Source organism: Psychrobacter sp. AOP7-C1-14 (assembly GCF_052376135.1).
Classification (GTDB): Bacteria; Pseudomonadota; Gammaproteobacteria; order Pseudomonadales; family Moraxellaceae; genus Psychrobacter.
Genome location: NZ_JBQSVH010000002.1, coordinates 115,344 through 173,014, shown reverse-complemented (window position 1 = coordinate 173,014; position 57,671 = coordinate 115,344). Strand labels below are relative to the sequence as shown.

Annotated in this window: 53 protein-coding genes and 2 tRNA genes (2 of these 55 cut by a window edge); 26 read left to right on the top strand and 29 right to left on the bottom strand. The window is 42.0% G+C overall.

Annotated elements, in window-relative coordinates; translation table 11 throughout:
- Positions 1 to 725: the 3' portion of a molecular chaperone DnaJ gene (gene dnaJ, locus ACT3QN_RS03495; RefSeq protein WP_444520025.1), read on the top strand. It extends 412 nt beyond the left edge of the window; 725 of the gene's 1,137 nt are visible here — the last part of the coding sequence; the start codon falls outside the window, past its left edge; its stop codon occupies positions 723 to 725.
- Positions 726 to 897: 172 nt separating this feature from the next.
- Positions 898 to 1,728 carry a 4-hydroxy-tetrahydrodipicolinate reductase gene (gene dapB, locus ACT3QN_RS03490; RefSeq protein WP_444528908.1) on the top strand — a complete coding sequence of 277 codons (831 nt, stop codon included), beginning with the start codon at positions 898 to 900 and terminating at the stop codon, positions 1,726 to 1,728.
- 209 nt (positions 1,729 to 1,937) lie between these two features.
- Here the strand turns inward: dapB and ACT3QN_RS03485 are convergent, their stop codons facing one another.
- The 8 genes from ACT3QN_RS03485 to erpA form a co-directional block, all read right to left on the bottom strand.
- Positions 1,938 to 3,113: a type III PLP-dependent enzyme gene (locus ACT3QN_RS03485; RefSeq protein WP_444523754.1), complete on the bottom strand. Its 1,176-nt coding sequence runs from the start codon at positions 3,111 to 3,113 to the stop codon at positions 1,938 to 1,940.
- A gap of 148 nt (positions 3,114 to 3,261) precedes the next feature.
- Positions 3,262 to 3,816 carry a peptide deformylase gene (gene def, locus ACT3QN_RS03480; RefSeq protein WP_444528907.1) on the bottom strand — a complete coding sequence of 185 codons (555 nt, stop codon included), beginning with the start codon at positions 3,814 to 3,816 and terminating at the stop codon, positions 3,262 to 3,264.
- A 199-nt stretch (positions 3,817 to 4,015) separates the two neighbouring features.
- Positions 4,016 to 4,270, bottom strand: a complete 255-nt coding sequence (locus ACT3QN_RS03475; protein ID WP_057757652.1) for a GlsB/YeaQ/YmgE family stress response membrane protein — start codon at positions 4,268 to 4,270, stop codon at positions 4,016 to 4,018.
- A 328-nt stretch (positions 4,271 to 4,598) separates the two neighbouring features.
- Positions 4,599 to 6,080, bottom strand: a complete 1,482-nt coding sequence (gene mpl / locus ACT3QN_RS03470) for a UDP-N-acetylmuramate:L-alanyl-gamma-D-glutamyl-meso-diaminopimelate ligase (protein ID WP_444528906.1) — start codon at positions 6,078 to 6,080, stop codon at positions 4,599 to 4,601.
- 292 nt (positions 6,081 to 6,372) lie between these two features.
- A complete protein-coding gene (locus ACT3QN_RS03465; RefSeq protein WP_444528905.1) occupies positions 6,373 to 7,002 on the bottom strand; it encodes a copper resistance protein NlpE N-terminal domain-containing protein in 630 nt (209 codons plus the stop codon).
- A gap of 441 nt (positions 7,003 to 7,443) precedes the next feature.
- Entirely contained in the window at positions 7,444 to 7,956 is a 513-nt protein-coding gene (locus ACT3QN_RS03460) for a disulfide bond formation protein B (protein ID WP_444528904.1), read from the bottom strand.
- Between the two features lie 139 nt (positions 7,957 to 8,095).
- Positions 8,096 to 9,670: a glutamate--cysteine ligase gene (gene gshA / locus ACT3QN_RS03455; RefSeq protein ID WP_444526693.1), complete on the bottom strand. Its 1,575-nt coding sequence runs from the start codon at positions 9,668 to 9,670 to the stop codon at positions 8,096 to 8,098.
- A 354-nt stretch (positions 9,671 to 10,024) separates the two neighbouring features.
- Positions 10,025 to 10,405 (bottom strand): iron-sulfur cluster insertion protein ErpA, encoded by a 381-nt coding sequence (gene erpA / locus ACT3QN_RS03450; RefSeq protein WP_444520017.1) that lies wholly within the window; start codon positions 10,403 to 10,405, stop codon positions 10,025 to 10,027.
- Between the two features lie 660 nt (positions 10,406 to 11,065).
- Here erpA and ACT3QN_RS03445 point away from each other — a divergent pair.
- Positions 11,066 to 13,087, top strand: a complete 2,022-nt coding sequence (locus ACT3QN_RS03445; RefSeq protein WP_444528903.1) for an ATP-binding cassette domain-containing protein — start codon at positions 11,066 to 11,068, stop codon at positions 13,085 to 13,087.
- 72 nt (positions 13,088 to 13,159) lie between these two features.
- Here the strand turns inward: ACT3QN_RS03445 and ACT3QN_RS03440 are convergent, their stop codons facing one another.
- A complete protein-coding gene (locus ACT3QN_RS03440) occupies positions 13,160 to 13,522 on the bottom strand; it encodes a septal ring lytic transglycosylase RlpA family protein (protein WP_444520015.1) in 363 nt (120 codons plus the stop codon).
- A gap of 682 nt (positions 13,523 to 14,204) precedes the next feature.
- On the opposite strand from ACT3QN_RS03440, the gene ACT3QN_RS03435 reads away from it, so the two are divergent.
- Entirely contained in the window at positions 14,205 to 15,230 is a 1,026-nt protein-coding gene (locus ACT3QN_RS03435; RefSeq protein ID WP_444528902.1) for a DnaJ C-terminal domain-containing protein, read from the top strand.
- A 100-nt stretch (positions 15,231 to 15,330) separates the two neighbouring features.
- Complete coding sequence (locus tag ACT3QN_RS03430; protein WP_444523740.1) at positions 15,331 to 15,654, top strand: chaperone modulator CbpM; 324 nt, start codon at positions 15,331 to 15,333, stop codon at positions 15,652 to 15,654.
- Between the two features lie 72 nt (positions 15,655 to 15,726).
- Here ACT3QN_RS03430 and sstT read toward each other — a convergent pair whose 3' ends face one another.
- The 4 genes from sstT to ACT3QN_RS03410 all read right to left on the bottom strand — a co-directional run bounded on the left by sstT (position 15,727) and on the right by ACT3QN_RS03410 (position 20,188).
- Entirely contained in the window at positions 15,727 to 16,929 is a 1,203-nt protein-coding gene (sstT, locus tag ACT3QN_RS03425; RefSeq protein ID WP_444528901.1) for a serine/threonine transporter SstT, read from the bottom strand.
- A gap of 293 nt (positions 16,930 to 17,222) precedes the next feature.
- Positions 17,223 to 17,708, bottom strand: coding sequence for a DNA polymerase III subunit chi (locus ACT3QN_RS03420; RefSeq protein ID WP_444528900.1), 486 nt, complete (start codon positions 17,706 to 17,708; stop codon positions 17,223 to 17,225).
- Positions 17,709 to 17,715: 7 nt separating this feature from the next.
- On the bottom strand, positions 17,716 to 19,371 hold the full coding sequence (locus ACT3QN_RS03415) for a leucyl aminopeptidase (RefSeq protein ID WP_444528899.1): 1,656 nt from the start codon (positions 19,369 to 19,371) through the stop codon (positions 17,716 to 17,718).
- Positions 19,372 to 19,570: 199 nt separating this feature from the next.
- Positions 19,571 to 20,188 (bottom strand): cysteine hydrolase family protein, encoded by a 618-nt coding sequence (locus tag ACT3QN_RS03410; RefSeq protein WP_444528898.1) that lies wholly within the window; start codon positions 20,186 to 20,188, stop codon positions 19,571 to 19,573.
- Between the two features lie 484 nt (positions 20,189 to 20,672).
- On the opposite strand from ACT3QN_RS03410, the gene ACT3QN_RS03405 reads away from it, so the two are divergent.
- Positions 20,673 to 21,983, top strand: a complete 1,311-nt coding sequence (locus ACT3QN_RS03405; protein WP_444528897.1) for an LPS export ABC transporter permease LptF — start codon at positions 20,673 to 20,675, stop codon at positions 21,981 to 21,983.
- The gene (gene lptG / locus ACT3QN_RS03400) at positions 21,983 to 23,191 is read left to right on the top strand and encodes an LPS export ABC transporter permease LptG (protein ID WP_444528896.1); all 1,209 of its coding nucleotides are present in this window, start codon (positions 21,983 to 21,985) and stop codon (positions 23,189 to 23,191) included. Before ACT3QN_RS03405 ends, lptG begins: the two co-directional genes overlap by 1 nt.
- Before the next feature lie 113 nt (positions 23,192 to 23,304).
- On the opposite strand, the gene ACT3QN_RS03395 is transcribed toward lptG, so the two are convergent.
- The 8 genes from ACT3QN_RS03395 to recN all read right to left on the bottom strand — a co-directional run bounded on the left by ACT3QN_RS03395 (position 23,305) and on the right by recN (position 29,539).
- Positions 23,305 to 23,913, bottom strand: coding sequence for a class I SAM-dependent methyltransferase (locus ACT3QN_RS03395; protein WP_444528895.1), 609 nt, complete (start codon positions 23,911 to 23,913; stop codon positions 23,305 to 23,307).
- Positions 23,914 to 24,107: 194 nt separating this feature from the next.
- Positions 24,108 to 24,437, bottom strand: a complete 330-nt coding sequence (locus ACT3QN_RS03390; RefSeq protein ID WP_444526704.1) for a DUF3817 domain-containing protein — start codon at positions 24,435 to 24,437, stop codon at positions 24,108 to 24,110.
- A gap of 92 nt (positions 24,438 to 24,529) precedes the next feature.
- Positions 24,530 to 25,468 (bottom strand): site-specific tyrosine recombinase XerD, encoded by a 939-nt coding sequence (gene xerD / locus ACT3QN_RS03385; protein WP_444528894.1) that lies wholly within the window; start codon positions 25,466 to 25,468, stop codon positions 24,530 to 24,532.
- A gap of 66 nt (positions 25,469 to 25,534) precedes the next feature.
- Entirely contained in the window at positions 25,535 to 25,861 is a 327-nt protein-coding gene (gene tusA, locus ACT3QN_RS03380) for a sulfurtransferase TusA (RefSeq protein ID WP_444528893.1), read from the bottom strand.
- Between the two features lie 74 nt (positions 25,862 to 25,935).
- A complete protein-coding gene (locus ACT3QN_RS03375) occupies positions 25,936 to 26,421 on the bottom strand; it encodes a hypothetical protein (protein WP_444528892.1) in 486 nt (161 codons plus the stop codon).
- Between the two features lie 86 nt (positions 26,422 to 26,507).
- Positions 26,508 to 27,077 (bottom strand): Holliday junction resolvase RuvX, encoded by a 570-nt coding sequence (ruvX, locus tag ACT3QN_RS03370; protein WP_444523751.1) that lies wholly within the window; start codon positions 27,075 to 27,077, stop codon positions 26,508 to 26,510.
- Between the two features lie 50 nt (positions 27,078 to 27,127).
- Positions 27,128 to 27,691, bottom strand: coding sequence for a YqgE/AlgH family protein (locus tag ACT3QN_RS03365; protein ID WP_444528891.1), 564 nt, complete (start codon positions 27,689 to 27,691; stop codon positions 27,128 to 27,130).
- A gap of 168 nt (positions 27,692 to 27,859) precedes the next feature.
- On the bottom strand, positions 27,860 to 29,539 hold the full coding sequence (gene recN, locus ACT3QN_RS03360) for a DNA repair protein RecN (RefSeq protein WP_444528890.1): 1,680 nt from the start codon (positions 29,537 to 29,539) through the stop codon (positions 27,860 to 27,862).
- A 762-nt stretch (positions 29,540 to 30,301) separates the two neighbouring features.
- Here recN and ppnP point away from each other — a divergent pair.
- Both ppnP and rlmB read left to right on the top strand, forming a co-directional pair.
- Positions 30,302 to 30,637 (top strand): pyrimidine/purine nucleoside phosphorylase, encoded by a 336-nt coding sequence (gene ppnP, locus ACT3QN_RS03355; RefSeq protein WP_057757729.1) that lies wholly within the window; start codon positions 30,302 to 30,304, stop codon positions 30,635 to 30,637.
- Between the two features lie 224 nt (positions 30,638 to 30,861).
- Positions 30,862 to 31,632, top strand: coding sequence for a 23S rRNA (guanosine(2251)-2'-O)-methyltransferase RlmB (gene rlmB / locus ACT3QN_RS03350; RefSeq protein ID WP_444528889.1), 771 nt, complete (start codon positions 30,862 to 30,864; stop codon positions 31,630 to 31,632).
- Here rlmB and coaE read toward each other — a convergent pair.
- The 4 genes from coaE to pilB form a co-directional block, all read right to left on the bottom strand.
- Entirely contained in the window at positions 31,595 to 32,281 is a 687-nt protein-coding gene (gene coaE, locus ACT3QN_RS03345; RefSeq protein ID WP_444528888.1) for a dephospho-CoA kinase, read from the bottom strand. The genes rlmB and coaE overlap by 38 nt on opposite strands.
- Before the next feature lie 125 nt (positions 32,282 to 32,406).
- Positions 32,407 to 33,306: a prepilin peptidase gene (locus tag ACT3QN_RS03340; RefSeq protein WP_444528950.1), complete on the bottom strand. Its 900-nt coding sequence runs from the start codon at positions 33,304 to 33,306 to the stop codon at positions 32,407 to 32,409.
- Positions 33,307 to 33,313: 7 nt separating this feature from the next.
- On the bottom strand, positions 33,314 to 34,537 hold the full coding sequence (locus ACT3QN_RS03335; RefSeq protein WP_444528887.1) for a type II secretion system F family protein: 1,224 nt from the start codon (positions 34,535 to 34,537) through the stop codon (positions 33,314 to 33,316).
- A gap of 210 nt (positions 34,538 to 34,747) precedes the next feature.
- Complete coding sequence (gene pilB / locus ACT3QN_RS03330; RefSeq protein WP_444528886.1) at positions 34,748 to 36,463, bottom strand: type IV-A pilus assembly ATPase PilB; 1,716 nt, start codon at positions 36,461 to 36,463, stop codon at positions 34,748 to 34,750.
- Between the two features lie 379 nt (positions 36,464 to 36,842).
- Here pilB and tpiA point away from each other — a divergent pair, with 379 nt between their 5' ends.
- The 14 genes from tpiA to pnp all read left to right on the top strand — a co-directional run bounded on the left by tpiA (position 36,843) and on the right by pnp (position 50,604).
- A complete protein-coding gene (tpiA, locus tag ACT3QN_RS03325; RefSeq protein WP_444528885.1) occupies positions 36,843 to 37,655 on the top strand; it encodes a triose-phosphate isomerase in 813 nt (270 codons plus the stop codon).
- 214 nt (positions 37,656 to 37,869) lie between these two features.
- Positions 37,870 to 38,178 (top strand): preprotein translocase subunit SecG, encoded by a 309-nt coding sequence (gene secG, locus ACT3QN_RS03320; RefSeq protein ID WP_191114493.1) that lies wholly within the window; start codon positions 37,870 to 37,872, stop codon positions 38,176 to 38,178.
- Positions 38,179 to 38,319: 141 nt separating this feature from the next.
- A tRNA-Leu gene (locus ACT3QN_RS03315) sits at positions 38,320 to 38,403 on the top strand.
- A gap of 123 nt (positions 38,404 to 38,526) precedes the next feature.
- Positions 38,527 to 38,603: transfer RNA gene (locus ACT3QN_RS03310), tRNA-Met, on the top strand.
- 452 nt (positions 38,604 to 39,055) lie between these two features.
- Positions 39,056 to 39,556 (top strand): ribosome maturation factor RimP, encoded by a 501-nt coding sequence (gene rimP / locus ACT3QN_RS03305; RefSeq protein ID WP_444528884.1) that lies wholly within the window; start codon positions 39,056 to 39,058, stop codon positions 39,554 to 39,556.
- 131 nt (positions 39,557 to 39,687) lie between these two features.
- Positions 39,688 to 41,172, top strand: a complete 1,485-nt coding sequence (nusA, locus tag ACT3QN_RS03300; protein ID WP_444519995.1) for a transcription termination factor NusA — start codon at positions 39,688 to 39,690, stop codon at positions 41,170 to 41,172.
- A gap of 151 nt (positions 41,173 to 41,323) precedes the next feature.
- Positions 41,324 to 44,050, top strand: a complete 2,727-nt coding sequence (gene infB / locus ACT3QN_RS03295; RefSeq protein WP_444528883.1) for a translation initiation factor IF-2 — start codon at positions 41,324 to 41,326, stop codon at positions 44,048 to 44,050.
- A gap of 201 nt (positions 44,051 to 44,251) precedes the next feature.
- Complete coding sequence (locus tag ACT3QN_RS03290; RefSeq protein WP_444528882.1) at positions 44,252 to 44,641, top strand: ribosome-binding factor A; 390 nt, start codon at positions 44,252 to 44,254, stop codon at positions 44,639 to 44,641.
- Between the two features lie 9 nt (positions 44,642 to 44,650).
- A complete protein-coding gene (truB, locus tag ACT3QN_RS03285; protein WP_444528881.1) occupies positions 44,651 to 45,748 on the top strand; it encodes a tRNA pseudouridine(55) synthase TruB in 1,098 nt (365 codons plus the stop codon).
- Positions 45,749 to 46,131: 383 nt separating this feature from the next.
- On the top strand, positions 46,132 to 46,656 hold the full coding sequence (locus tag ACT3QN_RS03280) for a type 1 glutamine amidotransferase domain-containing protein (protein ID WP_444528880.1): 525 nt from the start codon (positions 46,132 to 46,134) through the stop codon (positions 46,654 to 46,656).
- A 48-nt stretch (positions 46,657 to 46,704) separates the two neighbouring features.
- The gene (locus ACT3QN_RS03275; RefSeq protein ID WP_444528879.1) at positions 46,705 to 46,866 is read left to right on the top strand and encodes a hypothetical protein; all 162 of its coding nucleotides are present in this window, start codon (positions 46,705 to 46,707) and stop codon (positions 46,864 to 46,866) included.
- A 118-nt stretch (positions 46,867 to 46,984) separates the two neighbouring features.
- Positions 46,985 to 47,161, top strand: a complete 177-nt coding sequence (locus ACT3QN_RS03270) for a hypothetical protein (RefSeq protein WP_444528878.1) — start codon at positions 46,985 to 46,987, stop codon at positions 47,159 to 47,161.
- A gap of 382 nt (positions 47,162 to 47,543) precedes the next feature.
- Positions 47,544 to 47,810 carry a 30S ribosomal protein S15 gene (rpsO, locus tag ACT3QN_RS03265; RefSeq protein ID WP_045443035.1) on the top strand — a complete coding sequence of 89 codons (267 nt, stop codon included), beginning with the start codon at positions 47,544 to 47,546 and terminating at the stop codon, positions 47,808 to 47,810.
- Positions 47,811 to 48,501: 691 nt separating this feature from the next.
- Positions 48,502 to 50,604, top strand: a complete 2,103-nt coding sequence (gene pnp, locus ACT3QN_RS03260; protein ID WP_444519988.1) for a polyribonucleotide nucleotidyltransferase — start codon at positions 48,502 to 48,504, stop codon at positions 50,602 to 50,604.
- A gap of 119 nt (positions 50,605 to 50,723) precedes the next feature.
- Here the strand turns inward: pnp and ACT3QN_RS03255 are convergent, their stop codons facing one another.
- The 4 genes from ACT3QN_RS03255 to ACT3QN_RS03240 all read right to left on the bottom strand — a co-directional run bounded on the left by ACT3QN_RS03255 (position 50,724) and on the right by ACT3QN_RS03240 (position 54,437).
- Positions 50,724 to 51,287, bottom strand: coding sequence for a hypothetical protein (locus ACT3QN_RS03255; RefSeq protein WP_444523581.1), 564 nt, complete (start codon positions 51,285 to 51,287; stop codon positions 50,724 to 50,726).
- A 29-nt stretch (positions 51,288 to 51,316) separates the two neighbouring features.
- Positions 51,317 to 51,865 carry a hypothetical protein gene (locus ACT3QN_RS03250; RefSeq protein WP_444519986.1) on the bottom strand — a complete coding sequence of 183 codons (549 nt, stop codon included), beginning with the start codon at positions 51,863 to 51,865 and terminating at the stop codon, positions 51,317 to 51,319.
- Between the two features lie 127 nt (positions 51,866 to 51,992).
- A complete protein-coding gene (locus ACT3QN_RS03245; RefSeq protein WP_444519985.1) occupies positions 51,993 to 52,250 on the bottom strand; it encodes a YheV family putative metal-binding protein in 258 nt (85 codons plus the stop codon).
- Complete coding sequence (locus ACT3QN_RS03240; protein ID WP_444528877.1) at positions 52,251 to 54,437, bottom strand: M3 family metallopeptidase; 2,187 nt, start codon at positions 54,435 to 54,437, stop codon at positions 52,251 to 52,253.
- A gap of 508 nt (positions 54,438 to 54,945) precedes the next feature.
- Here ACT3QN_RS03240 and ACT3QN_RS03235 point away from each other — a divergent pair.
- The 3 genes from ACT3QN_RS03235 to ACT3QN_RS03225 all read left to right on the top strand — a co-directional run.
- Positions 54,946 to 56,058: an AOC03_06830 family ribosome hibernation factor gene (locus ACT3QN_RS03235; RefSeq protein WP_444528876.1), complete on the top strand. Its 1,113-nt coding sequence runs from the start codon at positions 54,946 to 54,948 to the stop codon at positions 56,056 to 56,058.
- Positions 56,059 to 56,266: 208 nt separating this feature from the next.
- Positions 56,267 to 57,022 carry an endonuclease/exonuclease/phosphatase family protein gene (locus ACT3QN_RS03230; RefSeq protein WP_444523578.1) on the top strand — a complete coding sequence of 252 codons (756 nt, stop codon included), beginning with the start codon at positions 56,267 to 56,269 and terminating at the stop codon, positions 57,020 to 57,022.
- Between the two features lie 122 nt (positions 57,023 to 57,144).
- Positions 57,145 to 57,671 carry the 5' portion of an NADP-dependent oxidoreductase gene (locus ACT3QN_RS03225; protein WP_444528875.1) on the top strand. Its footprint extends 499 nt past the window's final position, so 527 of the gene's 1,026 nt are visible here — the first part of the coding sequence; it begins with the start codon at positions 57,145 to 57,147; its stop codon lies beyond the right edge, outside the window.

Below are 57,671 nucleotides of genomic sequence, written 5' to 3'. Positions count from 1 at the left end.
GCAAAAAAGAAATCAGCTTCACGGCTCCTGCGCCTTGTGATACCTGTGATGGTAAAGGGGCAAAAAATGCCTCTGATGTTGTCACCTGTCAGACTTGTCATGGCCAAGGTCAAGTACGTATGCAGCAAGGATTCTTTGCGGTACAGCAAGCTTGCCCTCATTGCGGCGGTACTGGTAAACAGATCAAAAACCCTTGCCCAGACTGTCATGGTAATGGCGTAAAAGATAAATCACGCACACTAGAAGTCTCTATCCCTGCAGGTGTTGACGATGGTGATCGCGTCCGTCTAGCAGGCGAAGGTGAAGCGGGTGGCGCTGGCGTACAAAACGGCGATCTATATGTCGAAGTACGTGTCAAACAGCACAATGTCTTTACCCGTCAAGGCGCTGACCTGTATATGGATGTGCCAGTAAGCATCACTGATGCGGCATTGGGTAAAGAAGTCGAAATCCCAACCTTAGATGGTAAAGTAAAAATCAAGGTCGCAGAAGGTACGCAAAGTGGTAAGTTACTACGTGTACGCGGCAAAGGTGTAACACCAGTGCGTACTACTATGAAAGGTGATTTGATTTGCCGCGTGGTTATCGAAACACCTGTTAACCTGACTCGTGAGCAAAAAGACTTGTTACGTCAATTCCAAGATACTTTGGATGACGATAGTAAGCACCAACAATCACCACACAAAAAATCATTCTTCAAAAAAATCGGCGATTTATTCGATTAAGAATGAGCCAAACTAAGTAGTAAATATTAAATTAAGCCCAAAGGTTTCATGTGAAACCCTTGGGCTTTTTGTTGACGGTATAATAAGCCCCTCATGTGGTGATATTTGCTAAACTTACGATAAATATGATTAAAAATAATTTCACCAAATATAAAGTAACTAAGGTAAAAGTATGAGCGAACAAGCAAATAATAAATCTATCAACGTTGGCGTAATCGGTGCAGGCGGTCGTATGGGTCGTATGCTTATCGAAGCGGTACAAAACAATCCGCAAACTACATTAAAAGCAGCGATTGAACGCCAAGGCTCTAGCCTGGTTGGAGCAGATGCAGGCGAGGTTGCTGCTATCGGTCATTTAAACGTAAAAATCGTTGATGACTTAGCCGCTGTGATTAACAACATCGATGTGCTGATTGATTTTAGCTTACCTGATGCCACCGAAAAAAATATGCAAGTTTGTGCTGAGAATAACGTCGCTATGGTCATCGGTACGACAGGATTCAATGAGCAGCAGGAACGAGTACTGGCAAAAGCAAGTGAGCAGATTACTATCGTGTATGCAGGTAACTATTCGACAGGCGTTAATTTATCATTGAAGCTACTGGGGATGGCTGCCAAAGCGTTTGGTGATGACGCCGATGTAGAAATCATCGAAGCTCATCATAAGCACAAAATCGATGCGCCTTCTGGTACCGCATATATGATGGCCGAAGCAGTCGCAGAAGCGCGCGGACAGAATCTAAAAGACGTCGCTATCTATGGCCGTGAAGGGCAAACTGGCGAGCGCGAATCTGGGACAATTGGTATCCATGCAGTACGTGGGGGCGAAATCGTAGGCGACCATACTGTGATGTTTATCGCAGATGGCGAAGTGGTTGAAATCACTCATCGTGCACGTGCTCGCATGACATTTGCCGCTGGTGCAGTACGTGCCGCAACTTGGGTCGTTGAGCAAGAAGTGGGACAGTACAATATGCAGGATGTACTTGGATTAAGTGACTAACCGACTATTGATGGTTAGTGGTTGGCTATATCATTATGACTGATGGCCCGATGGTTTAATAGCAGCAATGGAGCAGGTATGAATAGCACCAAACGTTATATTAGACATAAAATGATTGGTGCGACTTCTTTACGAATTGAATAGTCAGCACAAAAAAGCGCGTCACGGGTATTAACCGTGCCGCGCTTTTTTATGAAGAGTATCAAATACTAATCAATATAAACCACTTCGAGCGGTGGGAAACCATTGAACTCTACCGATGAGTATGAGTTGGTATAAGCACCAGTGGTTAGCCAATAGATTTTATCACCAATCTCAAGCTCTTCTGGTAGCTGATAACCTGCTTCTTCATACATAATATCAGTTGAGTCACAGGTTGGACCGGCTAGTACTACTGTGCCTTCACTGGTAGAGGTTTCCATCTTAGGCGTATAGACAGGGTACTTGATGGCTTCCCCCAACGTTTCGATTAAACCTTGGAATAGACCAACATCGGTATACACCCAACGAGTCAAATCAGTATCAGACTTACGAGAGATCAGTACCACATCACTAACCAATACGCCTGAACCACCAACCAACGAACGACCCGGCTCTAAAATAATTTCTGGCATTTCATCGTCATTATAGTCGTCAGTCAGATAGCTGGTAATTTCTTCAGCGTAGACTTTGATAGGGTTAACTTCACTAATGTAGTTGGTCGGGAAGCCACCACCCAAATTAATCATTTGTAGCTTGATACCTTCTTCATTCTTCATCCAGTCAAACATATATTTGACTTTGGCTAACGCATCATCCCATGCAGCGACGTCTTTTTGCTGGCTACCAACGTGGAACGAGATACCATAAGGGACCAAGCCTAGCTCGCGTGCTTGAACCAGTAGATCAATTGCCATGTTAGGATGGCAACCAAATTTACGTGATAATGGCCATTCTGCTGTCTCTGACCCTTGGACTAAAATACGAACAAATATCTTAGAACCTGGGGCATGTTTGGCAATGTTTTTTAGATCCGCTTCTGAATCAGTCGCATATAGATCGATGCCTTTTTCAAAAGCATATTTAACATGGTCGGCTTTTTTAATGGTATTGCCGTATGAGATACGCGATGGCTCCACACCGCAGTCAAGCACGCGATCAAGCTCATAGATAGAGGCACAGTCAAAGTTTGAACCAAGATCGGCTAGTAAGTTAATCACTTCCACCGCAGGGCTAGCTTTCATTGCATAATGCAATTTTGCCTTAGGAAACAGGCTGACCATTTCATGGTACTTGGTTTCGATACGGCTAAGGTCAACTACTAAGAAAGGTGTCTCGCGACCTTCAGCAGCCTTGGTAAATTTCTGCCAGCTGGCAGGGTCAAAATATTGGTCAATTTTGATCATTGTCATAGTAATAAACCTTTTGCGAAAACTGTATCGGTTAGAAAGAAGTATCGCCAAACAGTGAATGCTAAATGATAGCATTCACTGTAGATATAACGATGTGAAGGATAAAGACGGAATAACAGGGATAAGAGTAAAGAGTGGCGCTTTAAGAATTGGCGGTTTGTGTTTGTTTTTCCGTTGACTGCTCTTCTTGTTTTTCGCGTATTTTTAGAACTTTGCGAACTTTATCACGAGCACGCGTTTGCTTAAGACGAGATAGGTAGTCAACGAATATCACACCATTGAGATGATCCATCTCATGTTGGATACAAACAGCAAGTAGTCCTTCTACGACTTCGTCGATAACCTCACCGTTACCGTCTAATGCTTCGATACGGACTTTATTAGGACGTTCGACTTTGTCATAGACGTCAGGTACGGATAAACAGCCTTCTTCGTACGGTTGCTTTTCTTCAACCAGTGGCGTGACTTTTGGATTGATAAAAACTCTAGGAGAGCTTTTGTCTTCAGACAAATCCATAACGATAAGCTGAATATGGTGATCCACTTGACTGGCTGCAAGCCCAATGCCTTGAGCATTATACATCGTCTCGATCATGTCTGCGATTAAGGTTTTGATTTCAGCAGTCACTTCCTTGACAGGCTTGGCGATAGTACGCAAGCGAGGATCTGGGTAACTTAAGATAGGGAGTAGTGCCATAACGTTCACCTCAATGATAAGGACAAAATAGGGTTGATATTATAAGATAAATGGGGACAAAAGTAATACTTATCAATACTTTCGCAGTCATATGGTGCTATATGCATATAGAAAGATTAGATTTTGATGGTAAATGGCACAAAAAAAGCCCTGCTTAACGCAAGGCTTTGTTTATATGGTGTTTTAATTGGCTCACGAATTATGCACGGCGTTTGTTTACAATCATTTCATATAAGAACAATAGGATAATTGCACCAATCACTGAGAATATAAGACCAGTAAAACCACCATCAGCATTAATACCGATTAATCCAGCTAAGAAACCACCTAGCATTGCACCAACGATACCCAATACGATAGTCATTATCCAACCCATAGGGTCGTTGCCTGGTTTGATAGCACGTGCTAGTAGACCTGCGACTAAACCTACAATAATCATCCAAATAAAGCTCATGTTATTCTCCTAGTATTATTAGTATTTATAATGTGTTACAAATTCTGATAAATCTATTGTAAACAGTCCTTGGGCACAAAAATAAGCCTAAAATGTTACTACTGTAGGGGCTATGTGAGAAAAAAGTCCAATTTGCTATTGAGTAGGGGTAATAGGTAAACGAAAGGTTACAAAGGTAGTTGTGGTGCTAACAGCACTCATTAACGTGATACTGGTAATACTAGAGTTATATAGATATTGGAAATAAAAAACGCAGCCATCTATTAGATGAGCTGCGTTTGTATATAGGGGAATAAGAAGAGCTATTTCTTTATCTTAACTAGAAGTGTTAGCCGTTATGCAATGCGGTTAATAAACGCTGATGAATCCCTTCAAAGCCGCCATTTGACATGACCACAATCGCATCACCTGCTTTTGCATGACTGCTGATATGCTCGATAATAGCGTCAATACTTGATAGTACTTGTTGGTTGCCGATAGAGTCGCTAGTAACCTTTGCTTGTTCAATGACTTCTTTTAAGCCCCATTCTAAACCAGTAGGCTCGTACCATAATGTATAGTCAGCAAGTACCGCTGATTGAGCTAAGCTGTCTTGATGAATACCCATTTTCATGGTGTTGCTACGCGGCTCAATGATGGCCCAAATACGTCTATCAGCCAGCTTCTTTTTGGCACCGTCTAATGTGGTTGTAATAGCCGTTGGATGATGGGCAAAATCATCAAAAACTAAGATGTCATTGACGTTACCGATCAGCTCCATCCGGCGCTTGATACCAGCGAAATCTGATAAGGCAGCACAGGCAGTCTCAACACTGACGCCAACGTTGTAGGCAGCAGCCACGGCAACTAGCGCATTGTTGACGTTATGAATGCCGCTCATTGACCAGTTTACGATGGCAGTGGTCTCTTTATCAGCGGCTAAACTGACTTTGAACTGGCTACCATCTGTTTGAATCAGCTCAGCCTGCCAATCGCTACTATCCTTTAGAGTACGCGCGCTTTCGCTGGTATCAGCTAGAGTAGAGTCAATGACAGCGGTACGCCAAATAGGTGTCCAGACCCCTTTTGCTAGCGTGTCTTCTAAACTGGTGGTCGCGGTTGGCATGATAATTTTGCCAGTGCTTGGAATCATGCGTACCATATGGTGGAACTGAGTTTGTATCGCATTAAGGTCCGCAAAGATATCTGCATGATCAAATTCAAGGTTATTCAAAATAGCCGTGCGTGGACGATAGTGAACGAACTTCGAACGCTTATCAAAAAACGCAGAATCGTACTCATCTGCTTCAATCACAAAATAGCCGGATTCGTTATCATCACTTTTATCAGCACCCAAATAGCTGCTGTGCGCAAACACTTGCTGTAGGTGCTTGTCAGTCGTATCAACCAATGGCACACCACCAATGAGAAACCCTGTATCAATACCAGCATAATGTAATATCCACGCCAGCATAGTTGTAGTTGTGGTCTTGCCATGAGTCCCTGCAACGGCAATTACGTGACGTGACTGCAATACTTGCTCAGATAAAAACTGCGGACCTGAGGTATAGCGTAAGCCATTATCTAGCATGTACTCAATCACATCCATGCCGCGTTTCATCGCATTGCCAACGACGACTAGATCTGGCGTTGGTTGCAAGTGCTCTATTAGATAGCCTTCTTCGATAGTCACGCCAGCATTTTCGAGTTGAGTAGACATAGGAGGGTAGACATTGGCATCTGAACCTGTGACCGTATGCCCAAGCGCACGAGCTAGCAATGCCAGTGAGCCCATAAAAGTACCACAAATACCAAGAATATGAATATGCATAGACGTTCCGTACGCGCTTAAGTGAAAAGAATAGAGAGCTGATAAAATAAAATTAGAAGTACTTAGCTGTTATCATTAAAAATAAATACTATTGATACCTAGCGACCAATATATTAGCTGGGCAAACCAGCAATCATTGTAAAGTAAACCCTGTTCGATGACTAATAAAAAACGCCTAACAAGTAGGCGCTATATAGCTAATAGATTTTAGCTGTTTTAGTATTGAGCGATAGACTAATTAACAACTGGTATTATGACGCTTTTGTTCAGGTAGTTCTTGTTGATCCGTTTATTATTTGCGAGATAATGTATAGTCGTTATCTAAATTATGATGCTCATCCATACGTACTAGATGATTGTCTTGTATGCGATAGGTCTCGATGTTTTTGCTTTCATAAACAATCGTGATTTTGTCATTATCCTGTCGGTAGACACCGGATTCGAGTAGGGGTGCTTTTGATTCTTTGGGGTTATGGTAGTTGCTTGCTTTTAATACAGACCCATCAGCGAATAGATTCAACGTGACGTCGATACTGTCACAGTCTGTACAAGAGACCATACCGCCATAATCGCCCATCAATGTTGCTTGCAGCATACTGCTCTTTGCTTCTGATCGCTCCATAGAGCTATCTACATAAGTATTTTTGTTTGACTGAGCAGCAGCAATCAGCGACTGCCCTTCCACCATTTCACTTGTCTCGTCATCACTCGCTAGCTCAACATTCTCATCCTGCAATGCTTGCGAATCACCTTGTGATTCAGGACTAGTAGCAGCGAATGTAGATACCATGTCTTTGTCGGTATTAGATGAAGCGCTATCACAGCCTACGATCAACGCGCATAGTGATGCTACAAATAACGCAGGACGCCACCGTTTTACTATAGTTAACGTAGTAGAGTGAACAGGAGCAAGATATATCATGGTTATACCAAAAACAGTTATTAACAAGTATTTTTCAAGCTCATCTATACTATAGACACCATAAAACCACTGTCAAAAATCAGGACAATGAGGAATGGGCGCATAGTAGTAATATAAATTGAGAGCTTGAGAGCATTATCTTATATGTAAAATGCAGATAGCTTATGAATAGAAAGCGATAAATATCTGATACTTATTCATTTATGATAAAAGCTGACTAAAGATATCAAAAGCTAAAAAACATCTCTGTGGGCTTTTTGTTGTTACCGAAAATTTCTAGAAATAAAAGAAATCGTAGAAATACTTATCGGTATAACCAATACAGGTTATGGGGGCGGTATAATAGTAGATAAAAAAACAGACACTGTATCGAAGATAGCAATGTCTGTTTCAAAAGTAGAAGCAGGAATAAAACCTAACCTCTTATTAAGCGATAGGATTTTAATTAGTAGGCTTGACGATACGCAATAATATCAATATATGTACAATCAGTAGAATACTAAATAAAATCAAAGATTGCTCAGGTATGCTTAATCCCATGAATGTCCAATCAACAGAAGCACATTCGCCAGAACCGGCAAAGACTTCTTCGAACACTTGTAGAATAGGAAGCGTATCAAGCCAATAGTTCAGTCCTGGTCCACAAGAAGGTACTTGGTCAGCAGGCAAATATTGCAACCATACATGGCGGGCTGCTACCGCCGTTGCCCAACCAATACCTACTAAGCTACCAAGCCACAGTAGTAGCCTTATCACTTTAGATTTAGGGTTGAACAATGCTGATATCAGGGCAAAACCGCCCATGACTATTAAGCCAACACGCTGAAAAATACAGAGCGGGCAAGGAGAAAGCCCTAGGTGGCGCTGTAAATAAAACAGCGCAAAACTCATGCCTATGATGGCCATTATTACCAAAAATACTTGCAGGTTACGGTAAGTGGTTAGCTGTCGCATTGTGCGGTTACTCTTATATGTTTATCTATAATAGATGTAGGGCAGCAATCAAGATTAAGCAGTCAAAATTTAATAACCAACAACCAGTCATCAAAACTTAGCAATTAAAAGCTAGCAGTTAAGGTTCAGTAATTAAAGGCTAGCGATATTGTTGTAAAAACTCCATAAAGTCTTCTGTTTCAGACTGCTCAATCTCAGCTTGCTGCAAGATAGATTTTTCTGCCAGTACTTCGTATTTAGCTTGAGTATTTGGACTAAGTGTCTGCTGCAGTAAAGACTCGCGATGCTGTTGAGCCAATGTAAAGCCAAGCTGCCATAAGCTGCCTAAGCGCTTACTGTCGGAATTCACTTGTGCGGAGATAGTCGACTCAGAGTGTCCTGCTTTGCCTTGCATCAACGCGACGGCAGCGCGGTAATCGTTACCACCATAATGAGCATCAAGTAATGCGGCAAGTGGCTGCATACGCTCTAGGTGCGTTAGCATCCAGCTTTCAAGTGATTGCTCTTGACCATTGTTGATAATATGCAAGTCATCACGGCGACCTTCGTTGACCACACGCTCAAGGTTGATAGCGAGCGATTCTTCTTCTTCAGGTAGCAGGTCTGGTGAATCACTGAACAGACAATACAGCGCCATTACTTCTAAGAAGCAAGCGCTAGAGAGGCGAATGCCCACGTCACTATATGGATCAAGATCAATAGCACGGAACTCGACATAGGCGATACCACGACGTTCAAGCGCTTCGGTTGGTGTTTCACCGCTCATTGCGATCTGTTTAGGACGAATAGGGCTGTAGTACTCGTTTTCTATTTGCAGAATATGGTTGTTGATTTGGATCGGATTGCCGTCTTCATCGTTCAAACCAAGTTTCGCAAAGCTTTCGTGAGGGGTTTGAATGGCACGGCGCAGACCAGCGACATACTCTGGTAGATAGTTATAACGAATATCGAGCTGCTCTTGCACGCTATTGGTATAACCAAGCTTACCCATACGCAGGCTAGTAGCAGCAGGCTTGTAATAGGTTGAATCATTGAGCAACTCTAAATCGTGCTCACGCCCTGCCAAGAAACAAGGACAAACGCTTGGACTGGCTCCGAGTAAATATAAAACGAGGCTAGTCAGACGTTTAAAATTACGAATCAGTCCTAAGTATTTTTCGTTTTTGAACTCTGTCAATGTTTGGCTTTGTGCGGTCGATGTTTTGGCTTGCCACGTCTCAAACAACGTATCACCAAAAGACAAATTGTAATGCAGGCCAGCAATCGTTTGCATGCGGCGACCATAGCGAATACCAAGACCACTACGATATAGGGTTTTTAACTTACCCGTATTAGAATTACCATAATCAGCTAGTGGGATATCTTCATCTTTAGAAGACAGCATGCAAGGCATCGATAATGGCCACATTAGCTCACCTTCAGGTATACCCTGATAGACCAATACGTGCAATTGGCGCAGCATATTGAGAGTCTCTTTTGGTGAGGACTTTGGTTCTGTGATGAGTTCAAGCAGACTTTCTGAGTAATCGGTAGTAATAAAAGGATGAGTAAGTTTTGACCCAAGTTTGGTTGGATGCGGGGTCTGTGCCAAGAAACCATCAGGTTTTACGCGAAGGCCCTCTTTTTCGATACCGCGGAGCATTCCCGTCAAGTGTGTGCTATCAAACCAATTAGGGATTTCGAAATTAACAAAGCTACTCGCAAAATTACTCATAATAGTCATCTATTGTTGTTTATTATGGCGGATCAAAACACGATAAGCGTTTGTCCATAAAATAGGTAAGTGTTAGGTCAATAATTCCGTCAGTTTAGCTCAAAGCTGTCTTGAAAACCACGGACAATTACAAATACGATAAGCTTTAAGCAAAGCGATTTGTGAAGATTTTGACCCTGTTTTTTAATATAGGTTTATCTCGAATATAGCGTTGTTTTGCCCAAATAGTTTGATAAAAAAAGCATCTACTTGAAAGATAGATGCTTTATCCATTATGTCTACAAGCTATTTGAGATATCGCTTGTGCACTACTTCATCATCTCAACAGTCATAGTGCGACGGTGTCTATTCAGCCTATATAGAGAATGATGAGCCGCAGCCGCAAGTGGTTGTAGCATTCGGATTGGTCACAACAAAACGTGCCCCCTCTAGTCCCTCGGTATAATCGACGGTAGAGCCTTGCAAGTATTGATAGCTTAGCGAGTCGACGACTAACGTCACATCACCATTATCAAAGTTGGCATCGTCTTCATTTAGATCGTTGGCAAAGTTAAACCCGTAAGAAAAACCAGAACAACCACCGCCCGTCACATAAACACGTAGCATAAGGTCGCTATCGCCTTCTTCTTCGCGTAGACGGCGTACTTTCTGCGCCGCACTATCGGTTAGGCTTAATACGGTTGGGTCCACTGGTTGGCTGGCGCTTGGACTAAATTGGTTGGCTGATTCGTTCATATCTACCTCAGTTGCTAGGATCAAATGCGGTCGTCGTCCTGTTTAGGCTTGCAATAGGGTACTTGCAAATAAAGATACGTACGGCGTTTGATTTAATTGGGTGCTGTCATTATGGCAAAGCTATTGGTGCATTATAAGCTGCTTGTACAATTTCAAAATGGTATTTGTGCCACTACAACACTTTATTGCCTCTATTGATGGTGGGCACTTATTTTGTAGCAGTATATCATAATGGGGGTACTGTTTCGTTTGTCAAGAGTGGTACGACTACTGAATGTTACTAACGAACAAGCAGTGCCTCAAGCTTGATGTGGAATTATCTAAAAAAATTGCGCTGAAAGCTCATGCTAAAAATCTTACTAACCAATAATATCGCTATGCGATTAAATCCTACTCAACAATATTAGGAAGTCTCAAAGCTTATTGGTCGTATTACGGTATTTTGTGGTCATAACCTTTATAATAGGAACAAGCATGTATGAGCTCAAGAGTTACTTGTGAAACTTAAGGTTTTTAGCGTAATAAATAGTTAGTTTTGAAATAGTTATTTAATTGTTTGCCTATAGGGCAAGCGTTTGAAATAATAGCCGCCAGTTGACATACCCTATGTGCGCTTCTTATTGCCCTATATCTATATTATTGTTGAGATGAAGAAATTATATGATCGAATTTAAAGACGTTGGTGTTCGCCGTGATGGTCGTGAATTGTTTGCAGGTGCAAGCTTTCAGCTCCATCCAGGTCACAAAGTTGGACTGACGGGCAACAACGGCACAGGCAAATCTACTTTATTTGCGCTATTACTGACGCAGATGGGTACAGGCGATACAGAGGTCACCCTTGATAAAGGTGAAGTCAGTATTCCTGATAGTTGGCATGTGGCGCATATGGCACAGGAAGTTGGTGCTACGACGCAGTCTGCAATCGATTATGTATTGAGCGGTGATGAGCAGTGGTATGAGATTAATGCTGCGCTAAATGATTTAAGTAGCGTTAGCGATGAGCAAATTGGTGTATTGCATCAGCAGTTCGATGAGATTGATGGATATCGTACGCCGACCAAAGCGGCACAAATTATGGCAGGTCTTGGTTTTAAGACTAGCCAGCATGAGCTACCAGTAGAAGGGTTTTCTGGTGGTTGGCGCATGCGCTTAAACCTTGCCAAGACTTTGATGAGCCGTGCTGACCTGATGCTACTCGATGAGCCAACCAACCATTTGGACTTAGATGCTATCTTGTGGCTTGAAACATGGATCAATGCTTATATGGGTTTGGTCATCGTCATCTCGCATGACCAAGCGTTTTTGGACGCGACAGTTGGTCATATTTTGCATGTAGAGCAACAGAAAATCACCCTATATACTGGTAACTATCAGCAGTTTATCCGTACCCGTCACGAGCGCATGGCGCAGCAGCAGCAAGCGTTTGAAAAGCAAGAAGCGACCAAGGCTCACTTGGATGACTTTATTCGTCGTTTCCGTGCTAAAGCCAGTAAAGCCAAACAGGCCCAGAGCCGCATTAAGCAGCTTGAGCGTATGGCGGAGCTGTCACCAATGATGGCTGACAACCCATTCTCATTCCAATTCTATGAGCCAGCAAACATGAGCTCACCGCTGATTGAGCTGACTCACGCAGATATTGGCTATAGTGAAACACCGCTATTACGCAATGCTAATGTACAGGTGACTCCTGATACTCGTCTTGGCTTATTGGGCATGAACGGTGCTGGTAAATCAACGTTGATTAAAGCATTGGTCGGTGAGCTTGGCATATTAACAGGGAAATACCGCGTTTCAGATACCCTAAAATTGGGCTATTTCAATCAGCATCAGATGGATATCCTAGATGCCAAAGCAACGCCTATAGAGATGCTACGTCGTCTAGCAGGTAAAACCTCTGATGCAATGCTGCGCTCGTTTTTGGGTAGCTTTGACTTTCGCGGTGAGCGCATTGATACCCCAAGTGAGCTGTTCTCAGGTGGTGAGCGTGCGCGTTTGACCTTGGCATTGATTGTTTGGCAGCGTCCAAACGTCCTTGTACTTGATGAGCCTACCAACCATTTAGACTTACAAATGCGTCAAGCATTGACTATCGCATTGCAAGGCTTCAAAGGGGCAGTGGTACTAGTATCACATGATCGAGAGCTGATTGCCAATGTCTGTGATGAGCTATATCTGGTACACGATGGCATTATCGAAGAGTTCGATGGTGATATTGGCGATTATGGTAAATGGCTAGCAGAGAAGCGTAAACAAGAGAACGCAGCAGATAAAAATACTGGTAAGAAAAAAAGTAAAAAAGAGAGTAAGAAGTTTGTTTCACGTGAAACTAATAATAGCTCAGTAAGTAATGAATCATCTGATACTTCATCAAACCGTAAAGCTACGCCGTCTGCACTTAGTAAAGAAGAGCAGCGTAAATTAGCTGCTGAACAGCGTAAAATGACAGCACCTATCCGCCGCGAGATAGAGGAAACAGAAAAGACACTGGCTAAGATTGATAAGCAGCTCGTGACGCTTGAAGAAAAATTGGCTGATACAGAGCTGTACGAAGATAGCCGTAAGTCTGACTTGCTTGTATTACTCAATGAACAAACAGCGCTACAGCAGCAGCACAGTGATAATGAAGAGAAGTTACTACTATCAATGACGACTTTAGAAGAGATGGAAGCTAAGTTTGCATAAAGCGTTCTAGATAGTTAGTTATAGAAGCAGACATAAAAAAGGGATGGCATAAGCCATCCCTTTTTTATTACATCATTCCTTGCGATATTTGCCATCACCGTACGACAGTATTTCCATCGTAGTCGTACAAAGCTGACAGTTTATTTCACCAGCAGCGGCTTTTGATAAATCAAGAATACGGCCTCGAATAAAAGGTCCTCTATCCGTGATTTTTACAACGACGCTCTGCTTTGTCTTTTGGTTGGTTACTTGTACCTTCGTGCCGAACGGTAACGTGCGATGTGCAGCGGTTAAAGAGTTCATGTCGAAGATACTACCACTAGCTGTGCGCTTACCATGAAACTTACTACCATAATAACTGGTATTGGCAGCGAAAACTGTGGTGCTAAGTAGCAGCGATAAAGTGACAACCAAAGACTTGATTAAATAAGACATTTAATACCTTTAAGCAATTAATAAAATAGACAGATGCTCTTGCCTACGTTATCTATACTCCCTATGAGTATGAATAACAGGGGATTTTACAAGAGCTAGCTTGTCATATTATTACTGCTATGTAAAAAACTCATGAGGTCAAATAACTGTTTTTTAAGGAAAAATAGATACTTTTTAGCAAAAATAATGATGATGAAGAAACTAAAATTAGTCTTATAAAGAGTGATTCTCATAAAGAAGCCGACAAAATACTAGAAAGCCAATCACACAATATAAATAGGTAATATATAAAGACCAAATCTATCGATATAGCATACTTGACGTTATAAAACGCTATTTAGAAGTAGATAATATTGTGTAAGCAAAACTTTCTAAATTATTGCTAAATTCTAAAAACAAAGGGTTTGGTATTATTTTAATATTATTAGAAAACTGATAATGATAACTTTTGAAAAAGTTTAGCCTAATGTACAAGCGTTTTTTTCTATACTAGAAAGTATAGTAGATACTGTTTGGCATCATTACTGGTAATATTTATATAACGGTATTTATAGTAATTATTGCTATGATAATAAGGAGGCCACAAAAACTGCTATAGCAAAATCTAGTAGCCGTTTATACCGTATTGTTTGAAAGTGGCAGACTGATACCACTAATATGTTTTTATTTGAGGGAAAATAACATGGCAGAGAAAAACTACTATGACATTTTAGGGGTCAAAAAAGACGCCTCAGACGCTGATATCAAAAAAAAATACCGTAAGCTCGTTCGTCAATACCATCCTGATGTCAGCGATCATCCAGACGCTGATAATAAGATTGCAGAAATAAATAACGCGTATGAAACGATCAGGGATAAAGACAAGCGCGCTGAGTATGACGCTATGCTAAACAACCCGTTTGCGGATCAAAATAGCTCAAGTGGGTTTAGTGGTGGTGGGCAAGCTGGCGCGGGTCAAGGTGGTTTTCGTTGGGAAGACATCAAAGATCAGTTTGGTGATGGAGAAGCCTTTGGTGATGGCGGTTTTCGCTTCGATGATATTTTTTCAGCATTTGGTCGCGGCGCGCGTGGGTCAGCTGGCGGGCAAACGGGTAGTCGCTCTCAAAGCAGCGGTTTTGATCAATTTGGCGGTGATTTTGGGACGCAAGATAGCAAAGGTCAGGATCAGCATGCTGAGATTACCGTTGACTTATCTTCAGTCTACAGTGGTGACGACTATAGTATCAAACTAAATGTCCCTATTCGTCAGCCCAATGGCAATGTCGACTATGATAATAAAACCCTTAAAATCAAAATCCCGAAAGGTATCACTGATGGTAAACAGATTCGTTTAGCAGGGCAAGGTGCTGCTGGTAGTCGTAATGGTAAAAATGGTGATTTGTTTTTGAAGGTTAAGATTCGCCATAATGCCAATATTCGTATAGAAGGCGCAGACGTTTATCAAACCGTAAATATTGCACCTTGGGAAGCGGCACTGGGTGAAAAAATCAATGTCAGTACGCCAGCGGGTACGCTTGGCGTGACTATTCCTAAAAACAGTAAGTCTGGTAGCAATTTACGTCTTAAAGGCAAAGGTATCCCTGCCAAGCAAGCAGGTGACTTGTATCTAACTTTAAATATTGTTAATCCTGATGTCAGTAATGATGCATCGACACAGGCTTATGAGCAGCTAAAGCAAGCCTTTGCTGATACCGATATTAGTCGTTAGACAAGATTCTGAATAACCGTTGTTTATTACCGAAGTGATAAATAAATAGCAGAGATGAATAAGATACCGATGAAATGAAGAGAAAACGAGGATAATAGCTATGAACCACTCGACTGAATTTACAGATATCATCATGAGCTTAGATGAACTGGTCTCTGCCTGTGGCCAAGAGCGCCAATGGGTCATCGAACTAATCGAAGAAAACATCATTGAATATGATGCACTAGAGCATGAGAAATTTACTGGTTATCAGCTGACGACAGTGCGCCGTGCATCGCGCTTGAGTCGTGACTTTGAAGCCAGCGTACCTGCCATCGGTTTGATACTTGAGCTGCTAGATGAGGTTGAGCAACTGCGTCAACTCAAACGCCAAATAGAGCAGCAAACACCAGTTATCGAAGTCGATATAGACAATCTAAAGTAATCAAAATATTGCATAAAAAAAGGGCCATTTAAAGGCCCTTTTTTATATCTATAGAAAGCATTTCAACGACAATTAACGCGAATAAGTAGGATCTGCCGCTGCTGTAAACAACACATCAGTTGAAGAGTTCAAGGCAGTTTCAGCTGAATCCTGAATTACACCGATGATAAAGCCAATCGCAACTACTTGCATCGCGATATCATTTGGAATACTAAACAAGCTAGCAGCGAGTGGAATTAGTAATAACGAACCACCAGCAACACCAGAAGCACCGCAAGCACTAATCGTAGCAACCAGACTTAATAACAATGCAGAGGCAAATGTTACTTCGATACCCAACGTGTGAGCAGCAGCAAGCGTTAAGACGTTAATCGTAATCGCAGCACCAGCCATGTTGATAGTGGCACCTAGTGGAATGGTCACCGAATAAGTGTCTTCATGCAAACCAAGCTTACGGGCAAGGTTCATGTTGACTGGAATATTAGCCGCTGAACTGCGAGTAAAGAAGGCAGTAATCCCTGATTCGCGCAGACATTTGAACACGAGTGGATAAGGATTTTTACCCGTTTTCACAAGGACGATAAGCGGATTTGCAACCAACGCAATGAATAACATACAGCTGATCAATACCATCAAGATACGTGCGTAGCCTGCCAAAGAAGCAAAGCCTGTCTCAGCAACGGTGCTAGCGACTAGGCCTAAGATACCAAATGGCGCTAGAGCAATAATCCATTTAACCACTTGCGAAATGGCATCAGCGAAATCACCAACGACATTGCGAGCAGTATCACTGGCTTGGCGCAATGCAAAACCGATAATAATTGCCCATGCTAAGATACCAATATAGTTGGCTTCAGCGATTGCATTAATCGGATTGGCCACCAAGTTCATGAGCAAGTTTGTCAAAACTTCTTTTAGGTCAGCAGGTGGAACCTGTGCGATATCAGCGTTTATTAAGACCAGTTCAGTCGGGAACAAGAAGCTAGCACCAACTGCTGTTAGCGCGGCTAAAAAAGTGCCGAACATGTACATGATAAGCACAGGCTTTACGTAGACTTCATTACCACTGCGATGTTGGCTAATCGCTGCCATAACCAGCACAAATACTAGGATGGGAGCGACGGCTTTTAGTGCACCGACAAAGAGTGTACCAAGTAACCCTATTGCGGTGCCGATACTTGGCACTAGCCAACCAATCAATACCCCTAGCACCAAACCAATAATAATGAGCGGCACCAGCCCTATACGCTGGTACATCGCAATTAATGAACGCATCTGTACACCCTCAAGTCCGTTAAAAGTAAGTGAATTGTCACAACAGAAAATTTATCGATGGATAGTAGCATTTTTTGACATATTCGCATACTGTTCATAGCAGTGGCTGTTGCGTGCAAACGGAGAGATAGCAGAGTCATCTAATAAGTATAAAAAGAATGCAGCACTTATAGGTAAAGGCCAGCTACTTATAATATCTCATTCATGAGAGTAAAAGTGGCGGTATAGGTTGTGATATATAAGATAGGCGGTATATTTCATTGTAAAAGATGAAGGGGGAGTAAACGGCAGAGCTATACCTTAAAGTGGGTTAAATCGTAACCTAATTGCTGGTAGGCTTTATATTTATTACGACCTTCTTGGGTGCTTGTGGCATCAGGTCGGATCAGCTCAAGGACTCGGGAGGGGTTTGAGTTATTAGTAGAAGCCATAAAATCGTTAACAGGACGTGTTGTCGTATTAAGAACGATACCATTAAAACCTGCTGGCATATGTTTGCCAAGCATTACGGGCGCTAATAATTCAGGATTAGCAACGTTGGGGTTAGCATTGATATCATCACTTTCAGCAGTAATATCAGAAAGAACTTGATGTGGTATAAAACTCGTGGCTTCTTGTGCCCAGAGCGCCGTATCTAGATTTGATAACAATGTGTTATCTTCAATTAAAATCAGCAAAGACTGAGCGCTTTTGTTAAGCGCCGTCTGAGTAAGCTGACAAATAAAGCCCAAGAAATCTTGGGCCTTACTCTCACTTAATACATAAAAACTAATTTTCATAAATGGATTAAACCATCTCTGCACTGTTTTTTAGATATTGCATAAACAATGGTACTGGACGTCCAGTTGCTGCTTTGTCTTTACCTGAGTTCCATGCAGTGCCAGCGATGTCTAAATGCGCCCATGCTTGACCTTCTTCAACAAAACGAGACAAGAAGCAGGCAGCAGTTACGGCGCCAGCGCCTTTGCCACCGATGTTTTGCATATCAGCGATTGGTGAGTCAAGCTGCGCTTGATAGTCGTCATCTAAAGGCATATGCCAGACAAGATCGCCTGATAGGTTACTTGCATTTTCTAGATCAAACAGGACGTCTTCATCATTACTAAACACGGCTGAACGAACATGACCTAATGCAACGACACAGGCGCCAGTCAATGTGGCAACATCGATGATAGCTTTTGGCTGATAACGCTGCACGTAGCACAGAGTATCGGCTAGCACCAAACGACCTTCAGCATCCGTATTCAAGATTTCAACTGACTTGCCATTCATCGCTTTGACGATATCGCCTGGGCGAGTTGCATCACCTGATGGCATGTTTTCAGCGCAGGCTAGGGCGCCAACGACATTGATTGGTAGACGCGCTTCACACAATGCTTTAATCGTACCGAGTACTGACGCCGAACCACCCATGTCAAATTTCATCTCATCCATCGCCGCACCTGGCTTGATTGAGATACCGCCTGAATCAAAGGTCACGCCTTTACCGACTAATACGATAGGTGCGTCGTCATTGACAGTTTGTGCATTATTATCGCTAGCTTTATCTGCTTTTTTAGCTGATTTTTTGGTTGGCAGTTTATCAGCCAATGCTTTTAGACCACTTACTTTTGCGTTGTTAGTGGTTTGTTCTGTATTGTTTGCATCGGCACTAAATTCTGATTTACCACGGTATTCCATGAGCACAAGCTTACCTTCTTTGGTAGAGCCTTGTGCGACGGCTAAGAAACAATGCATACCTAGCGCTGACATTTCGTCTTCACCTAATACCTTGACGGTTAATAAGTCAGGGTAAGTTTTTGCAAGTTCTTGAGCTTGTTCAGCCATGTAAGCTGGGAAGCAGATGTTGCCAGGTTCATTGGCCACATCACGAGTGAGGCTCTGACCAGCGAATACCGATTGAGCAAATGCAAGTGCAGGTTTTAGAGATTCGTCAGCTAATAGATAAACATCAGTCACTACAGGAGTCGCTTGCTCAGACTTGTATTTGTCAAAGCGATAGCTGGCTGCCATTAGGTTAAGCGCAAACTGACCAAAATGATTTTCTTCTAGCGCATCGCCTAATGCAACAGTAATAGAAGAGACACGCTTTTGTGTGCTGCTATAAATAGTATTGGCGATTTTTTGCAGTACTGAATTATTGAATTTATCAGTGTTACCCACACCGACCAATAGCAGTTGAACAGGATTTTGCTTGGTGGTTTTTTTATCACCTGCTAATGCGTAGTCAGCAACAGTCTCACATGCAGTACCCTTAAAATGTGATACTTCAATCAACTGCTCAATACGAGCGGTATATTCGGTCAGCACAGATTCAGCCAGAATGTTTTTCTTGTCATCGACCAATACAACCAGACAAGCATCGTCTTTGCTTTTGGCTTCTTTTTTCAGGATTTTTTGTGTATGGGTCTTTGGTAAATGCTGAGATAATTTGATATTCATATAGTTATCCTTATTAGAGTTATGAAAAATGCAGGATTTGTATAACTGCTTATACCTGTCAGATTATTAGATTATTTGGTCTGTCGAGCAACCACAGTAGTGTAGCATATTGCGATAATAGTGCGCAGTTAGCAAAGCTTAGGTAATGCGTTTGAATTATTGCGCTGTGCTAACTTACACTATAATTTAGCGTTGTAAATTAGCCGTTGACCAGTTCATCGGTCGTTACCATCGCGGCAAATCTGTCTTGCAGTGCTGCCATGGCAGTATTATGCACAATGTCGGCCCTGATAGTCTCTCTTGTAGTGCTAGGTAGGTCGCGGGTAGCACAGGCATCGTGGCAGACAAAGCTATCGAAGCCTAAATCAAATGCGGCGCGAGCGCTTGAGCTGACGCACATGTGACTCATAAAGCCAGCAAAAATAATCTGCTTTTTTGATTCTGCTGAAATTAATGATTGTAGCTGTGTATCATAAAAAACATTCGGATGCTGTTTGGCAATCACTGTTTCGCCATCTTGCGGCTGCAACTGCTCTACTATTTCAACATTAGCGGATAAAGGATCAAAAACGTTGCCATTCTCTGCGCCGTGATGAGTAATGTGAAAGATAGGTAGATTTTGCTGACGCGCTTTATCGAGTAATAAACGCGCATTGGCTATGGCTTTTGTCCCAGCCTCCCCTAATGGCATCGCGCCATCGACGTATTCGTTTTGATAGTCGATAAGAACGAGCGCGCAATTTGACCAGTCAAGCGAATCGAATGACCCACCAGCGAGTTCAAGTAGGGTAGAGGGCGTAGAGGTTGTTTTATTCATTGGTATTATTCTCCGTTTGACAGTATAGGTATATTTTTCTATCAATCAGTCTAGCAACTAATAACAGAGATAGAGGGTCGATGATACGAATGGCAAACAAACCTTTCTAAAATAAATAAAGCAAAAAATTCGCAACATCAATTTGATGTCATCTGAGGTTTTACCACTTATTTATCCAATATTTGCTATATTTCTCATCTGTTGTCAATAATGCGCTATCAGCAAGGTGTGCGTAATGTTTTCAAACACATTTCACAGTCATTTTTAGGCAAAATATGCTAGCATTAGCGGTTATATCTGTCGCTTGTGTTTATTGATTATGGCTAATCATTCGCTTGGCAACGTTTATTGTTATTTGAATATTTGAATCACTCATATCATGCTGATGATATGTCGTCGTATAACCTTAATATTCAATAAGTCTATCACCAATCACGCGCATACCAACCGTTTAAGAGTACCCATTGTGATATTACGCCGCTACATGACACAACAAGTTGCTTCGACCACAGCCTTAGTGCTGGGGTTTTTGATAGTGATGATGCTTGGCGGTCGCTTGATACGCTATTTTGGCATCGCCGCCGAAGGTCGTTTGGATGTCAGCCTACTGTTTACGATCATTGGTTATAACCTACCGTACTTTTTAGAGCTCATCTTACCGTTAGCTTTTTTTATTGCTCTGATGTTGGTATTTGGCCGCTTGTATGTCGATCAAGAGATGGCAGTAATTAATGCTAGCGGCGTATCTCGTGGAAAGCTTGCTCGGCTAATGACACCGTTAATATTAGCATTGTTCGTTGGTGAAGCGGCACTATCCGTCGTTGGCAAACCTTGGGGCGTACGCTCGTCTGAGGCTGTCTGGCAGCAGCAAGCATTGACCAGTGCATTTGATTTGATTCGTCCGAACGAGTTTATCAGTAGCGGTAACTATCATCTATACGTGGGTAGTCTCAGCGACGATAAGAAAAAACTACAAGATGTGATATTGATCCAATCTGAACCTGCGAAAAAAAGTGGGGCTGCTGAAAGTGTCGATGCCACTAATGCTGATATGAATAATACAATTGATAACGAAACAGCCGAACAAATTGGCATCTCTGATATTCCAAAAGATATTATAAATAGCGGTGCAAAGGATATTAGCAAAGACACCATCACGCTAGCTAAGCGTGCTGAGCAAGTAGATACTGGCAATAGTGGTGTGACTCAATTGGATCTGTTCCAAGGACGTCGTTACGAAGTTGGTGCAGGCAGCCTAAAGTATAATCAAGTTGCTTTTGATCGCTATCGCATTACCTTGACTGAGTCCTCTCAGGAAGTCATCACCGAAGATAATATCGAAACGCAAGAGATTGGACCGTTGTGGCAAGCCGCAACGAGTAGTTCACCATCAGGTACGAATAGTGCAATGCGTGCTGCCCAAAGTGAGCTTGGCTATCGTTTGGCATTACCATGGCTGATGATTATCGCGCCTATGTTGGCCGTGCCACTTGCGCAAGTGCGACCGCGTCAGGGACGTTGGCTGCGTTTGTTTCCTTCTATCTTATTATTTGTCAGCTGTGCATTGGGTATCATTTCGCTCAAAAACGCTGTGAGCAAAGACAGCATCAGCGTATGGGCATATGTATGGCTTATCTTAGGGTTTATGGCATTGGCGCTTTACATGAACTGGGGTAGCCGTGTGCAACATCGACTGCGCTTTCGCAAACAAGAAAATAGGCTAGCTGCTGTCGCAATTAATTCAGTTAGCGACATAGATAGCCAGAATAACAGCTCACAAGGAGGGCAGTCTTAATGCGCTCTTTATTTGCTAAATCAGCCGAGTCTGTTCACTTAGCCAAGAAACCTGCCAATCTAAAGGTCCTTAGCCGTTATGTAAAACTGAACGCTCTATTAGCTATAGTTGCTGCCGTTATTGGTTTGTGGGCATTACAACTTATTTTTTCTTATTTATCAGAACTTGAGTCGTTAGATGATGGTTACACCATGGGAGAGGCGCTTAAATATATATTTTATCGCTCGCCATACTTTTTAGAGCAGTTTATCCCAACAGGTGCGCTACTGGGTGCTGTGATAGGGCTGGGCTTACTGGCTAATAAAAGTGAGCTGGTTGTCATGCGCGCGGCTGGCGTCAGTATCTATCGTATCGTTGGCTGGGTATTGCAGCCTGCTTTGATATTTGTGCTATTGGCCTTGGCTATTAATCAGTTTGTCCTACCGTCTTCTAATCAATTGGCAAAGCAGATTAACGGTGAGGACAGCGCCTCGCTAGTTACCTCGGTACGTGGATACTGGACAATTCAGCCACGATTCGACAGCGCAGAAGATGGTAGTGCGACACCTGATGGTAGCGATATTTTATATATTGATTATGCTGATGTCGCAGGCAATATTGGTGAGGTTAAACGCTGGCATTTGGATAACGATGGTAACTTGCAAACTGCTGTCCATGCGGAAGGCGGACAGTACACTGGCCGTGAGCCAATTGATGTGAATAGTGACAAGCCAAGCGAGCAGTATCGTTACGAGTGGCAGCTAGACGATATGGTTGAGCTTTCTATCAATCAGGGCTTTGAGAGTAGTCAGGCTATATCACCATCAGATACACTGAGCTTGCCTTTTGCTCCAGAGTCTGTGTATTTACTGACGCGTAAGGCAGAGGATTTGTCATTGACGCAGCTGTATGAGCATCGCACCTTTATGCGCCAACAAGGCAGTCGTTCCTTAGATCATGAAGTCGCCTTTTGGCAAAAGCTTTTATCACCGTTGTCGATATTATCGCTGGTGATTGTTGCTTGCTCATTTGTCTTCGGCTCGCTACGGACGCACAGCTTAGGCTTGCGTATCGTTGTGGCACTGCTGTTTGGTCTGTTATTCAGCTATATTCAAGATTTAGTTGGCTTTGTATCGCTAGCCACAGGTTTTTCACCGATGCTCATGGTGCTATTACCGATTATCGGTAGCGCATTACTGGGCGGATACTTAATAAAACGCCAAATGTAGAATGACAGCTAGCTATACAAAATAAAAAGCACGCTAAATTAATTTAGCGTGCTTTTTTATGTCGATTTTAATTTCAGTTCAAATGACAGAAACACAATTAGGTAAATCTCAAACTAGTCTTTGGTCGCCATCGTAATAGTATAGGTTTTACCTTGTTTGATTTTATCACTATTACCAAAAACTTCGGTAAACGAACGCTTCACAAATTGGCGTAGGCCGTTGATCGTGACGACATAAAAACGTCCACCTTTACGCATGCGTGCATAGGCATCGAGAAAGTATAAATAATGCTGCTCTTTGCCGACTTTGGCTGGTAAGTTTGACATCACAAGGCTAAAGTCTTTGTCTTTTGCTACGTGATTGAAGCCGTTTGATAAATGCACATCGACATTGTTTAGACCGTTTTTCTCACAGTTACGGCGTGCGTATTCTACCGCCATAAAGTCTTTATCGATTAATGTATGCTGACCGTTTGGACATTCACGTGCTGCCGTCATACCGAGCACACCATAACCACAACCCAAATCGATTGAGTCATCGTCAGCTTCAAAATCGACATAATCAAGCAGCATCAAGCTACCATCATCAAGTTTTTGCGGTGAAAAAATACCCCATGTAGTTGTAAAATCAAATGGCTTGCCCAATACGTCTTGGCGAAAATTGATATCTTCGCGCCAGTGTTCGGCGTTTTTTAATAGGTCAGCAGGTGGTCTATGGCTCATGGGATTCTCGGATAATAGGTAGGTAAAAGGTAGTGCGCAGCCCAATTAGTAGCATGTATATCATGACGCACTTTGATAAGGGTATTGTAACGAGAAAAGGGTGAGTTTGCAGCTATCTTTCATTGTATTGCATAGCTGTTGTCTTTGAAGGAAAAATGATATTTGTGCTATCAAATATATGGAAGTTTCTTACCTTACTTTCCCAACCGCTTCTTAAGTAAATAATCAAATATAAACGGTCCAAATGGTAAAAACGAGCCGAGCAAACCAGCAGGTAGTGCCCAAAGCGGCATTTTTACTCTACTCGCGGTGATGATTAATACCATAACATAAGCAATGAATAATATCCCATGCACTGGGCCAACATAGCTCACCGCTTCTGGAGTATCAAACATATATTTGAGTGGCATCGCGATACCGAGCAACAATAGAAAAGAAGTACCTTCTAAATAACCCATGATAGTAAGGTTTCTGAGTGCAGAGTTTTGACGCTTCGTTAAGGCAGACGGTTGAGCTTGCGACACGATATATTCCTTTTACAATCATCAATAATATTAGATTTCAATGCTTGCCATATGACAATATGACAATATGACAATATGACAATATGGCAGGTCTAGCCACGTGGATGATGCTCGGCATGTAGTTTCTGCAATCTTGCCGTTGCCACATGAGTATAGATTTGCGTGGTTGATAAATCGCTATGTCCAAGCAATAACTGCACGCTTCGTAAGTCTGCGCCATGGTTGAGTAGATGCGTGGCAAAGGCGTGACGTAACGTATGCGGCGATAGCTCTTTATCAATACTGGCAACTTTGGCGTACTTCTTGAGCAAGTACCAAAAATTCTGCCGCGTCATATAACCACCTTGCGCCGTCAAAAACACCGCTTGGCAGTTTCCTGATTTTAAATGGGCAATCAAATCACCACGCCCATGGGACAGATAGTCTTCCAATGCATCCGCTGCATATTCGCCGAGGGGTACCAGTCGCGTTTTGTTACCTTTCCCCGTGATTTGTAGCCAGCCAGCATTTAAATTTACTTGCTCTAATGAGAGGTTGATCAACTCACTCACCCGCAGACCGCAGGCATATAAAACTTCTAGCATAGCCTTATCACGCAGTCCAAGCGCAGTGCCAGTATCAGGTGCAGCAAGTAGATTATCGACATCAGCCTCGGCTAAGTCCTTTGGCAAAGGACGACCAAGCTTTGGGCTTTTGATACGCTCACAAGGATTGTCTTCACGCAGATTACTGGCAACCATCCATAGATAAAACTGCCGCAGACTTGAGAGCATACGCGCTTGAGTACGCGGAGTTTTGCCATCTTGAGCAAGGAGTGACAGACAGTGCAGCACATCATCAGGCTGCCAGCGTGTCAGGGCGATAGGATTGGTCAAATCACAAGCGCGTAGGTCGCGTACATATGCATTACGAGTACGGGTTGCTAGACCGCGCGCCAGCATGGCTTGACGAAACTCAGTCATATAAGCTGGCTCGTCATCGACGGACAATGCTTTAGGTTGGCGCTGTTGCACGGCGCGATCACGGCTCATAAGGTAATACTCAGGTAAGGGCTAAGTGAGCGATGACAGACAGTTATTAATATAACATCTAACCTATCATGCCATTTTTTTCTTAACTAGATAGCGATACAGCGTCACGCTTGTAGGCATGTCATCATCGTTATCGACGGTAATTTCGTCAGGATCAGCGTCTAAGCTTACGTTTTCAGCCAGTGTTTCTTGGCCAATTAGCTCATGCCCTAAATGACGACAGAAATTTGGAATGTCACGCGTGGTAGCAGGATCTGTCGCCAATATTTCAATCACTTCACCGCCATCTGCTTTACGAATGACGCGGTGCAGCATCATGACAGGTTCAGGACAGATCAGTCCTTGAGTATCTAAATGATGGTGGATAGGCGTGTCTGGTATTGAAGTGATCATAGTCATAATCGTAAAGCTGCATAAGTGAATTTGAAGGTAAGTAGTTTGCTTGAATGCTTATCGCGGCGTACTGTCTAGACTTCAGTACTTTCAGCTTCTTCATAAGCATCAGCTACTTCTAAAAAATTAAAAAACCGCTTAAAGCTTACTTTAAATAAAAATGCCACACCCAGCCAACAAGACAGTCCTAACCATGCAGTATCGGCAAAAATTAATCCACCAACCAATATAATAGTTGATACACCAATACTCATGGCAATCATTGATGGTTGATTTAAGCGATAGCGATAAACGACCAATGCATCATAAATAGTAATAGGTATCGTGAGAGCTACTAAAGCATACGGCAAATTATAAAATAACTGATAAAGTAGCTGGTTATCATGGAAAGCTTTGATACTAGCAATCGTGCCAAAGACCACAAATGCAAAGATAGCCGCATAAATGAGATAAATCGCTATTTGGTTGGCACGTTGGGCACCTTTAATACGGGCAATAGCAAGCGGAGCAAAACCATGCTGTGACTTATGTTGCGAAGGTTGGTCTGAGACAGTGGTCATAGTAATCAGTCATTTATCCGTTAAGAGGTACGATGTATCGAAGTGACATTATAACCGCACACGTGTCTTTTACCTATTCAACTGCTTTATTCTGCTTTGATTGCATCGATAGCGATACTGCTATTAGGATCAGCAAAATAGGTCGACATCAATATACAGGCAGAAATATCATCGATTGGGTCGCGTTCATTTTTGATCCAACCATTGTCCCATGCTATTTCTCTTGCTTCGATGGAGGTCAGGCGCTCATCACACAATGATACGGTCACTGGTAGATGTTGCTCCATCACCCTATGGGCCAGACGACGAGCGAATTTGTGTGCTCGTTTTGAAAGCATGGAGCTAGTGCCATCCATATTAAGCGGCAAACCGACCACGACTTGCGCCACGCCCCAAACTTTGATGATGCCAATTAGATTGTCCCAATCTGGCTGGCCATTATTCATTGCCAATATATCAAAGGCACGCGCCGTCTGCGTAATAGTATTACCGAGCGCCATGCCCATCTTTTTGACACCGTAATCTAGCGCCAAGATAAGATGCGGCTTTACTTCTGGCTCAATAGTTTTAGCAGTGCTATTGCTATCGAGGGTATCAATATCGATGTCATCACCTATAGCCTCTGTGCTATTGGCTGTAAAAATGCTATCTACCATAGTAATGGCTATCCCTTATGTCTTTATCTAAATCTGTAGAGCGTATGATATTACGCATGACCTATGTCACTACTAAGATAGTCAAAATTGACACCAATTTTGTCGGCTGCGATTTGCCAACGTTCTTCAAACGGCGTATCAAACAACAAATTCAGGTCGGCAGGGCAAACTAACCAGTCACCATTACTTAGCTCTTGGTCCAACTGTTTTTTGCCCCAGCTAGCATGTCCGAGGCACAGCTGATAGTGACCGACACCTTGCCCTGCGGCGATACGCTTTAGAATATCCTGGCTAGTTGTGATACAAACGTTCTCTGAAATAGCAAAAGAAGACGCCCATTCTGGTTGACCGGTATGCAGTACAAAGCCAACCTCAGGATACATAGGACCGCCTTCTAATGCCACATCTTCCATCACCTGTGGGTCGGTCACTTCAATATCTAAATCTTCTAGCAGCTTACCTACGCGAGATTGCTCAAGTGGGCGATTAACCATCAGACCTAGCGCACCATGCTTGTCATGACGGCAAATATATATAAGTGCCTGCTCAAACTTTGGGTCTGACAGCTCTGGTGCTGCAATCAAAAAATGATGGGTCAAATTGGTTTTGGACATAGAAACAAACGCAACCTAATAATAAAGGTGGAAGACCACTATATGGTGATAATCAATAGAAAAGCAAGATTCATCCTAATTGCTATTGATTATCACACAGACTCAAACAACCATCCGTTTTATTAAAACGGATGGTTGTTTGACATTAGATATATCATACAGAGAGAGTTATTTAACATCGGATAATAAGCTGCGGGCATGATCGCGTGTGACATCGGTGATAGTGACACCACCAGACATACGCGCCAACTCGTCTACTTGTGCACTGTCGGTCAGTATGAGTAGCTCGCTTTCGGTCTGTTCTTGATGGTGCTTTTGTACCAAGATATGTTGATGCGCTTGTGCCGCGACTTGTGCTTGGTGTGTAATGGCCAGTAATTGCTGTGTTTGGCCAAGTGAGCGTAGCAGTTCGCCAACCACTTGCGCAGTACCGCCACTGATACCGACATCGACCTCATCAAATACTAGCATAGGCTTAGCGGCATTGTTATCAGCGTTGGTCGCCTGCAGTACTTGCATCACGAGCGCCATACGTGACAGTTCACCACCTGAAGCTATTTTATGTAGAGGCTGCATTGGCATACCGACATTGGCGCTGAATAACAAGTCAATATCGTAGCAACCTTGGGCATTGTACTGACTAGGTTCGGCTTTTTTGGTAAAAACAAATTCACAGCGAGCATTGGGTAGCGCAAGCGGTTGTAGTTGTTTGATGAGTTGTTTACTAATGATCGGAGCAGCTTTGGTGCGCTCTTTATTTAACTGTGTGGCCAGAGCGAGATAATCTTGCCAAGCCTGTTCAATTTGCGCTGCCATTACATCACTGCTTGGCTCGTTCTCTAGCTGCTCTAATTGAGCTTCCCAGCCTTTTGCTTCATCAATTAAATCACTCGCGGGCAAGCTATGCTTGCGTGATAAACGATGTCCTAAGCTGATTAGGTTGTCTAGTGTTTGCAAACGCTCAGGATCCGGTAGCTGTTGTTCGGCATAATCTGATAGCAGGGCAGTCACTTCAGTGATTTGCTGCTGTGCTAGATAGAGTTGTTCAGAGGCTTGTTCAAACGTTTGGCTAACGCTTACTTGGTTGTCACAGAGTTTGATCGCTTGCCCGAGCAAGGTCATGACATCTGGCTCATCAGTATCATTGTCGAGTAAATGCAAGCCATGACTGGCTTCTTGCATTAAGGCTTCAATGTTAGAGAGCTCTTCGTGTTCAGACTCAACCTCTGCGTAATCCACAGCCAATAATGGCGCAATATCTGCTAATTGGCTCTGCAACAGCTGAATACGATCTTGACGTTGGGCTTCACGGCTCGCTATGTCATCCGCGCGACGTTTTAGCTGCTGATAGGCTTGATAGCTATTGGCAGTTCGTATAGCTAGCGGTGTTGTCTGTGCCATTTCATCAAGCCATTGCACCACAAACTGCGGTTTGAGCAATGCTTGCTGAGCATGTTGGCTATGTATGTTGACTAGCAAAGTGCCTAAACTCTTTAGTTCCGCTAAGCTAACCGGTGAACCATTTAACCATGCTTTTGAGCGGCCAGTATTACTTAATTGTCGACGAATAAGTACTTCAGGCTCTTCTAGCGGTCGCTCATTTTTGGCAAACCACTCAGCGACGACGCTGTTATTTTCTACATCAAATTGAGCGTAGATATCTGCATGCGCGGCGCCATGCCTAACCATCGCACTGTCTGCTCGTTCACCAACACACAAGGATAACGCATCTAGCAATAGCGACTTACCAGCGCCTGTTTCACCAGTGATGACATTAAAGCCTTCAGCCATGCTCAGCTCATGCTGAGCAATCAACGCAAACTGATGTAAAGTTAATGATACTAGCATCAACGCCTCTCATGATAAAAAATGGACATCATATAAACATCAAGAAGCCATCTATAAATAGGGTAAATAAGGAGGTGGAATTATCTATTTAGTCGTGCTAATTAGATAAATATTATAGGCAAATAGTATGGTGTTAAACGTACGTAAATACAAATTTTAAGATGAAGTATAATAGAATTTATCATTGGGAGATTACCATAAAACTATCAAAAACTGACAATGAATCATCAATATAGTACCTACGATATCAATCGTTAAGATAATTGAGTGTCTAAAGATAAGCATAGTATGTGAAGAAGTGTTTGGACTAATAATGATAAAAATATATCTAAAATAATGAGCTAGCATCCATTCATAGAAGTACTAAATACGTATTAAATGAACCAGTGGATACTTGCATTAAATAGAATTTTCCCAGTCGCTTTAACAAACTTTATAGATATAATGTGGTAGCATAATCTCACATAATGATAAACTCTTCTGATGAATTTGATGCGCTATGCAACTTAATAACAAGTCATAATTTTGTAAAATTGTAGGCGTATAGTGGTAAAAACATACTACCCGATCATTATTCAAAAGCGTTTTCATAGAACCTGTGACTACTTTAGCGCGCAGATATTTATTATAGAGGGGTAAGGTGCATAAAGCAGGCGTGTTTGCTTACTGGTCACGTATTTAAAGCCCGGTGCAACTCCGTCGGTACTTTAACCCGTTGCTTATTTTTTAGTTTTGCCATAATTATTTGATAAGGAAGCCACTATGACAGCGGCGCAATTTACTAACGTAACAGTTAATGCCCAAGCGACAGTATCTTATGATGGTCGCTGCTCAAGCCATACCATTATGTTCGAGGATGGTCGCCATAAAACGCTAGGCGTTATCTTACCTTGTGACAACTTGGTTGAGCATTATCACTTTAGCACCAATACCTCTGAGCGTATCGAAATCACCAGTGGTGAGTGCGAAGTGAAGATTAATGGTGATGACGAGTTTAGTTACTATCGTGCAGGTCAATCATTTGTCGTTGAAGGTAATAGCGGTTTTAATCTACGTACTGAAGAGATTGTTCAATATGTCTGTCATCTAGAAGGCTGATATCATTAGTAGGGTGTTCAAGCCTTGTTATTCTAGCGCTTGCTCTATCACATATTAATTGTTCAAGAAAATAAACAATATCGGATTGGTATTGTTTATTTCTTTTTTGACGTTTAGTTTGCTGTTCTCACATCATTAATGATGCTATGAAACATTAAACTAACATCATTCTCTTTTATCCCATCGCTTAATGCGGTATCCACTTTATATTTAGTAGGCCTATTATGGCAAAACCCATTTATTATTACGGCGTTCATGCAATTGATGCGTTACTTGAACATCGTCCCCTTGATGGCCTTAGCTTGTTTGTACAGCAAGGACGTGAGAGTGACAGTCATGTACAGACTATCATGGCCGAAGCGAAAGCAAACGGCATTAGTATCCAACCAACCCAAAAAGACAAGCTAACGCAGTTGTGTGGTAGTCCGCAGCATCAAGGCGTGGTACTCAATGCTCGTCCGTTAGGTTTTGCTGATGAAGGTTTGCTTGATACTATTATTGGTCGTGAACAGTGCTTATTATTAGTACTAGATCAAATCACAGATGCACATAACTTTGGTGCTTGCTTACGTACTGCAGTGGCTATGGGTGTAGACGCGGTGGTTTGTCCAAAACACCATGCAGCGAGTCTAACGCCAACAGTCGCTAAAGTATCGGTTGGCGCAGCAGAGATGATGCCGATCGTGAGCGTTACGAACTTGGCACGCACGTTATCGCAGATCAAAAATGCAGGCGTTTTCGTATTTGGTACAGCACTTAACGAAGATGCCAAGCCAATACATGCCGTTGACCTGACTGGCAAGACCGCTATCATTATGGGTTCAGAAGGCGAGGGTATGCGTCGCCTGACAATGGAGAGCTGTGATGAGTTGGTTTATATTCCAATGTCAGGAAACGAGCATGGCAATCTACAGAGCCTAAATGTGAGTGTTGCTACTGGGATGGCATTGTATGAGGTTAATCGCCAGCGAACTTTAGCTGCTGGGCAAGCGTAAGGTATTCTTGATGTAAAGGTTCTAGTTGTAGATATAGAGAGGCAAGGTCGCTCTCATTGAGTATGACATTGTCTGCATGACGATTGCGCTCTTCACGACTAAGCTGGTTGGTCATAATGGCTTTGATCTTTTGTATGCTTTGATCATCGCGCTGACTGGCACGCGCAAGCTGCGTGTCTTCGGTTGCATCCATTACCAAAATACGTTGACATAAATTGGCCAGTCCCGCTTCTGCCGCCTCGATAAGTAGAGGCGCTGACAGGATGATATACGGTGAAGTACTGGCATCTAACTGTGCTTTTGCCGTCTCACGTATCGCTGGATGAGTGATAGCCTCAAGCTCAATCAGCGCCTCAGGGTTTGCAAATACATGCGTACGTACAGTAGCCCTATCCATGACGCCATCATCCGTCAATATCCAATCACCAAATTTTTTCTGGATTTTCCGTAGAGTAGCGCTGCCTTTGGCGACAATCTCATGGGCGATCACGTCTGCATCAATGATATCGATGCCTTGCTCAGCAAACCAAGCACTAGCGGCAGATTTACCACTACCGATACCACCCGTCAAACCGACTACGAGCTTTTTATTTTTTGGTTGCGGGGTTTGTGGTTGATGTGAATAATAAGGTGATGTATTTTTTGACATAATAATGACTTATCTGACAGATAGAACAATGAATGCAGCTATAAAATCACAACCGATCTTTTGAGGTTTCGTTCATGAGTCACTGCTGAAATTTACTACAATAATCTAGTGTACGCTATCAACTATTAAACATACATACCAAGATACCAGCTAACAATATCTGATCCGTATAACAATGCAACAATACCTGCAATAGCGATATAAGGCCCGAAAGCAAAAGGTCGGCTTTCACCCTGTTTTTTCATCAAAATCAACCCAACGATAGAACCAAGTAAAGACGATAGAAGAATAATCAAGGGTAACATCATAGGTCCAAGCCAAGCACCTAATACTGCTAGTAGTTTGAAATCTCCCTGACCCATTCCATGTTTCTTAGTGATCAAGTAAAAGATTTTTACTACTATCCAGAGCGATAAAAACCCCAGTAGTAGCCCCCATATCGATTGTGTTGGCGTGACAAACCAGCTTTGTGAATTTACAGCCAACCCCAAGCCTGCCAATGGAAAAGTCAAACGATCAGGTAGTAGCTGCGTATCAAAATCTATACCTGTTAGAGCCACAAGTGTCCATACCAAAACCAATGCGGACAAGCCTGTAGTATTCACACCAAATTTATATATTACTAATACGGACAGCAGGGCAGTTACTAACTCAACGAGAGGGTAGCGCAGACCAATGGCTGCTCTACAGCTTGAACAGCGTCCACGTAGTAAAAGCCAGCTTATTAAAGGTATATTTTCATACCACTTAATTTTATGTGCACAATGCGGGCAGCGTGAGGCAGGTCGACTTAGAGTGATCGGTTGGTCAGCAGCTACAACATTTGCTATCGGTAGCGTATGCTCGCGTGGCAAATCTGATTGATCAGACATAAACTGGCTACACTCTTGTCTCCAACCATACACCATCATGAGTGGTATGCGATGAATCACAACATTTAGAAAACTGCCAACGCAAAGACCTAATAGGCCAAATACGAACAAAGCTAGGGTAATGTTTTCTTGTAATAACTGTATAAATTGCATCAAATCATTATCCTACGACTGAACCCATTTGGAAGATTGGTAAGTACATTGCAATAACCAAACCGCCCACCAGTACACCTAGTACTGCCATAATCATTGGCTCCATCAAGCTGGTCAAACCATCAACAGCATTATCAACTTCGTTTTCGTAGTAGACAGCAACTTTATCCAGCATTTCTTCCAAACTACCAGACTCTTCGCCAATGCCAACCATTTGAATGACTAGACTTGGAAACAAGTTGGTCGAACGTATAGAGAATTGTAACTGCTGACCGGTAGAGACATCGTTTTTAATCTGCTGAGTAGCATTGTAAAATACGACATTATTGGTCGCGCCAGCAGTAGAGTCTAGAGCATCAATAAGTGGCACGCCAGCAGCAAAAGTCGTAGATAGTGTACGAGAAAAACGGGCGATAATTGCTTGATAAGCGATGTTGCCAAATATGGGCGCTTTTAAGACAGCACGGTCTAAGAGGTCACGGAATTTCTTAGAGCGTTTTTTGGTCTCTGAGAAACCGATGATTGCACCGCCGATAACAATAATCAAGATGAACCACCATGCCTGCATCCATTCAGACATACCAACAACCATTTGAGTAAAGGCGGGCAGCTCTGCACCAAATGAGCTAAATAAGTCAGAGAATACAGGCACTACTTTTATTAGTAGAATCATAGTAACAATGATAGCTACTATGATTACAGCAATAGGGTACTTCATTGCCTTTTTAATTTTTGCTTTTAAGAGCTCACTTTTTTCTTTATAAGTAGCTACACGCTCAAGCATGGTTTCAAGTGCGCCTGACTGCTCGCCAGACTCAACAAGTGAGCAAAACAGGTCGTCAAAATATCGAGGATGCTTGCGCAAAGCAGAGGCAAAAGTGCCACCAGCTTCAATATCTGCTTTTATTTGCAATACTAAGTCTTTCATACTTGGGTTATCAAGGGAGTCGGCGACAATTTCAAAAGACTGTGTTAACGGTACACCTGCTTTCATCATTGTTGCTAATTGCCGAGCAAAAATAGCAATATCGATGGCTTTAATAGGTTTTTTGAAGGTATAGAGTGGTTTTGGCTTTTTCTTAATCCCTTTAACCGTGATTCCTTGCTTACGTAAGGTTGCTTTCGCCAGCTCTAAGTTACGACTGGTGGTTTCGCCCTTTACCTTTTGGCCGCGTCGGTTTACACCGTCGTAAACAAAATCTAACAACATATCGGTCTTAGCTTTTGCCATGTTACTACCCTTAAAATTGTCCAAGATATATTGCAAATCTACAATAGAATACCAGACTTAAGGTACTAGTCAGGCATACTTTATTTTAGCGCAAAAAACCAGTGTTTATCTGTTTTATTTTTAGGAACATCTGATAACAAGAGTTACTAGATTATAAATCATCTAGTAGTTAAAATTTATAATCTAAATAAGAGTCTATACTTCTGATCTTTACTCAGAAGTCACCCTCATCATTTCTTGAATACTTGTGACGCCTTGCAACACTTTTAAAATCCCAGAACGGCGCAAGTCTCGGAATCCATTTTTAATGGCAGCGTCCTTGATATCTATCGCATTGCCATCTTCCATAATGATGCGTGAAATATCAGGACTGACTTTCATCACCTCATAAATACCCACACGACCTTTATACCCTTCACGGCACTCATTACAGCCGACTGGTTCATAAATGACATTATCAGTATTATCTAAGTCAGTATCAGTAAAACCAATCTCTAATAAACTTTGCCTTGGAATACTAATAGGTTTTTTACAATTCTGACAGAGGCGTCGTGCTAAGCGCTGGGCAATGACTAAGTTGACTGAAGTGGCAATATTGAAAGAGGCAACGCCCATATTACGTAAACGCGTTAATGTTTCAGGTGCTGAGTTGGTATGCAAAGTAGAAAGAACCATATGACCAGTTTGTGCTGCTTTAATGGCAATCTCAGCAGTTTCAAGATCACGAATCTCACCGACCATGACAATATCAGGATCCTGACGTAAAAAAGATTTGAGTGCATTGGCAAACGTTAAACCAACTTTAGGGTTAACGTTAACTTGGTTGATTCCTTCAAGATTGATCTCGACCGGATCTTCAGCCGTTGAGATATTGGTTGCTCCAGTATTTAAAATATTGATACCAGTGTAAAGGGAGACTGTCTTACCAGAACCAGTAGGACCCGTGATCAACAACATGCCTTGCGGCTTGTGCAAAGCTTCCAAAAACATTTCTTGTTGATCTGGTTCATATCCTAATGCATCGATACCTAACATCGCTGACGATGGATCAAGAATACGCAAAACAATTTTCTCACCAAACAACGTTGGTAGTGAGTTCACTCGAAAATCAATCGCTTTGTTTTTAGAGATTTTTAGTTTGATACGTCCATCTTGTGGCACTCGGCGCTCTGATATGTCCATCTGAGACATGACTTTCAAGCGTGCTGCGATTTTATTTGCAAGTTGAACAGGTGGGTTAGCCATTTTTTGCATCACACCATCAACGCGAAAGCGTACTCTAAAAGATTTTTCATAGGGCTCAAAATGCAGATCAGAGGCGCCCATACGGATAGCATCGACTAGCATTTTATTGACGAACTTTACAACAGGTGCTTCATCGACACTGTCGTTTAGCTTAGTTTCACCATCCTCTTTATCTTCGTCACCGTCTTCAAAGTCAACGTTCAAATCACTATCAGAGAAACTATCAAAGCTTTGCATTGTATCTGCATACGCACTTTCGATACGTTTTTTGAGCTTATTTTCTTCAACGATGACGGTTTCTATCGATAATCGAGAGTTAAAGGCAATTGCATCAATAGCATCTACACGTGTCGGATCACTTAACGCAACAAATAGGCGCTGCCCTCGTTTAAAGAGTGGCAAAGCATTAAACTTACGAACAATTTTTTCATCAACCAAACCTTTTGGGATGATATCAACGTTTAATGCATCGAGATCGAATAGAGGGTCCCCGAAGGCTTGGGATAGCATTTGAGCAAGATGATAAGCGTCGGCCAGTTTGTTATCTACCAAATAAGGTACCAGTCCTATTTTTTGCTGCTGCGACTCAACCTGTGCCGTCTTCATATTTGCTTCGCTAACAACACCGTCACTAATGAGTTGCTGCGCTAGACCACCGTACTTACTGGTTGCGATAGACATTCTGACCTCTCCTTTAATACGAAGTATTCTGTAGACCTGCTTGGTATTACACGCTATATAATTGTCGTTATTAGTCGGCGAAGCACTTTAACGATTTTAGTTGTTTTGTCTTCTTATGCATTTACGTATAGCACTATCTATAATATTTGAGCTTAAGAACTTAGTAGTATAGAACTTTACTTTAGTTTGAAAAGTTTATATATACCATTAAACGACTAGCTCGTAGAAATACTTGTCTGTTACTACCTTATTTGTAGGTAAGTTTATAGAAGTGATTTTGCTCATGGTTGCACGCTACTATAGCACTTGCGAATTATTTGTTATACTGACGCGCATATTAGCCGAATTGGCATGAATACATGAGACAAGGTAAATAAATATGCAAGCTTGGGTAATTGGCAACTGGAAACAGAATCCTGCGACTAATAATGCTGTCAACGAACTGTTGGACGACTTATTGACTAAAGTGGACTCTGAAAAAAAGGCTAATACGCAAACGTCAAAAAATCGCTGCAAATTAATGGTAGCGCCAAGTTGTGTTCATTTAAATACAGTGAGTACGCGTCTAGCAGATAGCTCAATACTTTGTGCAGCTCAGGATGTCAGTACTCATAGTGCAAGTACAGGTGCCTATACTGGTGACTGTTCAGCACAGCAGGTAGCAGATGCAGGTGCTACTTGGACATTGTTAGGCCACTCTGAGCGTCGCCAATACCACAAAGAGTCTCATAAATGCTTGATAAACAAATTGTCTCATGCGTTTTCTCAAAACTTAGGTGTGGTGTTTTGCATTGGCGAAACACAAGAGCAGTATGACAATGGTCAAACACTCGATGTTATCAATGAGCAACTCTCAGTTATTAAGAACTTATTGACTCAGCAGCCAGATTTAGCACCATCGTTATCTGAAAAATTGCTCGTCGCTTACGAACCTGTATGGGCGATTGGTACAGGTAAAGTGCCTACTGTGATAGAAGTGAGCAAGACTCATCAGTATATCAAACAAACGGTTGCAAGCTTTGCTGATATCACAGATACGATCACTGTACTGTATGGTGGTAGTGTCAACGCTGATAATGCCAATAGCTTTGCTGCTGACGCTATGATCGATGGTGCATTGGTGGGCGGTGCTTCGTTAAAAGCAGATAGCTTTCTAGCGATTACCGACGCTTTTGACCAAGCCAATGCTTAATTGAATAAATAACGTTCAGATATCAAGATCATAGCTTATAGACAGTATGGTTTTATTGGTTGGTAAAAGTAGGTTTAACACTGCCCTTGCAATCGTGTACAATGCGCCTTATTTATATAATCGATTTGGTATTTGACAATATCGATTATCATTCTATTAACTTTACGTTTTATTTTTCGTTATCAGTCGTCATTACGCGGCAAAAGAGGCCACCATGTTTACGTTTATATTAGCCCTGCATATTATTGTGGCCATTGCCATGATCGGCTTGATTCTGATACAGCATGGTAAAGGGGCAGACGCTGGAGCTTCTTTTGGTGCCGGTTCATCAGGTACCGTGTTTGGCGCAGCAGGAACTGCTAACTTCTTGACACGTGCTACGGCAGTTCTGACGGTCATATTTTTTATTACTAGTATGACGCTTGCCGTTCATGCTCGTAAGCAAGCAGAAGATCAGTTTCGTCTAGATGCGCCAGTTTCAGCACCGCAAACGCCGCGTCCAATGACTCAACATTCTGAGTAAGCCTCTTTTAAGTAGGCAGCACTTGCTATTTTGGTAGGTTAGATTTACAATGCCTTCCTGTTTTCGCAACTCCTGTTCTATAGGTGCCTACCTTAAGCATCATTAATTATAGATTGGACGATAGAGACAGAGTAGTACAATGCGATTGTGGTGGAATGGTAGACACGCCATCTTGAGGGGGTGGTGGCGAAAGCTGTGGGGGTTCAAGTCCCCCCAATCGCACCAAGTTTTATAGACGCAGCATAGCGTCAGGTTGGATTTTTAGCAGATAATACTTAATTTATAATTAATTTAAAAAAAGTATTGACACTTCTATTAAACCTCCCTATAATATGCGTTCTAGATTGATGCGGGGTGGAGCAGTCTGGTAGCTCGTCGGGCTCATAACCCGAAGGTCGTTGGTTCAAATCCAGCCCCCGCTACCACTTTTTATACTGATGTTTTGTACACTAAATTTGTCAGTACCGATTAGCCCACCATTATGTTTGTGGGTTTTTTTGTATCTGAAGGTCAGTGTTATCGCGGTATCTATCCTACTTATGCTAAGCTCTAAGTCTATAGAGTACGATATTACTCGTCACTGGTCATCATCGGCCGCTACCGGCACGGTGCTTCTTAAGCAACACTATCTTTTATTCCTCATACTTTCATCGATAGTAGTGCTTTATAAATAATAAAAGCATTGTTTGGTCGAGCTTGATGTTTTTTACGCTCGTCCTTATATAAATGCACAATATGTATCATATAGTTGTGATTCAAAATTATATACTGACCGTGACTCTTATCATCATAAGATTATTATATATAGATAAGCGTCGATCTTTAATACGGTTTACTAAGTACGATAGATAAGTAAATAGGAAAATACAAAAAGATTATGAAGCTTTCGACTAAAGTTGCAGAACTGACTAATATTATTGCTCCTGCCGTGGCCGCCTGTGATGTGTCACTATGGGGTATCGAATTTGCGCCACAAGGTCGTCGCTCTTTACTACGTATCTATATTGAGGCACTGCCAGAAGAGCAAGCCCAAGATAAACAAGTAACGATTGAAGACTGTGCAGCAGTTAACCACCAAGTAAGCGGTATTTTAGAAGTTCATGATCCTATCGCTGGTGAGTATATCTTAGAAGTGTCTTCGCCTGGTTTTGACCGTGCGTTTTTCTCAGATGAGCAAATGCATGCATATGTTGGCCAAACGGTGAGCTTGCGTCTCATTCAAGCTATTGGCACAGGCGATCAAAAGCGTCGTAAGGCCACAGGTACTCTAGATAGTATTGATGAAAGTTCTCTAAAACTAACGTCAAGTGATGGCGAGCAGTTTGAGATTGCATTGAGTAATATTGATAAAGCCAACTTGATTTATGAAGATGCCTAGATTTTTACTAGGATAACTGTTTATAGACAGTTTTATCTTCCAATAGCTTATGTGGCTTATAGCAACTATATAATAGCAGCACACAAATTATAAAATTTAAGTCAATTAAAAAATGATAGGACAGGTATAGCATGAGTCGTGAAATCTTAACGGTAGTAGAAACTGTCAGTAATGAAAAGGGCTTAAATCCTGAAGATATCTTTGAAGCAATTGAAGATGCTTTGGTGGTATCGACTAAGAAAAAAGTATATACCGAGCAGCCAGAAGTGGCTGTACGGGTAGCGATCGACCGTGCAACTGGCGATTACGATACTTATCGTTACTGGACAGTGGTTGCAGATGAAGACCATGAAATGCCAGCTTGTCAGCTTGCTATCACAGATCTTGATCAGGAAGAGTGGTCAATCGGTGATATTAAAGAAGAGCAGATTGAATCAATTGAATTTGGTCGTATTGCTGCTACGCAAGCCAAGCAAGTCATCATTCAAAAAATTCGTGAAGCTGAGCGTGCACTTGTTGCAGATGCCTTTGAGCCACGTGTTGGTGAGATGATGTATGGCGAAGTCAAAAAACAGACACGTGATGGCTATATCATTGATCTAGGAGATAATACTGAAGGGTACTTATCACGTGATCAAATGTTACCACGTGAGCAATTACGTGCAAAATCTCGCATCAACGCCATCTTGTACCACGTAAACCGTGAAAACCGCGGTGCACAGTTACTGTTATCTCGTACTCATCCTGAGATGCTTTCAGCATTAATGCAAAAAGAAGTACCTGAGATTGCAGAACAAATTATTGAAGTCCGTAATGTGGCTCGTCTGCCAGGTACTCGTGCTAAAATAGCTGTGAAGACCAATGATCACCGTATTGATCCAGTTGGTGCTTGTATTGGTATGCGTGGTACACGTATCCAAGCAGTACAGCAAGAGTTGGACGGTGAGCGCATCGATGTCGTGGTGTGGTCAGATGATCCTGCTCAGTTTATTATTAGCTCTTTAGAGCCTGCTGATGTCAGCAGTATCATTTTAGACGAAGATGCTCAAACAGCAGATATTATCTTTAGCACCAATGACCAATTGGCGCGTGCTATTGGCTCACAAGGTCAAAACGTACGTCTAGCATCTGAGCTAACGGGCTATAAGCTTAATATGATGCTTGAAGAAGAGTACAAGCAGCGTCAAGAAAATGAATCTAAAGCGTTTATCGAATTATTTTATGAGCGCCTAGAAGTAGACCAAGATTTAGCACAGGCATTGGTTGATATTGGATTTACCAGTATTGAGGAAGTAGCCTACGTACCAGTCGAGACTTTCTATGATATCGAAGGTCTAGACGATGAAGCGATCGATATGATTCAAGAGCGTGCTAAAGAAGTTGTCATTGCTGATGAATTGGTCAAACAACAGAACATGAAAGAGCCGAGTCAAGAGCTTCAAGAGCTTGAAGGTATGACAGTCAGCTGGGCCTATAAAATGGCACAAAAAGACATCATCACTGTTGATGACTTGGCAGAACAAGCCGTCTTCGATCTAGAAGATATCGAAGGATTAGACTCTGAAACTGCAGGAAAACTCATCATGAAAGCTCGGGAATCTTGGTTCGATGAATAAGCGGTAACTGCATATCGCTGTCTTTTGGTGATATGCTATTGAGAATAAAGTGCTAGCGCTTACATGTTGTAGGTACTAGCCTTAACCCAATCATTTGTAGCCAACAACTGAATTGAACATATAGCAAATAATAGACAGTAGGTGATAATAAATGGCAGATAAGACCGTCAAAGAACTGGCAGAAATGGTAGGCAAAACTACAGATGCTGTAAAGCAGCAATTAGTAGATGCTGGCCTGCCTGCTCGCGCAGAGGATGACCTAGTCACCGAGCTTGAGCAAGAAAAGCTGGTGACGCATTTAAAGCAAAGTCATGGTCAACAAGAAAAGCGTCGTATTAGTCTTAAATCTAAAACGACCAGTACCGCCCGTGTGACTGGCTCTTCTGGTAAATCTAAGAGCGTTAACGTAGAAGTACGTAAAAAGAAAGTATTTGAAAAGCCTAATCCAGAAAAAATGGCTGAAGAGCTAGCAGCTCGTGAACAGGCTCTGGTTGAGTCTCAAGAACGTGCCGCGAAAGAAGCTGAAGAGCGTGCCGCTACTAAGAAAAAAGCTGAAGAACGTCAAGCAGCAACCTTAGCAGCAATGCGTGCAAGCTTAGGCTCTAGCAAAAAATCAGATGAAAAAAACGACGACATCTCTACATCAGTTGTTGTCAAAAAAGGCGGTAAAGCGACTGTCGAAGTTAAGCCTAAAGAACAGTCGAAGAAAAAAGTCGCTGCAACTAAGCCTAAAGTTGAGACAGCTGCTGAGCGTAAAGCGCGTGAAGCACGTGAAAAAGAAGAAGCGCGTCTTCGTGAAATCGAACTAGAAACCCGCCGCACACAAGCTGAAGAAGCGCAAAAGCGTACGCTTGAGCAAATGCGTAAAATGGCTGGTAAATATACAGATCGTGATCCTGTTACTGAAGTCCGTAAAGATGAGCCATTGGCTGAAGGCTTGGTCGGTGATGCACTAGAAGAGTCTTTTGAAAAAGAGCGTCGTGAAATTAAGCGTGGCTCCAACAGTACTGGTACTCGTGGTCGTCGTCGTAAGAACCAAGATGAGCGCGAAATTAAAAACCGCAAAAACGGTTTACGTTCAACTCAAGCCTCACAGCATAAGTTTGAAAAACCTGTTGAAAAAATTGTCTATGACGTTGAGATTAGCGAGCAAATTTCAGTTGCTGATCTTGCTCAACGTATGGCAGTCAAGGCTCGTGAAGTCACTAAACTACTCATGAAAATGGGCGAAATGGCTCGTGAGTCAGATACGATTGATCAGGCAACTGCAAGTTTGCTTGTGGAAGAAATGGGTCATAACCCAGTACCAGTTAGCGATACCAAAGTCGAAGATGACTTACAGTATGCGGTCGATGAGCGTAGTAGTAACGTTCAGACTCGTCCACCAGTAGTAACTATCATGGGTCACGTCGATCATGGTAAGACATCGTTGTTAGACAAGATTCGTGAAACGAAAGTTGCGAACGGTGAAGCTGGCGGTATTACTCAGCATATCGGTGCTTACCATGTAACAACTGATCGCGGTGTCATTACTTTCCTTGATACTCCAGGTCACGCCGCGTTTAGCGCGATGCGTTCACGTGGTGCTCAAGCGACTGATATCGTTGTACTTGTTGTTGCAGCTGATGATGGTATGATGCCACAAACAGCAGAAGCAATCGATCATGCACGTGCTGCTGGTACGCCAATTATTGTAGCTATCAACAAAATGGATAAGCCAGGCGCTGACCCTGACCGCGTTCTTAATGAATTGACGACGAAAGAAGTTGTTTCAGAAGAATGGGGTGGCGATACACCGATGGCCCGTATCTCAGCTAAAACTGGTGAAGGTATCGAAGATTTACTAGAATTCATTAGCTTACAAGCTGAGCTAATGGAACTAGAAGCGCCATTAGATGGTGCTGCTCAAGGTGTTGTTATTGAGTCAAGACTTGAGAAAGGTCGTGGTCCTGTCGTTAGTGTACTAGTGAAAAAAGGTACATTGAAACAAGGCGATTTAGTCTTGGCTGGTGAGCAGTATGGTAAGGTTCGTGCGCTAACAGACGAGAATGGTCAGCGTATTAAGTCAGCTGGTCCTTCTATTCCTGTAGAGATTTTAGGTCTGCCTGAAACACCTGCTGCTGGTAGTGAATTCTTAGTAGTAACGGATGAGAAGAAAGCTCGTGAAGTTGCGGACTTTAGAACCAACCGTGAGCGTGAACGTCAACTCGAACGTCAGAACGCCATGCGTTTAGAAAGCATGTTTGATCAGATGGGCCAAGGCGATGTGTCGTTCTTGAATATTGTATTGAAAACAGATGTACGTGGTTCTCTTGAAGCACTACTAGCTGCCTTGAATGAGCTGTCTACTGACGAAGTGAAGGTCCGAGTCATCAGTTCAGGCGTTGGTCCTATCTCTGAATCTGACGTAACACTTGCAGAGTCCAGCGAAGCGGTACTATTAGGCTTCAACGTTCGTGCAGATGCTACCGCACGCCGTAAAGCAGACACTGCTAACATGGATATTCGCTACTATAGTGTAATCTATGGTTTGATCGATGATGTGAAATCAGCAATGAGTGGTATGCTTGCTCCTGAACATCGTGAGAAAATCCTTGGTGTTGCAGACGTTCGCGAAGTATTCCGTTCTAGTAAGTTCGGTGCTGCAGCAGGTTGTATGGTGGTCGAAGGTACCATTTATCGCAACAAGCCTATCCGCGTATTGCGTGATGACCAAGTTATCTTTACTGGTCAATTGCAGTCATTGCGTCGTTACAAAGAAGACGTTAATGAAGTACGTACTGGTATCGAATGTGGTCTGGCTGTTCGTGGCTATAATGTCGAAGCTGGCGATAAGATCGAAGTCTTTGAAATCCAAGAGTTCGCACGTACTATCTAAAGCTGCTGTCTAATAGCAGAGTATGTATTAATGCAATATGCGCAATCCGCTGAGCTTTTTAGATACTTTTCTCCGATTCAGCTGTACTTAGGCCTAACAGGTACATCCTGCTAGGCCTTTTTTAGCATATATAAGTACTAAATTTATTAATAAGCAGACTTATACATTAGTAAAATAAGCCCATTAAAGTAAGGTAACAACATGAACCAACGTTTACAAAGATTGTCGGATCAGATTCAGCGTGAGCTTGCTGTTCTTATTCGTGATGAAGTTAATGATCCTCGTCTGACAGGTTTTGTCACTATTTCTAGCGTCAAAGTTAGCCCAGATTTAGGCTACGCCGATGTCTATGTCACCATTATGGAGCCTGAGCTCAATGATGCTATGAGTAAGACCAATCATGAAGAAAGCGTCAAGGTATTGAATAAAGCGGCAGGTTTTTTGCGTACGGAATTAAGCCATAGTTTAAAAACACGTACTACACCGCGCCTACGTTTTCATTATGATGAAGTGACTGCACGTGGTAATTATATGATGGACTTGATTAGCAAAGCCGTGACCAAAACTGAGCAAAACGAGAATGACGAGTAAATTACTATTATGTCTATAGCGTCTAAGCAAGCTGGTAAAAAAGCTAATAAAGCATCTGAAAAAGTGAAAGTTTCAGGTGTCATTTTAGTAGATAAGCCCAAAGGTATGACCTCACAGCAAGTCGTGTCAAAAGTGAAGTATTTATTTAAGTCACCGATCCACGATAGTAAAAAAGCGGGGCATACAGGCACACTTGATCCAATGGCAACTGGTCTATTACCTATTTGCTTAGGGGAAGCCACTAAGTATAGCCATTATCAACTCGATGCTGACAAAGCTTATCAAGCAACCATCTTGTTGGGTAGCCAAACCGATACTGGCGATGCTGATGGGCAAGTTGTCACACAAGCGTCTATTCCAGAATTTGATGATTCTTTATTAGCGACTATTGCACAGCAGTTCTTGGGCGCTCAGCAGCAAACACCACCGATGTATTCAGCACTAAAGAAAGATGGCAAAAAGCTTTATGAATATGCTCGCGCTGGTATTGAGGTTGACAGACCGTCTAGAGATATCACAATCAAAGCAATCAATCTACAGATGATAGATGATACTCAGATTAATCTGACGGTCACTTGTACTAAAGGTACCTACGTACGTGTATTAGCGGAAGATATTGCAAAGCGGCTAGGTACGCTAGGACATTTGACGGCATTACGCCGTACACAAGTAGGTAAATTCGGTGTTGAAAATGCTATCGTTTTATCGTCATTAGAAGAGAATAGTTTAGAGGAACGTCAGTCTTGGCTGCTACCTATCGACGCGTGTATTAATATCGACGCTGAGCTAACTCTGACAGAGGAGCAATGCGTCCGTGTACATATGGGACAGCGTCTAAACGTATTTAATGAGCTAACAGGTAATCTCAAGGATTATGTTGCTAGTATGGTTGCTAACCAACTGTCTAATAATAGCTCTAGTGATATCGACGATAACGCTATCACTAGTAGTGAAGTTGGAGCTGATACTGAGCCTGATGTACCTCAGCTACTAGAGCATGAAATACCTATTGATATACGTTTACTCAATGAGCAGGGAGAGTTCCTTGGTTTGGGGTCTGTAAGCTTAAATGGCCGTCTACAACCTAAGAAATTGATTCAGCGCTAATATGACGTTTTCATTAAAACTACTTAGATAGAGAAACTACCATCTAATATTCGCCTGATTTACCAACAGTTTACACTAATCACATATCCTCACATTTTATTGCAGGTTTCGCCTATAGTGAAACCTGCTTTTTTTGTACTCTAGATTTATCAGATAGGGAATTCTGAGCTAAAAATAAAACGGATAAAATTATAAAAATAAAAAATTACTGCAAAAGTAAATAATTAAAAAATAGATAATTAAGAATAAAAACTAGTGCAAGAAGGACGCATTTTAATAACAATAAGACGGTTCAAAGGAAAATTTATTATCAAACAATAATAATATTAGCTTATAAAAATATATTAACTTATAAAAATCAATAGATAAGGAAAAGGAAAGTTATGAAAACGATCGCTTTTTTACTACATAATCACTTCGAACAAGCAGAGTACGAAGATGTTAATAATCAGCTAAAAGATAAAGGCTATAAGACACTTCTCATAACAACAAATGATAAGAAAGAAGTGCAAGCCATGCAAGGAGACGTAGATAAAAGTGATACTTTCACTGCTGATATCTTGATAGAAGATGCCAACGCTTCTGACTACGATGCATTGGTCTTACCAGGCGGTACTGTAAACGCTGATACTATTCGTGGTAATGAAAAAGCCCATCAAATTATTAATGCTATCAATGAAGCGGGAAAGCCACTAGCTGTTATCTGTCACGCGCCTTGGGTTCTTATCAACACAGGTATTGCAAAAGGTAAAACTCTTACTGCTTATCCTACGTTGCAACTAGATTTAGAAAATGCTGGTGCAAACTACGTAGATAAGACTGTAATAGTAGATGATAATCTTATTACCTCGCGTAACCCAGACGATATACCCAACTTTGTTGATGCCATAGATAAAGTACTATCTTAAAATTTTGACTTCTAATTAATACTTATAACCATAACTAAGGAAGATACTATGTCAAATTCTAATCCAAACGATACTAAGCTTGAGCAACAACGTTCTGATTCAGCAGAAGCAGCGCTTAAAGGTCAAACTGAAGACAGTCATAATGAAGATAGCGAAGCAGCAGCAGAACGTATCGCAGCTAACTTAGAAGCCGCGAAAGAAGACAAGTAAGTTTTTTATATGTCACCTGAGTAGGGTGGCATTGATACGTTTATAGTATGGTTTGCACGTTTTATTATCGATGAGTGCAACTACAGTTAGTCCACAAAATAATAATTCAGGAGCTAATATGAGTAATTCACCGAACAATATGGACGAGCAAGAAAAAGAGATTGAAAAGCTTGCAGAAGAGATCAATCCGAGTGAGCATACTGCTCCAGACAGTCTGGCGGAAGTGACTACTGCCGCACCTCTTGAAGATGATGAACTAGGTGGCAATGCGACGAAAGACGATGTCAACAAGTAGCTGGCTTAGATAGAATTTCAATAGATAGTTATCTATCGAATCTAGCTATCAAAAGCTAAGTATAGCTTTACAAGTATTACGAAAAACTGCTGCTAGTTCAGCAGTTTTTTGTTATAATTACCCCCACATTTAAATTAGGTTTTGAATGATGTACTGTAGTTAGCTCATTACTTCGATTAAGTAGTGCTATAGCTCAATGTAATGTACGATTCAAAACATATTAAATGGTTGTTAACTGAGCTTGTCGTACACTAGGTCAACTCTAGTAATGCAGGGTTGTCCTGAATGGCGTACAGGTTATTTTATTTATTATTCTATTGCTTTAATACTGACTCAAATTGCAGTCAGTTTTTTAAAGTTTTTAGCATTGCCGGAGATATTTATGCTAACTAATACCGATCGTGAACAAATCATCGCTCAATACCAACGCGGCGAAAATGACACTGGTTCTCCAGAAGTTCAAGTAGCTTTGTTGAGTGCTCGTATCAATGATTTGCAGAACCACTTTAAAGCACATAAAGCTGACCATCATAGCCGTCGCGGTCTTATCCGTATGGTTAACACGCGTCGTAAATTGCTTGATTACTTAAAAGGTAAAGACCTTGGTCGTTACACTACTCTAATCAGCCAGTTAGGTCTACGTCGCTAATCTAACGGCAATAGTACGAGTGGATGCTAAGTTTTTTAGTCAACCGTTTGGAACTTGTTTGTTGATATCGATAAAATAGATTTTTCTAAAAACGGTGTGGAATAGTTTCACGCCGTTTTTTTATGCTTATTCGTTTTAGGTATGGTGCTCAAATAGTAAGAGTTATAACTCCTTCTATAGAATAGCTAAGAGGAGTATTGGTATAAACTGTACTAACCAAGCCTCAAATACGGTATTCTTTGATGATAATTGCGCTACTGTGCAATTAATTGGTCAATGGCTATAAATCACTGTAAAATAATGCCTTGTGAGTTTGATAGTGCATCTACTACAGATATGGCGATTATCAATAAGATATTTATTACTTAGCTTGGTAATCAGCGCAGATAGCTGATATTTGAAAGTTCAGAAAATAGCCTGTAGGGTTTTTAGCATCGAAGTATTTTGACTTAATGTCTTTTTGATAGTATTTATAGTAAAGCCAAAATCGCACGACCGAATATACATAATAGTACGATGTCTAACTCAGACAAATATATGAGATAACCAAGTAACGTTATTGGCATGGGTTGCGATGATTTCTAATAGAAAACATGTCAACTGATAGCCATATAAACAGAATTTTAATGACAGATATCAGCTTTTTTTTGACGCTGATATCAGTTTTGTCAGTCAACATTAGGAAGATTATATGACAATGTTTAACACCATTAAGCGTGAATTTCAGTATGGCAACCAGCAGGTTGTTATTGAGACAGGCCGCGTAGCTCGTCAAGCAAACTCTATTTTAGTCCATATGGGCGGCGTAACAGTATTAGTTGCAGCAGTCGTGAAGTCAGAAGCTAAAGAAGGTCAAAACTTCTTTCCGCTAACGGTTAATTATCAAGAAAAAATGTATGCAGCGGGTAAAATTCCAGGTGCTTACGGAAAACGTGAAGGCCGTGCGAGCGAATTTGAAACGTTAACTTCACGCTTGATTGACCGTCCGATTCGTCCGCTATTTCCTGAAGGCTACGTAAACGAAATCCAAATTACGGCAACAGTTGTATCATCAGATAAAACTCAGTCTGCAGACATTGCTGCACTAATCGGTGCTTCAGCAGCATTGGCTATCTCTGATGCGCCATTTAATGGTCCTGTTGCTGCTGCTCGTGTTGGTTTCATTAACGGTGAATACGTTCTAAACCCAACGTCTGAGCAGCTTGAGACCAGTGATCTAGATCTGGTTGTAGCTGGTACTAAATCTGCTGTATTGATGGTTGAGTCAGAAGCGGCTGAATTGTCAGAAGATCAAATGTTGGGCGCAGTACTATACGGTCATCAGCAACAGCAAATCGTTATTGATAACATTGTATCAATGGCAGAAGAAGTTGGTACTGCTAAGCAGCAATATTCTGCTCCTGAGCGTGATCAAGCGCTTACCAGTAGCATGAAAGAGCAGTTTGGCGCGCAAGTTGCTGATGCATATACCATTACTGATAAACAAGCACGTTACACGAAACTTGATGAAATCAAGCAATCAATTATTGATGCACTTGCCGGTGATGCTGAATCAGAAACTTATGCTGATACCGTATCTGAGCTTAAAGAAATCTACAACGAACTTAAATATCGTACGGTTCGTGACAATATCTTGTCAGGTAAACCGCGTATTGATGGCCGTGACCCTGAAACAGTTCGAGCGCTTGACGTACAAGTTGGTGTATTGCCATATACGCATGGTTCAGCATTGTTCACACGTGGTGAGACGCAAGCATTGGTTACGACTACATTGGGCAACAGCCGTGACGTTAATATGATTGATTCATTGGGTGGCACGATTCGTGACCATTTCATGTTGCATTACAACTTCCCGCATTTCTCAGTAGGTGAAACGGGTCGTGAAGGTATTCCAAAACGTCGTGAAATCGGTCATGGTCGTCTAGCACGTCGCGGTGTACAAGCAATGCTTCCAGATAGCGAACGCTTCCCGTACGTTATCCGTGTGGTATCAGAGATTACTGAATCAAACGGTTCATCGTCTATGGCATCTGTTTGTGGTGCAAGCTTGGCATTGATGGACGCAGGCGTACCATTAAAAGCACCAGTTGCTGGTATCGCGATGGGTCTAGTTAAAGAAGGCGAGCGTTTCGCTGTATTGTCAGATATCTTAGGTGATGAAGATCATCTTGGCGATATGGATTTTAAAGTAGCTGGTTCTAAAGACGGTATCACTGCGCTACAGATGGATATCAAAATCGAAGGTATTACACCAGACATCATGGAGCAAGCGCTTAAGCAAGCCCATGCTGGTCGTATCCATATCTTAGAAGCAATGAACCAAGTATTGCCAGAAAGTCGTACTGAAATCAATGCTCATGCGCCTAACTATGCGGTTATCGAAATCAATCCAGATAAGATTCGTGATGTAATCGGTAAAGGTGGCGCGATGATTCGTCAGTTAACTGAAGAAACTGGTGCAGTGATCGATATCGATGATGGTGGCACGATTCGTATCTTTGGTGAAAACAAAGCCGCAACTAAAGCCGCCATTGGCAAAATCGAAGCATTGACTGCTGAAGTTGAAGTCGGTAAGACTTATGAAGGTACGGTTGCTCGCATTGTTGACTTCGGTGCATTCGTAAATGTCTTGCCAAACACGGATGGCCTAGTACATATCTCACAAATCGCAGAAGAGCGCGTTGAGAGTGTATCAGACTATTTAAAAGAAGGTCAGGTCGTTAAAGTACTCGTACAAGACGTTGACAACCGTGGTCGTATTAAACTGACTATGAAAGGTGTTGAGCAGAACTAATACTCAATATCTGATGTGGTTTAAGTAATAAAAAACCGCCTTGAAATGCTCGTTATGAGTATTCAAGGCGGTTTTTTTATGTGCTCAAAGAGACGATAACAGGCTAGCTAAAAAGTCACTTATAAATTAATACTTTTGGGCAGATGTATGTCGATACGAAATTTTGGTAGGTCTTGTAAGTGTTCAGTCAGTAATGGCAAAGTATCAGCATACCAGTCCAAAGGCAAGGTGTCTGCTATATCACTCTGATTGGATACGATATCACGTGGTTTACCTGAGATCAGCGGCCGTGCAAGTAATGCAACTCTGCGTATGCCTTGGTAACGTATGAGTGGCATCATTTGCTGTTGTAGATCAATCAAAGCAGCAGTCAGCCAACGCGTGCGCACTGGATGATAAGGGTGGTTTGATATTACGAGGTTAGCAATATAGCTTGGCTGGTTGCCGTTACTACTGATACCAAGACCAACTTGCTCACGTGTAAGCTTATTAAGTAAGCAGCTACCGATACTTAGACTACCATCGCGGCACGCACGATGATAGCGACTATAGTTGCCAGGAAATAGTGTTTTAGCTCGTGTGAGTACAGGATCTAAAACGACACCAGCAGTATTAACAGGAAAAACAAGCAGCTGTGCATTGCTATTTAAAATAGAGGTATGTGTAGGTTGCAAAACTGCCATCGTAAGTCTCTCTATAAGAAAGTACGCAGCTACTGAACCGTTGCTTTATTAGAGTCGTTTGCTTCTAACTGAGCAATTTGTTGTTCGAGTAGTGCAATTTGTTCGGCCTTCATATCAGTCAATTGCTTATTCATAGCGACCTGTTCAGCTGCTAACTTTTCTTGTTCGGCCAGTCGCTGACGCTCATCTTCTAAACGATCAATCTCTTCTTTCGCTAAGCTATCACTTTCTGGTAGAGGCGCATCTAATATAGCAGTAGGATTTGGTATCGCGTCACTGTCATTATTTGCTTCCTCAGAGTTTTCATCCATGAGCACACCATCGATAACCACAGAGTCATCCGCTATATCAGATATATTACCTGTGGTTAACTCTGTCGTCGTTTGCTCAGTTACTGGTACTGAAGCAGAGACATCTACAGGGAGTGTAGACTGGGTGCTAGATCTGCCTACAATAAGGTAGGTAATGACAATAAGCAGCAATAAGGAGATAAGTACTGCCAAAATTTTCTGATGTGATTTAGTCGGATTTTTATTGGAGGCGTGGGTTGATGAAGGCCGGATGTTTTCTGGTTTCATATTATGATCGATTCATGTCAAGAATATAAGTAGCCATACTATAGCAAACTCAAAATAAAAAGCCTATCTATTGATAGATAGGCTTAATAGAGCATTTAATCTGTTTGCGAGTACAAGTACCAGATAACTAAGACTTAAATTTTACGGTGCCACTTGTACCAGTTACCATAGCATCACGCGCCATTTGATCCTCTAAATGGTTCTTTGCACTAATAGCATCAGGATCGGGACGATGCTCCGTGTGTCCGCATTGAGTACACTCAATATACTCATCTGGGGTAGGAGTGACGATATTAACTTGCACGACAGCGTCCATCTCCTGACATTTCGGACAACGTACTCCTGCTAAAAACCGGCGTTTAGGACTAGATGACTGATAACGCATTTAAATGGCCTCGCGAGTCGTTTGAGTGTTTGCCGCATCAACATTCTCAAAACCGTTGTGACGTAGTAAGGCGTCGATACTAGCGCTACGGCCACGGAAGTTTTCAAAATTGGTTTTCGCTGGGAAGCTTCCACCAACAGATAAGATAGATTCACGGAACGCTTTACCTGTTACTGGATTAAAAATGCCTTCTTCTTCAAATTTGCTAAACGCATCGGCTGATAGTAGTTCTGCCCATTTGTATGAGTAATAGCCTGCCGCATAACCACCCGCGAAGATATGACTAAAGCCATTAGCAAAGCGGTTATAGTCAGGCGTGTGCATGATAGAAATATCATTACGAACGGTATTGAGCGTCTCTAAAATGCCATCATAATTCAGCGCTGGCGTATGAGCATGAATCAGTAAATCAAACAGAGCAAACTCAATTTGACGTAGCGTTTGCATGCCGCTCTGGAAGTTTTTCACTGCCAATAATGCATCAAGCTTGTCTTTAGGTAATGGCTCACCAGTCTCAACATGGCTGCTGATAAGGGCAATACCTTCAGCGTCCCAAGCCCAGTTCTCCATAAACTGGCTAGGAAGCTCGACAGCATCCCATTCAACGCCATTGACACCAGCGACATCGCCGACCGTCACTTGGGTTAATAGATGATGCAAGCCATGACCGAACTCATGGAATAGGGTCAGTACTTCATCATGGGTCAATAAACTAGGTTTACCATCAAGTGCTGGCGTAAAATTACCAACCATAAAACAGACGGGTAGCTGCTGGTGATTTTGTTTTTCATAGCTATAGCGAGATTGGAAACCGTTCATCCATGCACCGCCGCGCTTACCACTGCGCGCAAATAGGTCGAAGTAGAAACCACCAAGTAAGCGATCGTCTGCATCGAATAATTGATAAAAACTCACATCATCATGCCAGCGAGATGCTGAGTCACTTTCTGCATCTTTACGGCTTTGCTCTTGTACTTTGATACCGTATAGACGCTCAACGATAGTGAACAAACCATTAATTACTGTTGGTACTGGGAAATATGGACGAATTTCCTCTTGCGATAAACTGAACTCACTTTGTTTTACCTTTTCGGCAATGTATGCACTATCCCACGGTTGTAATTCGTCAATGCCATAATCGCTCGCGTATTTTTGTAGTTGTGCCAAATCTGCTTTGGCAGCAGGGGTCGCTTGTGCCGCCAGGTCACGTAAGAATGTTTCAACTTCCGAGACACTGTCTGCCATCTTGGTCGATAGCGATACTTCGGCATAGTTTGCAAACCCAAGTAGCGTGGCTTTTTGCTCACGTAATGTGAGGATTTGACTCATGTTATCAGCGTTATTTAATGATTTGCCTTTTGCGTTGGTATGCGTATCAAACTCAGAGGCCCGCGTGACGTAGGCATGATAAAGCGTCTCACGCAGGCTACGATCATCCGCATGAGTCATAATCGCCAGATATACGGGAATATTCAAACTTGCCGCATAATAAGGCGTTGGCAGTGCATCTATATCAGCTTGGCTAAGGGTACCGCTAGCAAGCTCACGCGCTTTATACTGCTCGCCTGCATCTGCCAGTAGTGCCAAACCACTTTCTGTTAAGCCTTTTAACTGTGAGTCTTCTAAAGGCAAGGCAAATGCTTGCGTTGCATCTAAGATATTATCCGAGAAGGTTGCAGACAAGGTAGATAGCTCGCTTTGGATAGCGGCGAATTTTTCTTGTTCAGCTTGAGGTAACGCAACGCCTGATAGCTCAAAGCTACGCAATGCCAGTTCGATCGCACGTGCACGAGCAGGCTCTAGTGTGGCAAAAAAATCCGTATCATTAACGATAGTTTGATAGCGATTAAACAAAGGCTGGTGCTGGCCAACTCGAGTACCGTAAGCAGATAATTTCGGTAGCAGCTCATGATGAACGTGACGGATATCGTCGTTGCTCATAACACTATTAAGATGCGACAAAATACCCCAGCCGCGATCTAATGCTAAATTGATATGATCAAACCTCATAACATCTGCTAAAGCTTGTTCAGCACTTATTTTTTCAGCGCTATCCTTTTCTATTACTGTCAGTGTATCTAAAAAAGTATTGGCAGCATCAATAGCGTCAATCACTTGGCTCTGTAACTTATGTGGCGCAGTATCGGCAAAATCGACAAGGTGTAAATCTGAAGGAGAAAGTGTCATATAGGTATCCAATATCAATGAGTTATTATGAAGCAAAATGAGATAGTGCTGGCTACGATTAAAATATATAGTGCGTTCTTATTTTATATATAGATTATATAAAAGATGGGTTCGTTTAGTAAAAATACAACCTAAGCGCTTTTATACAATTCGAATGATTAAAACAATATTAGCAATCTAAAAATGAATATCGAGATTCTGATACTTAGATGTAAGCGTTTAAAGATAGCTATCTGGATATATAGGTATGTTAGATGAAGCATCTCTTTAACAATATAGAGTATTCTATTTACAAAGCGCTATCATTTGCTTGCAAATTAACCCTACAGGGAGTGGGGTATAGCTGTTAGCATTAAGATAATGGAATCTGAAAATAATGCACCGACAAGGTGTAAGAAAAACACGGATAGAGATTTTTAAACTCAGATATTTTTAAACTTATAAAAAGTATATGAGTAAAGAAATATACAAAGTTGAAAATGAACGATAATAAAACAAGGAGCAATATATGAAAGCGACTCTTAAAAGTTTACGTGAGACAAAAGCTAACCCTGCCGTAAGTATCTTTGTTAAAACACATCGTGAACATCCAGCCAACGAGCAGGATCCTATCGCTCTAAAAAATCAACTAAAAGTTGCCGAAGAGCGTTTGACCAATGAATACGATAAACGCACAGCGACCACCATTCTAGATAATATCCAAAATAAAATCAGTGAACTTAATCACAATTATAACCTCGACACCTTAGCCATATTCGCTAGTACAGATGACGTGAAAGTCGTTCGTATGCCAATCGATACAACAGAACGCGTTGTGATTTCAGATAGATTTGCTACTCGTGACTTGGTTCGTGATATGGCAAATGCCGTTCATTACTATACCGTGGTCTTAACTCGCGATAATGCTCGTCTAATTGAGGCATCTAATGACCGTGTCGTGCGAGAGTTTGATAAAGATGACGACGCACAAAACAACATGGAGAACATCCAGTTCCCTGTCGAAAACAACGGACTATACACAACAGGTGACGGTGGCTCAGATCGTTCATCAAATAATGAAAGCAGTCACTTGAAAGAATTCTTTAACCAAGTAGATAAAAGCGTCCAAGAGCTATGGGGCGAGCACAAAATGCCTCTTGTCATCGTTGGTGATGCAAAAAATATTGGTTACTACAAAGAAGTATGCGATCGTCCAGACAATGTCATCGCTACAGTGTCAAACGCGACCAATCTAGAAGAGGGTAGTGCTCAACATATCGTAGATAGTGTGCAAGAAGCTGTAGAAGAATATCGTACATCACTACATAAAGCTGCATTGGGTGAAATCGATAAAGCCCGCGGTGCTAATATGTTACAGACGGATTTACAGGAAGTATATCGTAGTGCTTTCCAAGGCGCTGGCGAAACGCTTTATGTACGCCGTGGCTATATACAGTCCGCCAAAGTTGATGAAAAAGCGCAGACGTTAAGTCCTGCAAACGATGCTACTGCAGAAGGTATTACAGATGATGCAATCGGCGAAATCATTGAGCATGTTATTCACAATGGTGGTGAAGCTGTGTTTATGCCACAAGATGTCATGGGCGAAGATCAGCCAATAGCGCTAGTGACTCGCTATTAACTTGAAGATAACACCTATGCGCGATGTTTATTTATGAATCAGCCATTTATGAATTAGCGATTAATAATACATAGGTGTAATATGAGAGCATTGGTTCAGTATGAGCCAGTGCTCTTTTTATGTCTGTCATTACCATCACTATGGGTGTTATCGTAGCTGAGCTATTGATCTTTACTCTATAAATAATGAGCGTACAACAAACTAAACTATGACTACCACCTCTTTTGTTTTAACCAGCTACAACATCCATAAAGGCATGTCACCGCTGAATCGCCAGGTAAAAATGCAGGGTATTGCTCAAGCACTGGAAACAGCTGGTGCTGATATATTGTGTCTACAGGAAGTGCAGGGGCAAAATCTCAAACGCAATCTGCAATACAACGAATATCCAGATCAGTCTCAACATGAATGGTTTGGTGAATTTTTAGATTTGCAAAACAGCTACGGCAAAAATTCAGAATATGATAATGGGCATCACGGTAATGCGGTGTTGAGTCGCTTCCCACTGGATCCGAAACACAACGTAAATATCACTGTAAATCGTCTTGAACAGCGTGGTGTTTTACATTGTGAGGTGCAACCTTGGGGTTGGGAGAGACCGGTGGTCGTCCTGTGCGCCCATCTTAATCTTTTTGAGCGGGATCGTATCAAGCAGTATCAAGCGATTAGTGACTATGTTCGAAATGAGATTGCACCGGATCAGCCACTTATTTTGGCAGGTGATTTCAATGATTGGAAAAAAATGTCTTGTGACAAACTGGCCACTGAATTAGGTATGATAGAAGCGTTTAAGCACTGTTACGGTAAGCTATTACCGACTTTTCCTGCCAAGTTACCTGTACTCAGTTTAGATCGTATCTATGTGCGCAATTTAACCGTCAAAGATGCTTGGGTACATACTGGAAAGCCTTGGTCATCGTTATCGGATCATCTGCCTATTAGCGCAGAGCTTGTGTTACCTTAGCAAAGTATTACTAGCTTTGTACTTGTCATAAAATCATCGACTAGGCAGGGTATTCATGTATCATCTCAACATATAATAGACAATAAGCAAAACTCAAAAACCATTTATAAGGACATTCTACTATGACAACGTCGTCTATCAACTCTACTGCTGCGCAAACCCAAGTACCAAACACCCAGCATGCCGCACTCATTCGCGAGTTTGGTGAACCTGAAGTCATGCAATATCAAGATAATGTCGCCATCCCTGAGCTACAGGACGACCAAGTGTTGGTAAAAATCGCCTACGCTGGTATCAACCCTGTCGATTATAAAACTCGTCAAGGTAAAGGCTGGGGTGCGGAAAATATCCGTAAAGACAAGTTTGATAATGATCAGCCAGCTATTCTAGGATTCGATGTATCGGGCGAAGTAGTCAGTAGCAATAGCGACGAGTTTGCTATTGGGGATAGAGTAGCGGCCTTGACTTTTAGCGGTGGCGGTTATGCACAATATGTGGCAGTAGATGCCAAGTTGCTTGCGAAAGTACCAGAAAATGTCACCTTAGAGCAGGCAGGTGCGCTACCTTGTATCGGTCAAACTGCCGTACAGTTTGCAGATTTTGCGGACATCAAAGCTGGTGAGCATGTGGTCATTAATGCGCCTGCAGG

Bases quoted from the DNA above. Each gene is read 5' to 3' on its own strand.
- infB (WP_444528883.1), top strand. From the start codon at position 41,324: ATGGCAGATAAGACCGTCAAAGAACTGGCAGAAATGGTAGGCAAAACT.
- coaE (WP_444528888.1), bottom strand. From the start codon at position 32,281: ATGTCAAAAAATACATCACCTTATTATTCACATCAACCACAAACCCCG.
- rimP (WP_444528884.1), top strand. From the start codon at position 39,056: ATGAAGCTTTCGACTAAAGTTGCAGAACTGACTAATATTATTGCTCCT.
- ACT3QN_RS03460 (WP_444528904.1), bottom strand. From the start codon at position 7,956: ATGCGACAGCTAACCACTTACCGTAACCTGCAAGTATTTTTGGTAATA.
- pilB (WP_444528886.1), bottom strand. From the start codon at position 36,463: ATGTCTATCGCAACCAGTAAGTACGGTGGTCTAGCGCAGCAACTCATT.
- def (WP_444528907.1), bottom strand. From the start codon at position 3,816: ATGGCACTACTCCCTATCTTAAGTTACCCAGATCCTCGCTTGCGTACT.
- ACT3QN_RS03230 (WP_444523578.1), top strand. From the start codon at position 56,267: ATGACTACCACCTCTTTTGTTTTAACCAGCTACAACATCCATAAAGGC.
- ACT3QN_RS03290 (WP_444528882.1), top strand. From the start codon at position 44,252: ATGAACCAACGTTTACAAAGATTGTCGGATCAGATTCAGCGTGAGCTT.
- recN (WP_444528890.1), bottom strand. From the start codon at position 29,539: ATGCTAGTATCATTAACTTTACATCAGTTTGCGTTGATTGCTCAGCAT.
- ACT3QN_RS03420 (WP_444528900.1), bottom strand. From the start codon at position 17,708: ATGAAAATTAGTTTTTATGTATTAAGTGAGAGTAAGGCCCAAGATTTC.
- ppnP (WP_057757729.1), top strand. From the start codon at position 30,302: ATGACAGCGGCGCAATTTACTAACGTAACAGTTAATGCCCAAGCGACA.
- ACT3QN_RS03485 (WP_444523754.1), bottom strand. From the start codon at position 3,113: ATGATCAAAATTGACCAATATTTTGACCCTGCCAGCTGGCAGAAATTT.
- ACT3QN_RS03405 (WP_444528897.1), top strand. From the start codon at position 20,673: ATGACACAACAAGTTGCTTCGACCACAGCCTTAGTGCTGGGGTTTTTG.
- xerD (WP_444528894.1), bottom strand. From the start codon at position 25,468: ATGAGCCGTGATCGCGCCGTGCAACAGCGCCAACCTAAAGCATTGTCC.
- lptG (WP_444528896.1), top strand. From the start codon at position 21,983: ATGCGCTCTTTATTTGCTAAATCAGCCGAGTCTGTTCACTTAGCCAAG.
- gshA (WP_444526693.1), bottom strand. From the start codon at position 9,670: ATGAGTAATTTTGCGAGTAGCTTTGTTAATTTCGAAATCCCTAATTGG.
- ACT3QN_RS03235 (WP_444528876.1), top strand. From the start codon at position 54,946: ATGAAAGCGACTCTTAAAAGTTTACGTGAGACAAAAGCTAACCCTGCC.
- rpsO (WP_045443035.1), top strand. From the start codon at position 47,544: ATGCTAACTAATACCGATCGTGAACAAATCATCGCTCAATACCAACGC.
- ACT3QN_RS03365 (WP_444528891.1), bottom strand. From the start codon at position 27,691: ATGTCCAAAACCAATTTGACCCATCATTTTTTGATTGCAGCACCAGAG.
- ACT3QN_RS03415 (WP_444528899.1), bottom strand. From the start codon at position 19,371: ATGAATATCAAATTATCTCAGCATTTACCAAAGACCCATACACAAAAA.
- ACT3QN_RS03335 (WP_444528887.1), bottom strand. From the start codon at position 34,537: ATGGCAAAAGCTAAGACCGATATGTTGTTAGATTTTGTTTACGACGGT.
- sstT (WP_444528901.1), bottom strand. From the start codon at position 16,929: ATGCGTTCATTAATTGCGATGTACCAGCGTATAGGGCTGGTGCCGCTC.
- ACT3QN_RS03255 (WP_444523581.1), bottom strand. From the start codon at position 51,287: ATGGCAGTTTTGCAACCTACACATACCTCTATTTTAAATAGCAATGCA.
- dapB (WP_444528908.1), top strand. From the start codon at position 898: ATGAGCGAACAAGCAAATAATAAATCTATCAACGTTGGCGTAATCGGT.
- rlmB (WP_444528889.1), top strand. From the start codon at position 30,862: ATGGCAAAACCCATTTATTATTACGGCGTTCATGCAATTGATGCGTTA.
- ACT3QN_RS03275 (WP_444528879.1), top strand. From the start codon at position 46,705: ATGTCAAATTCTAATCCAAACGATACTAAGCTTGAGCAACAACGTTCT.
- mpl (WP_444528906.1), bottom strand. From the start codon at position 6,080: ATGCATATTCATATTCTTGGTATTTGTGGTACTTTTATGGGCTCACTG.
- ACT3QN_RS03430 (WP_444523740.1), top strand. From the start codon at position 15,331: ATGAACCACTCGACTGAATTTACAGATATCATCATGAGCTTAGATGAA.
- ACT3QN_RS03245 (WP_444519985.1), bottom strand. From the start codon at position 52,250: ATGCGTTATCAGTCATCTAGTCCTAAACGCCGGTTTTTAGCAGGAGTA.
- ACT3QN_RS03445 (WP_444528903.1), top strand. From the start codon at position 11,066: ATGATCGAATTTAAAGACGTTGGTGTTCGCCGTGATGGTCGTGAATTG.
- ACT3QN_RS03435 (WP_444528902.1), top strand. From the start codon at position 14,205: ATGGCAGAGAAAAACTACTATGACATTTTAGGGGTCAAAAAAGACGCC.
- ruvX (WP_444523751.1), bottom strand. From the start codon at position 27,077: ATGGTAGATAGCATTTTTACAGCCAATAGCACAGAGGCTATAGGTGAT.
- ACT3QN_RS03240 (WP_444528877.1), bottom strand. From the start codon at position 54,437: ATGACACTTTCTCCTTCAGATTTACACCTTGTCGATTTTGCCGATACT.
- tusA (WP_444528893.1), bottom strand. From the start codon at position 25,861: ATGATCACTTCAATACCAGACACGCCTATCCACCATCATTTAGATACT.
- nusA (WP_444519995.1), top strand. From the start codon at position 39,688: ATGAGTCGTGAAATCTTAACGGTAGTAGAAACTGTCAGTAATGAAAAG.
- pnp (WP_444519988.1), top strand. From the start codon at position 48,502: ATGACAATGTTTAACACCATTAAGCGTGAATTTCAGTATGGCAACCAG.
- ACT3QN_RS03465 (WP_444528905.1), bottom strand. From the start codon at position 7,002: ATGATATATCTTGCTCCTGTTCACTCTACTACGTTAACTATAGTAAAA.
- secG (WP_191114493.1), top strand. From the start codon at position 37,870: ATGTTTACGTTTATATTAGCCCTGCATATTATTGTGGCCATTGCCATG.
- ACT3QN_RS03375 (WP_444528892.1), bottom strand. From the start codon at position 26,421: ATGACCACTGTCTCAGACCAACCTTCGCAACATAAGTCACAGCATGGT.
- ACT3QN_RS03410 (WP_444528898.1), bottom strand. From the start codon at position 20,188: ATGAATAAAACAACCTCTACGCCCTCTACCCTACTTGAACTCGCTGGT.
- ACT3QN_RS03440 (WP_444520015.1), bottom strand. From the start codon at position 13,522: ATGTCTTATTTAATCAAGTCTTTGGTTGTCACTTTATCGCTGCTACTT.
- ACT3QN_RS03475 (WP_057757652.1), bottom strand. From the start codon at position 4,270: ATGAGCTTTATTTGGATGATTATTGTAGGTTTAGTCGCAGGTCTACTA.
- ACT3QN_RS03340 (WP_444528950.1), bottom strand. From the start codon at position 33,306: ATGCAATTTATACAGTTATTACAAGAAAACATTACCCTAGCTTTGTTC.
- erpA (WP_444520017.1), bottom strand. From the start codon at position 10,405: ATGAACGAATCAGCCAACCAATTTAGTCCAAGCGCCAGCCAACCAGTG.
- truB (WP_444528881.1), top strand. From the start codon at position 44,651: ATGTCTATAGCGTCTAAGCAAGCTGGTAAAAAAGCTAATAAAGCATCT.
- tpiA (WP_444528885.1), top strand. From the start codon at position 36,843: ATGCAAGCTTGGGTAATTGGCAACTGGAAACAGAATCCTGCGACTAAT.
- ACT3QN_RS03395 (WP_444528895.1), bottom strand. From the start codon at position 23,913: ATGAGCCATAGACCACCTGCTGACCTATTAAAAAACGCCGAACACTGG.
- ACT3QN_RS03250 (WP_444519986.1), bottom strand. From the start codon at position 51,865: ATGAAACCAGAAAACATCCGGCCTTCATCAACCCACGCCTCCAATAAA.
- ACT3QN_RS03270 (WP_444528878.1), top strand. From the start codon at position 46,985: ATGAGTAATTCACCGAACAATATGGACGAGCAAGAAAAAGAGATTGAA.
- ACT3QN_RS03280 (WP_444528880.1), top strand. From the start codon at position 46,132: ATGAAAACGATCGCTTTTTTACTACATAATCACTTCGAACAAGCAGAG.